The organism is Actinomadura sp. DC4, from assembly GCF_030406325.1.
Lineage (GTDB): Bacteria > Actinomycetota > Actinomycetes > Streptosporangiales > Streptosporangiaceae > Actinoallomurus.
In genome coordinates this window covers 1-57,671 of sequence record NZ_JAUEQY010000030.1, presented here as the reverse complement: position 1 = coordinate 57,671, position 57,671 = coordinate 1, and the positions used below count along the sequence as shown (strand labels likewise).

At 71.3% G+C, this 57,671-nt stretch carries 47 protein-coding genes and 1 tRNA gene (1 of these 48 running past the window's edge); 14 read left to right on the top strand and 34 right to left on the bottom strand.

Translation table 11 applies throughout. From position 1 onward, the window contains the following. From QWU11_RS36970 to galT, 5 genes are all read left to right on the top strand, one after another. Positions 1-582, top strand: the 3' portion of a protein-coding gene (locus QWU11_RS36970; RefSeq protein ID WP_290119176.1) for a sugar ABC transporter permease. Its footprint begins 327 nt before the window's first position; the window shows 582 of its 909 coding nt (coding positions 328-909); the start codon falls outside the window, past its left edge; it ends in the stop codon at positions 580-582. Then, a complete protein-coding gene (locus tag QWU11_RS36965) occupies positions 582-1,391 on the top strand; it encodes a carbohydrate ABC transporter permease (RefSeq protein WP_290119175.1) in 810 nt (269 codons plus the stop codon). The genes QWU11_RS36970 and QWU11_RS36965 overlap by 1 nt, the downstream gene beginning before the upstream one ends. Beyond that, complete coding sequence (locus QWU11_RS36960) at positions 1,388-2,872, top strand: alpha-N-arabinofuranosidase (RefSeq protein ID WP_290119174.1); 1,485 nt, start codon at positions 1,388-1,390, stop codon at positions 2,870-2,872. Before QWU11_RS36965 ends, QWU11_RS36960 begins: the two co-directional genes overlap by 4 nt. 16 nt (positions 2,873-2,888) lie before the next feature. Beyond that, the gene (locus QWU11_RS36955; protein WP_290119173.1) at positions 2,889-5,546 is read left to right on the top strand and encodes a glycoside hydrolase family 2 TIM barrel-domain containing protein; all 2,658 of its coding nucleotides are present in this window, start codon (positions 2,889-2,891) and stop codon (positions 5,544-5,546) included. Positions 5,547-5,610: 64 nt separating this feature from the next. Then, a complete protein-coding gene (gene galT, locus QWU11_RS36950) occupies positions 5,611-6,618 on the top strand; it encodes a galactose-1-phosphate uridylyltransferase (RefSeq protein ID WP_290119172.1) in 1,008 nt (335 codons plus the stop codon). Here the strand turns inward: galT and QWU11_RS36945 are convergent. Next, positions 6,615-7,487: an oxidoreductase gene (locus tag QWU11_RS36945; RefSeq protein ID WP_290119171.1), complete on the bottom strand. Its 873-nt coding sequence runs from the start codon at positions 7,485-7,487 to the stop codon at positions 6,615-6,617. The two genes, galT and QWU11_RS36945, sit on opposite strands and share 4 nt — an antisense overlap. Positions 7,488-7,562: 75 nt before the next feature. Between QWU11_RS36945 and QWU11_RS36940 the strand changes: the two genes are divergently transcribed. After that, positions 7,563-8,222, top strand: a complete 660-nt coding sequence (locus QWU11_RS36940) for a DNA-binding response regulator (RefSeq protein WP_290119170.1) — start codon at positions 7,563-7,565, stop codon at positions 8,220-8,222. Here the strand turns inward: QWU11_RS36940 and QWU11_RS36935 are convergent. Continuing rightward, the gene (locus QWU11_RS36935) at positions 8,212-8,691 is read right to left on the bottom strand and encodes an rRNA adenine N-6-methyltransferase family protein (RefSeq protein WP_290119169.1); all 480 of its coding nucleotides are present in this window, start codon (positions 8,689-8,691) and stop codon (positions 8,212-8,214) included. The genes QWU11_RS36940 and QWU11_RS36935 overlap by 11 nt on opposite strands. Positions 8,692-8,865: 174 nt before the next feature. Here QWU11_RS36935 and QWU11_RS36930 point away from each other — a divergent pair, with 174 nt between their 5' ends. Further along, positions 8,866-9,420, top strand: coding sequence for a hypothetical protein (locus QWU11_RS36930; RefSeq protein ID WP_290119168.1), 555 nt, complete (start codon positions 8,866-8,868; stop codon positions 9,418-9,420). On the opposite strand, the gene QWU11_RS36925 is transcribed toward QWU11_RS36930, so the two are convergent. From QWU11_RS36925 to QWU11_RS36885, 9 genes are all read right to left on the bottom strand, one after another. Continuing rightward, the gene (locus QWU11_RS36925) at positions 9,417-10,667 is read right to left on the bottom strand and encodes an ATP-binding protein (protein WP_290119167.1); all 1,251 of its coding nucleotides are present in this window, start codon (positions 10,665-10,667) and stop codon (positions 9,417-9,419) included. The two genes, QWU11_RS36930 and QWU11_RS36925, sit on opposite strands and share 4 nt — an antisense overlap. A gap of 82 nt (positions 10,668-10,749) precedes the next feature. Then, positions 10,750-11,166, bottom strand: a complete 417-nt coding sequence (locus tag QWU11_RS36920; RefSeq protein ID WP_290119166.1) for a hypothetical protein — start codon at positions 11,164-11,166, stop codon at positions 10,750-10,752. A gap of 81 nt (positions 11,167-11,247) precedes the next feature. Beyond that, positions 11,248-12,066 (bottom strand): SAM-dependent methyltransferase, encoded by an 819-nt coding sequence (locus tag QWU11_RS36915; protein ID WP_290119165.1) that lies wholly within the window; start codon positions 12,064-12,066, stop codon positions 11,248-11,250. A 1,004-nt stretch (positions 12,067-13,070) separates the two neighbouring features. Further along, positions 13,071-13,143: transfer RNA gene (locus QWU11_RS36910), tRNA-Ala, on the bottom strand. Positions 13,144-13,219: 76 nt separating this feature from the next. Continuing rightward, a complete protein-coding gene (locus tag QWU11_RS36905; protein ID WP_290119164.1) occupies positions 13,220-13,852 on the bottom strand; it encodes a histidine phosphatase family protein in 633 nt (210 codons plus the stop codon). Beyond that, entirely contained in the window at positions 13,849-14,256 is a 408-nt protein-coding gene (gene rsfS, locus QWU11_RS36900; RefSeq protein WP_290119163.1) for a ribosome silencing factor, read from the bottom strand. The genes QWU11_RS36905 and rsfS overlap by 4 nt, the downstream gene beginning before the upstream one ends. A gap of 35 nt (positions 14,257-14,291) precedes the next feature. Continuing rightward, positions 14,292-14,897: a nicotinate-nucleotide adenylyltransferase gene (gene nadD / locus QWU11_RS36895; protein WP_290119162.1), complete on the bottom strand. Its 606-nt coding sequence runs from the start codon at positions 14,895-14,897 to the stop codon at positions 14,292-14,294. A gap of 63 nt (positions 14,898-14,960) precedes the next feature. Then, a complete protein-coding gene (locus tag QWU11_RS36890; RefSeq protein WP_290119161.1) occupies positions 14,961-15,812 on the bottom strand; it encodes a hypothetical protein in 852 nt (283 codons plus the stop codon). An 86-nt stretch (positions 15,813-15,898) separates the two neighbouring features. Then, entirely contained in the window at positions 15,899-17,167 is a 1,269-nt protein-coding gene (locus QWU11_RS36885) for a phenylacetate--CoA ligase (protein ID WP_290119160.1), read from the bottom strand. A gap of 83 nt (positions 17,168-17,250) precedes the next feature. On the opposite strand from QWU11_RS36885, the gene QWU11_RS36880 reads away from it, so the two are divergent. The 3 genes from QWU11_RS36880 (at position 17,251) to QWU11_RS36870 (ending at position 21,961) form a co-directional block, all read left to right on the top strand. Then, positions 17,251-18,315, top strand: coding sequence for a M48 family metallopeptidase (locus QWU11_RS36880; RefSeq protein WP_290119159.1), 1,065 nt, complete (start codon positions 17,251-17,253; stop codon positions 18,313-18,315). A 122-nt stretch (positions 18,316-18,437) separates the two neighbouring features. Then, a complete protein-coding gene (locus QWU11_RS36875; RefSeq protein ID WP_290119158.1) occupies positions 18,438-19,592 on the top strand; it encodes an ROK family transcriptional regulator in 1,155 nt (384 codons plus the stop codon). Positions 19,593-19,714: 122 nt separating this feature from the next. After that, entirely contained in the window at positions 19,715-21,961 is a 2,247-nt protein-coding gene (locus tag QWU11_RS36870) for a glycoside hydrolase family 3 N-terminal domain-containing protein (protein WP_290119157.1), read from the top strand. A gap of 125 nt (positions 21,962-22,086) precedes the next feature. On the opposite strand, the gene QWU11_RS36865 is transcribed toward QWU11_RS36870, so the two are convergent. The 12 genes from QWU11_RS36865 to QWU11_RS36810 form a co-directional block, all read right to left on the bottom strand. Further along, positions 22,087-24,267, bottom strand: coding sequence for an MMPL family transporter (locus tag QWU11_RS36865; RefSeq protein WP_290119156.1), 2,181 nt, complete (start codon positions 24,265-24,267; stop codon positions 22,087-22,089). Positions 24,268-24,378: 111 nt separating this feature from the next. Continuing rightward, positions 24,379-24,636: a hypothetical protein gene (locus tag QWU11_RS36860; RefSeq protein WP_290119155.1), complete on the bottom strand. Its 258-nt coding sequence runs from the start codon at positions 24,634-24,636 to the stop codon at positions 24,379-24,381. Beyond that, entirely contained in the window at positions 24,636-24,956 is a 321-nt protein-coding gene (locus QWU11_RS36855; RefSeq protein WP_290119154.1) for a helix-turn-helix domain-containing protein, read from the bottom strand. The genes QWU11_RS36860 and QWU11_RS36855 overlap by 1 nt, the downstream gene beginning before the upstream one ends. A 99-nt stretch (positions 24,957-25,055) precedes the next feature. After that, positions 25,056-26,309 (bottom strand): glutamate-5-semialdehyde dehydrogenase, encoded by a 1,254-nt coding sequence (locus tag QWU11_RS36850; RefSeq protein ID WP_290119153.1) that lies wholly within the window; start codon positions 26,307-26,309, stop codon positions 25,056-25,058. 12 nt (positions 26,310-26,321) lie between these two features. Continuing rightward, a complete protein-coding gene (gene proB / locus QWU11_RS36845; RefSeq protein WP_290119152.1) occupies positions 26,322-27,464 on the bottom strand; it encodes a glutamate 5-kinase in 1,143 nt (380 codons plus the stop codon). Between the two features lie 364 nt (positions 27,465-27,828). Beyond that, positions 27,829-29,298, bottom strand: a complete 1,470-nt coding sequence (gene obgE, locus QWU11_RS36840) for a GTPase ObgE (protein ID WP_290119151.1) — start codon at positions 29,296-29,298, stop codon at positions 27,829-27,831. 92 nt (positions 29,299-29,390) lie between these two features. Beyond that, positions 29,391-29,648: a 50S ribosomal protein L27 gene (gene rpmA / locus QWU11_RS36835; protein WP_290119150.1), complete on the bottom strand. Its 258-nt coding sequence runs from the start codon at positions 29,646-29,648 to the stop codon at positions 29,391-29,393. 9 nt (positions 29,649-29,657) lie between these two features. Then, complete coding sequence (gene rplU, locus QWU11_RS36830; protein WP_290119149.1) at positions 29,658-29,972, bottom strand: 50S ribosomal protein L21; 315 nt, start codon at positions 29,970-29,972, stop codon at positions 29,658-29,660. A 224-nt stretch (positions 29,973-30,196) separates the two neighbouring features. Beyond that, positions 30,197-32,758, bottom strand: coding sequence for an Rne/Rng family ribonuclease (locus QWU11_RS36825; protein WP_290119148.1), 2,562 nt, complete (start codon positions 32,756-32,758; stop codon positions 30,197-30,199). 164 nt (positions 32,759-32,922) lie between these two features. Beyond that, positions 32,923-33,741, bottom strand: a complete 819-nt coding sequence (locus QWU11_RS36820) for a TIGR03936 family radical SAM-associated protein (protein ID WP_290119147.1) — start codon at positions 33,739-33,741, stop codon at positions 32,923-32,925. A 66-nt stretch (positions 33,742-33,807) separates the two neighbouring features. Then, positions 33,808-34,488 carry a hypothetical protein gene (locus QWU11_RS36815; RefSeq protein WP_290119146.1) on the bottom strand — a complete coding sequence of 227 codons (681 nt, stop codon included), beginning with the start codon at positions 34,486-34,488 and terminating at the stop codon, positions 33,808-33,810. 80 nt (positions 34,489-34,568) lie between these two features. Further along, entirely contained in the window at positions 34,569-35,645 is a 1,077-nt protein-coding gene (locus QWU11_RS36810; RefSeq protein ID WP_290119145.1) for a LacI family DNA-binding transcriptional regulator, read from the bottom strand. A gap of 93 nt (positions 35,646-35,738) precedes the next feature. Between QWU11_RS36810 and QWU11_RS36805 the strand changes: the two genes are divergently transcribed. Beyond that, positions 35,739-35,957: a hypothetical protein gene (locus tag QWU11_RS36805; protein ID WP_290119144.1), complete on the top strand. Its 219-nt coding sequence runs from the start codon at positions 35,739-35,741 to the stop codon at positions 35,955-35,957. Between the two features lie 577 nt (positions 35,958-36,534). On the opposite strand, the gene QWU11_RS36800 is transcribed toward QWU11_RS36805, so the two are convergent. The 10 genes from QWU11_RS36800 to QWU11_RS36755 all read right to left on the bottom strand — a co-directional run bounded on the left by QWU11_RS36800 (position 36,535) and on the right by QWU11_RS36755 (position 48,497). Beyond that, positions 36,535-38,451 (bottom strand): TIGR03960 family B12-binding radical SAM protein, encoded by a 1,917-nt coding sequence (locus tag QWU11_RS36800; RefSeq protein ID WP_290119143.1) that lies wholly within the window; start codon positions 38,449-38,451, stop codon positions 36,535-36,537. Positions 38,452-38,545: 94 nt separating this feature from the next. Beyond that, a complete protein-coding gene (gene rodA / locus QWU11_RS36795; RefSeq protein ID WP_290119142.1) occupies positions 38,546-39,721 on the bottom strand; it encodes a rod shape-determining protein RodA in 1,176 nt (391 codons plus the stop codon). Then, positions 39,718-41,871, bottom strand: a complete 2,154-nt coding sequence (mrdA, locus tag QWU11_RS36790) for a penicillin-binding protein 2 (protein WP_290119141.1) — start codon at positions 41,869-41,871, stop codon at positions 39,718-39,720. Before mrdA ends, rodA begins: the two co-directional genes overlap by 4 nt. Before the next feature lie 7 nt (positions 41,872-41,878). Next, positions 41,879-42,424: a rod shape-determining protein MreD gene (gene mreD, locus QWU11_RS36785; RefSeq protein ID WP_290119140.1), complete on the bottom strand. Its 546-nt coding sequence runs from the start codon at positions 42,422-42,424 to the stop codon at positions 41,879-41,881. Positions 42,425-42,426: 2 nt separating this feature from the next. Continuing rightward, on the bottom strand, positions 42,427-43,407 hold the full coding sequence (gene mreC, locus QWU11_RS36780; RefSeq protein WP_290119139.1) for a rod shape-determining protein MreC: 981 nt from the start codon (positions 43,405-43,407) through the stop codon (positions 42,427-42,429). Between the two features lie 12 nt (positions 43,408-43,419). Further along, a complete protein-coding gene (locus tag QWU11_RS36775) occupies positions 43,420-44,451 on the bottom strand; it encodes a rod shape-determining protein (RefSeq protein ID WP_141958406.1) in 1,032 nt (343 codons plus the stop codon). Between the two features lie 189 nt (positions 44,452-44,640). Beyond that, positions 44,641-45,051, bottom strand: coding sequence for a nucleoside-diphosphate kinase (gene ndk / locus QWU11_RS36770; protein ID WP_290119138.1), 411 nt, complete (start codon positions 45,049-45,051; stop codon positions 44,641-44,643). 135 nt (positions 45,052-45,186) lie between these two features. Further along, on the bottom strand, positions 45,187-46,629 hold the full coding sequence (locus QWU11_RS36765; protein WP_290119137.1) for a hypothetical protein: 1,443 nt from the start codon (positions 46,627-46,629) through the stop codon (positions 45,187-45,189). A gap of 121 nt (positions 46,630-46,750) precedes the next feature. Beyond that, positions 46,751-47,068 carry a DUF4233 domain-containing protein gene (locus QWU11_RS36760; RefSeq protein WP_290119136.1) on the bottom strand — a complete coding sequence of 106 codons (318 nt, stop codon included), beginning with the start codon at positions 47,066-47,068 and terminating at the stop codon, positions 46,751-46,753. A 52-nt stretch (positions 47,069-47,120) separates the two neighbouring features. Then, positions 47,121-48,497, bottom strand: coding sequence for a folylpolyglutamate synthase/dihydrofolate synthase family protein (locus tag QWU11_RS36755; RefSeq protein WP_290119135.1), 1,377 nt, complete (start codon positions 48,495-48,497; stop codon positions 47,121-47,123). Between the two features lie 98 nt (positions 48,498-48,595). Between QWU11_RS36755 and QWU11_RS36750 the strand changes: the two genes are divergently transcribed. Next, on the top strand, positions 48,596-49,759 hold the full coding sequence (locus QWU11_RS36750) for a hypothetical protein (protein WP_290119134.1): 1,164 nt from the start codon (positions 48,596-48,598) through the stop codon (positions 49,757-49,759). Between the two features lie 2 nt (positions 49,760-49,761). On the opposite strand, the gene QWU11_RS36745 is transcribed toward QWU11_RS36750, so the two are convergent. Then, positions 49,762-51,831, bottom strand: a complete 2,070-nt coding sequence (locus tag QWU11_RS36745; protein ID WP_354670931.1) for a SpoIIE family protein phosphatase — start codon at positions 51,829-51,831, stop codon at positions 49,762-49,764. 109 nt (positions 51,832-51,940) lie between these two features. Between QWU11_RS36745 and QWU11_RS36740 the strand changes: the two genes are divergently transcribed. Next, on the top strand, positions 51,941-55,780 hold the full coding sequence (locus QWU11_RS36740) for a HAMP domain-containing protein (protein ID WP_290119132.1): 3,840 nt from the start codon (positions 51,941-51,943) through the stop codon (positions 55,778-55,780). Positions 55,781-55,793: 13 nt separating this feature from the next. After that, a complete protein-coding gene (locus QWU11_RS36735) occupies positions 55,794-56,411 on the top strand; it encodes a response regulator (protein WP_290119131.1) in 618 nt (205 codons plus the stop codon). Positions 56,412-57,671 lie beyond the last annotated feature (1,260 nt).

Sequence of the window (57,671 nt, the reverse complement as noted above, 5' to 3'; positions counted from 1 at the left end):
GGCCGGTCGTTCTTCCGCGCGGCGATCTTCCTGCCGGCCGTGCTGTCCTTCGGCGTCATGGGCATCGCGTGGGACTTCGTCCTCGACCCCAACATCGGGGTGCTGCCGCGCTGGCTCGAACACGCCGGGTTGTCGATGGGCAACGGCGTCAACGACCCGAACTGGGCGATGGCGTACGTGATGTTCGTCGGGGTCTGGAAGAACACCGGCTTCTACATGGTGATGTACCTCGCCGGGCTCGGCACGATCCCGGCCGACTACTACGAGGCGGCGGCGATCGACGGCGCCGGCCCATGGGCGCGGTTCCGGCACATCACCTGGCCGCTGCTGTCGAACACCACGCTGTTCGTGTTCGTCATCGCGGCGATCGCCTCGCTGCAGGCGTTCGACCAGATCTTCGTGATGACGCGCGGCGGGCCGTTCTTCCAGACCGAGACCCTCGTGTACCTCGTCTACCGCACCGGCTTCAAGGACTTTGAGTTCGGCTACGCCTCGGCGGCCGCGTGGGTCCTCGTCTTCCTGGTCTTCCTGATCAGCCTCGTACAGAACTTCTACTTCGGCCGCAGGCAGGTGAAGTACTGATGACGCGTCGTGTGCTCCTGTACGCGGGCCTGGTGCTGGCCGTGGCCGTCATCGTGCTGCCGGTCGTGTGGATGCTCTTCGCGTCGGTCAAGCCGGAGGCGGACATCACCGGCCATCCCGCGCAGCTCCTGCCCGAGCACCTCACCGGGAGCAACTACCGCGAGGTGACCCGGCAGATCCCGTTCGCCCGCCAGTTCCTCAACTCGGTGGTCTTCGCCGGCGGGGTCACGCTCTTCTCGCTGCTGTTCAACTCGATGATGGCGTTCGCGCTGGCCCGGCTGGACTTCCCCGGTAAGCGCGTGCTGTTCGTCGCCGTCATCCTCTTCCTGATGATCCCGTACCAGGTCACGCTGATCCCGATCTACCAGATCGTGGCCAGGCTCGGGCTGATGAACACCTATCCGGGCATGATCATCCCGCGGGCCACGAACGCCTTCGGGATCTTCTTCCTGCGCCAGTTCTTCCTCGGCATCCCGCGCTCGCTCGACGAGGCGGCCCGCATCGACGGGGCCGGCGACTGGCGGATCTACGCGCGGATCATCCTTCCCCTGTCCAAACCGGCCCTGCTGACGATCGCCCTGTTCGACTTCATGTTCAACTGGAACGACCTGCTGTGGCCGCTGATCTTCACGACCAGCACGAAGATGGAGACCCTGCCCGCCGGGCTGGCCCTGTTCATGGGGCAGCACGTCTCGCAGTACGGCGTGGTGATGGCCGGGGCGACGCTCACGAGCCTGCCGATCGTGATCGCCTTCCTCTTCGTGCAGCGCAAGTTCATCCAGGGCATCGCCACGACGGGACTGAAATGAAGACCGCGACCCTCACCCTCGACCCCGCCTTCCGCGTCGGTCCCGTGCACCCCCGGGTGTTCGGCTCGTTCGTCGAGCACATGGGCCGCTGCGTCTACACCGGGATCTACGAGCCCGGCCACCCCTCCGCCGACGCCGACGGCCTGCGCGAGGACGTGCTCGCGCTCACCCGAGAGATGGGCGTCAGCGTGGTCCGCTACCCCGGCGGCAACTTCGTCTCCGGCTACCGCTGGGAGGACGGCGTCGGGCCGGTGGAGGACCGGCCGGCCCGGCTGGATCTCGCCTGGCAGTCGCTGGAGACCAACGCCTTCGGACTGCACGAGTTCATGACCTGGGCGGACCGGGCGAACGTCGAGCCGATGATGGCGGTCAACCTGGGCACGCGGGGCGTCCAGGAGGCCGTGGACCTGCTGGAGTACACCAACCACCCGGGCGGCACCGCGCTGTCGGACCGGCGCGCGGCCAACGGGCGGCGCGAGCCGTACGGAATCGGCCTGTGGTGCCTCGGCAACGAGATGGACGGTCCCTGGCAGATCGGGCACAAGACGGCCGAGGAGTACGGCCGTCTCGCGCAGGAGACCGGCAAGGCGATGAAGTTCGTCGACCCGTCGATCGAGCTGGTCGCCTGCGGCAGCTCGAACGCCCACATGCCGACGTTCGGCAGCTGGGAGGCGACCGTGCTGTCGCACTGCTACGACGAGGCGGACTACATCTCGCTGCACGCCTACTACGGGCAGGACGGCGACCTGGCCAGCTTCCTCGCCTCGGCGGTGGACATGGACGCCTTCATCGAGGGCGTCGTCGCCACCGCCGACCACGTACGGGCCAAGCTCGGCAAGACCAAGCGGATCCGGCTGTCCTTCGACGAGTGGAACGTCTGGTACACCGACGACTTCGCCGGCGGCACGTGGGAGCAGGCGCCCCGGATGAGCGAGGACCTGTTCAACGTCGCGGACGCCGTGGTCGTCGGCAGCCTGCTGATCTCGCTGCTCAAGCACGCCGACCGGGTCGGCGTCGCCTGCCAGGCGCAGCTCGCGAACCTCCTCGCGCCGATCCGCACCGAACCGGGCGGCCCCGCCTGGCGGCAGACGATCTTCCACCCCTTCGCGCACGCCGCGGCATACGCGAAGGGCGACGCGCTGCGGGTCGTCCTGGACGCCCCGCGCCAGGAGACCGCCAAGTACGGCGACGTGCCGCTCGTCGACGCGGTGGCGACCCAGGACGAGGAGGGAGTCACGGTCTTCGCGGTCAACCGCGACACCGAGGGGCCCATCGGCCTCACCCTCGACCTGCGCGCCTTCCCCGGCGTCACCGGGGCGGAGCGGATCGTGCTCGCCGACGAGGACCGGACCGCCGCCAACACCGCCGCCGAACCGGAACGTGTGACGCCCCGACGCGCCGAGCTCCCGGTACGGCCCGGCGAGCCGCTGCTCGTCGAGCTGCCGCCGGTGTCGTGGAACGTCATCCGCCTATCCGTCTGACCACTGAAGGAAAGAGATGCAGGAGCGCTTGGACGGCACCTGGGACCTGATCCCCGGCGACCCCGGGATCGATGGGCTCGCGGGCGCCCCCGCGCGGCCGGTCACCGTGCCGGGACTGTGGGAGGCCGAGATCGACCCCGGCCTGGACGGCGTGGTGTGGTACCGGCGGACCTTCGCCTGCCCGGATCCATCAGGCCACTGGACGCTGCGCTTCGGCGCCGTCATGGACGCCGCCGAGGTGTACCTCAACGGCGTCCGTCTCGGCGGCCACCTGGGCGCGTTCACGCCGTTCGAGCTCGACCCGGGCGACGCGCTGACCGCCGGTGACAACGTCCTGGCCGTACGCGTGACCGACCACGCGCTGACCGACCCGGAGCACACGCGGACCGCGCACGGCAAGCAGGGCTGGGCGAACCAGGCGTTCCCCAGCCCGCCGAGCCTCTACCTCACGTACGGCGGGATCTGGCAGCCGGTGACCCTGCGCCGCCACGGCCCGGTGGCCATCGACGACGTGTTCGTCAACGGCGATCCAGAAGCGCTCACGGTCACCGCCGAGCTGTCCAACCGCGCCACCGGGCCGGTCACCGCCCGCGTGCGCACCGGTGTCCACGGCGACGTCCGTGAGGAGGAGGTCGTGCTGCCGCCGGGCGGACGGCGCGCCGTCGTCCTCGCCTTCGGCCCGTCCCGCGCCGAACGCTGGTCGCCCGACGCGCCGGCGCTGCACCACGCGCGGACGAGCGTCACCGTCGCCGGCCGGGTCAGCGACGAGCGCACGACGCGGTTCGGGCTGCGGACGATCGCGATCGAGGGCGACCGGTTCCTGCTGAACGGCGCGCCGTACCGGATGCGCAGCGCGCTCGTGCAGGGCTTCTACGCCGGCACGCTGTACGCCGAGCCGGACCGCGCGGCGATCGTCGCCGAGGTCGCCGCCGCCAAGCGGCTGGGGCTCAACACGCTGCGGCTGCACATCAAGGCGTTCGACCCGGTCTACCTCGACGTGTGCGACGAACTCGGCATGCTGCTGCACTGCGACATCCCGGTGGCCGAGCCGATCGCCCACGCGGAGCTGGGCTTCTCCGGAGAGGTCGCCGACCGGTGTGCCGCCGCGGCGACCGAGCAGGTGCGCCGCGACCGCGGCCATCCGAGCATCGTCCTCTGGTCGGCCATGAACGAGCTCGGGCTCGAACACGGGCCCTCGCGTACGAGCGAGGGGTACGCGGGGTTCGCCCGGCGGATGTACGCGGCGGTGATCGAGGCCGACCCCACGCGGCCGGTGATCGAGAACGACTGGGTCGACCCGGACCCGGACCACGTCTTCGCGAGCCCGATCCTCACCGCGCACTGGTACGGCCGGCTGTCCAGCGCGTACCTGACCGGGCTGGCGGACAAGACGGCGCCGTGGGCGGCCTCGCCTCGGCCGTTCCTGCTGAGCGAGTTCGGCGACTGGGGGCTGCCCTCGCTGGAGCCGCGCGAGGACGCGCCGTTCTGGTGGTACGGCGACGTGCTCACCAAGGCGATCGAGCGCACGCCCTGGCCGGGCACGGTCGCGGCGTTCGTGGAGGGCACCCAGAGGTACCAGGGGCTGGCCGACCGGCTGCAGATCGAGCTGGTCCGCCGCCAGGACGGCGTCGCGGGCTGGTGCCTGACCGAGCTCACCGACGTGCCGCACGAGTTCAACGGCCTGTGGGACCTGGAGCGCGCGGGCAAGCCCGCCGCGCTCGCCGAGGTCGCGCTCGCCTGCGCGGACGTCTTGCCGATCGTCGCGCGGACCGCCTGGACCGCCGCCGCCGGCTCGGCCGTCGAGCTTCCCGTGTCGGTCGCCAATGACGGGCCGGCGCTGCGCGGTGTGACGCTGGAGGTCGTGCTGCGCGGCCGTACCGTGCGATACGGCCCGGTGGACCTGCCCGCGCACACGGCGTCGGAGGTCGCGACGGTCCGCGTGCCTGCGCCGCAGGTGACCGGAACGCACGAGCTGGTCGTCCGCCTCGTCGGGCCCGGCGGCCCGCTGGCGGCCAACCGCTATCCGCTGCACGTCGTCGCCGCCGAGCCCGCGCGGGTGCCGGTACGGCTCGCCGGGGCGGACGCGCTCGCGGGCGCCTCGGTCTCAGCGGACCCGTCGGCACCGCTCGTCGTCGCGGAGAACGCGCTGGACGCCGAGACCGGAGCAGCGGTCGGGGAGACGCTGGCCGCCGGCGGATCGGTGCTCGTACTGGCCCAGGGCGCGGACCGGGCGCGGCACCTGCCGATCCCGGCGGCGCTGACCGACGTCGCGACCGCCTGGGGGTCCACCCCGTTCCTGTTCACCACCGGGGAGCTGGCGCTGCCGTCGCTGCCGCCGGCCACGGTGCTGACCACCGAGCCCATGGCGATCGTCCCCGACACGGTCTGGACCCGCCTCGGGGACGCACCGCTGGTGGTGGCCGGGATGTGGAAGCCGTTCCCGGACGAGATCGCGGGCACCGTCGTCGGGGAGACACGGGTCGGGCCGGGCCGGCTGATCGTGTGCCAGTTCCCGCTGGCCACGGCCGTACGCGAGGGCGACCCGATGGCCGCTGCGGTGCTCGCGGACCTGCTCCGCCACCTCGCCGCGCCCGGACCGGGCCTGCGCGCCGACCACGGCCACCTCGCCGACGGCCGCGCCATCACCTACTACGCCGGCCGGGAGGCCCCATGACCGAGCGGAGCGAGGGAATCGACAACACAGCCGACCCGGTCGCTTCTCCGACGAAGGAGGACGCATGACAGAGCGGAGATATGACCCCACGAGAGGTGAGTGGGTCACCTTCGCGACTCATCGGCAGAACCGTACGTTCCTGCCGCCGGCCGACCAGTGCCCGCTCTGCCCCACCGCGCCCGGCCGGCCGGCGACCGAGATCGCCGCCGCCGACTACGAGCTGGTCGCCTTCGACAACCGGTTCCCCTCGTTCACGGCCGAGCCTCCGGAGCCGTCCGTCGCGGGCGATGACCTGACGCCGGTCGCCCCGGCCGCGGGCCACGCGGAGGTCGTGGTGTTCACCAGCGACCACGATGCGACGCTGACCGCCCTGCCCGCCGCCCGGCTGCGCGCCCTCGTCGACGTGTGGGCGGACCGCACGACCGAGCTCGGGCGGCGGCCGGAGGTCGGCTACGTGTTCCCGTTCGAGAACAAGGGCGAGGAGATCGGCGTCACGCTCAACCACCCGCACGGCCAGATCTACGGTTACCCGGACATCCCGCCGATCCCCGCGCAGGAGATCGCGGCCGCCCGGAGGTACCGCGACGAGCACGGCTCGTGCGTGTGGTGCGACGTCGGCGTACGTGAGGAGGACTCCGAGCGGTGCGTCGTCCGGGGCTCGGCGTTCGCCGCGTACGTGCCGTTCTGGGCACGGTTCCCGTACCAGGTCTACATCAGCGCCCGCCGGCACGCGCCCGCGCTGCCGTCGCTGACCGCGCCGGAACGCGACGACCTGGCGCGCGTCCTGAAGCAGGTCCTGGTCGCCTACGACGGCCTGTTCGGCTTCTCCATGCCGTACGTCATGGCCGTGCACCAGGAGCCGGCCGCCCCGGGGCACGGCGACGTCAGCCACCTGCATCTGGAGCTGTCGCCGCCGTACCGGACCGCGACGCGGCGCAAGTTCCTGGCCGGCAGCGAACTCGCCGCGGGCGCCTACGTCACCGACCTGGCCCCGGAACGCACCGCCGCCGCGCTCCGCGACGTCCTCGCCCGCGAGACCGCCGAGCCCGGACGCCACGAGGCCGCCGCCTAGCCTTTCAGCTCGGCGAGGTCGTCGGCGGTCAGCTCGAGGCCGGCCGCGGCGACGTTCTCCTCCAGGTGCTCCAGTGAACCGGTGCCCGGGATGAGGAGCATGGCCGGGGAGATCTCCAGCAGCCAGGCCAGCGCGACCTGGGCGGCGGTGGCGCCGTGCCGCGCGGCCACCTTGCCCAGGCGTTCGGCCTCCAGCGGCCGGTCGCCGCCGCCCAGCGGGAAGAACGGCACCCACGCCACCCCGAGCTCCTCGCACTGCCGCAGCAGGTCGGCGTCGGCGGGGTGGTGCACGTGGAAGTGGTTCTGCACCGCCGCGACCGGGGCGACCGACCGAGCCTCGGCGAACTGCTCCGGGCCCACGTTGCTGACGCCCAGGTGCCGGATCAGGCCCTCCTCCCGGAGCTCGGCGAGTACCGCGAACCGCTCGGCGAGCGACTCGTCCCGGTCCATCGTCATGCCGCCGATCCGCAGGTAGACCAGGTCCAGCCGGTCCAGGCCGAGCGTGCGCAGGTCGTCCTCCACCAGGCCGCGCAGCTGGTCCGGCGTCGCCTGGTAGGCCGGCAGGCCGTCGGGTCCGCGCAGCGGCCCCACCTTGGTCGCGATCACCAGGTCCTCGCGGTACGGGGCGAGCGCGCGGCGGATCAGGTCGTTGGCCTCGACGTCACCGCGCGCGTAGAAGCCGGCGGTGTCAATGTGGTTCACGCCGAGCTCGACCGCGCGGCGCAGGACCGCGATGCCGGTCTCGGGGTCGCGCGGCGGGCCGGCGAAGGTGCCGGTGGGCAGGCGCATCGCGCCGAAGCCCATCCGGTCGACCCGCAGGTCACCACCGAGTTCGAAGTCGCCGGCCGGGTTGTTCGTCAGGTTCGTCATGGGCCCCACACTGCTGCTCCGGCGGTCCGTGGACCATCCGCTGGCAGCAACCTGCCAGCCGCATACACTCGGGTCATGCCGAGCGATCAGGTCTTCAAGGTCCGCGGCGAGGCCGAGCTCGCCCAGCGCGCCGGGCACCTGTTCTCCGGGGTGAAAGAGGAGTTCCTCTGCGCCGCGACGGACATGAACACCTGGTCACAGCCGGGGGCGCGGACCGACATCGCGACCCGCATGCGGACGACGATCCAGGGCGGCGTGAGCGTACGCAAGCTCTACACGTCGGCCGCGCTGGCCGAAGAGGTCCAGCGCACGCACCTGCTGCAACTGCTCACCGCCGGCGCCCAGGTGCGCATCTGCGACGCCGGCCTGCCGCACGAGACGATCATCATCGACCGGCGCGTCATGATCCTCGCCGGGCTCGGCGTGCCGGGCGACCGGGAGTTCACCGTGACGACGTCGCCGGCGCTGATCGACGGCGTGTACGCGCTGTACGACGCGAGCTGGCACGGGGCCGTCCCGCTCCCCGACCGGCAGGACCTGCCGATGATCACCCCGGACGTACGGGCGATCCTGCGCACGCTCAGCGCGGGCCTCACCGACGAGGCCGCCGCACGGAGCATGGGCATCTCCCTGCGCACCTACCGCCGGCGGGTCGCCGAGCTCATGAAGGCCCTCGACTCCGACTCGCGCTTCCAGGCCGGTCTGCGCGCGGGCGAGCTCGGCCTCACCTCCTGACCCGTACGACCAGCACGGCCGAGTCGCCCCTGGGCGGAGGCCGGAAGGCGTGGCGCGGCAGCGACCGGCCGGCCCGCAGATCCCACCGGCCGCCCGACCGGTTCGCGTACCTCCGGACCACCGCGCGCTGAAGGACGAGGTCGGCGGCGACCAGCCGCGAGCGCGGCGCGAGGAGCGGCCGCAGCAGCGGACTGGAGATCCCGTACGGCGGGCCGGCCACGACGAGGAAGGGCCGGTTCGGCAGCCGCAGCTCCCGCGCGTCGGCCCGTACGACGGTGATCTCGGCCCCGGCGAACCGGCTCTCCAGCCGCCGGGCCCGTCCCGGATGCGGCTCCACGGCGATCACCCGGGCGCCGGCGTCGAGCAGATGCGCGGTCAGCGCGCCATGCCCCGCGCCGCGGATGCCATCCCCAGGCGCCTCGAGTGCCCGGAGCCGGACACGGCGCACCATGTTCGCGTAGCAGGTCATGGCTCCCACCGTAGGAAGCCCCGATCGTCTCGGGCAACCGGATTCTCCGCACCACCGCCGGGTAGCGATCGTGGCCGCCGCCGGTAAAAACGGCCCGTCGCACGCCGCGATCATGATGACGTCGCGGGGAGTCCTCCTCGGGAGGGCGATCGACCTCGACGGGGAGCAGCAGAGATGATCAAGTCACTGAGTACTCACGCCATGGCCGTTCTCGCGCTCGGCGGCGCGGGCGCCACCGCGACGCAGGCGCCCGCGCGGGCGGACACCTTCGCGGCCGCCTACACCTGCACGGTCCCGGTACTCGGAAGCCGGCCCGTCGTCATCCGCGGCACGCTGACCGCGCTGCCCGACCGGGCCGTCGCGGGCCAGACGGTCCGGTTCCAACTGCACATCGCGGGCCTGAGCCTGCAGACGCCGCTGGCGATCGAGTCCTGGACCGCCGTCGCCGGCATCGAGGTGACCGGCGCGCAGAACACGGCCTTCCGGATGGCGGGCTCCGGCGGCCTGGTCAGCCCGCGCCGGCCGATCACCGGTGACCTGTTCGGCGCCTGGACGCCGCGGGTGCGGGGCGTCGACCGGCTCCGCGGCGGCACCGTCGCGATCACCGCCCGGATCGCACGCGTCGGCGTGCTCACCTCGACCTGCCTCCCGAACGATCCCCGTCCGGTGCTGGAGACCATCGGCGTGGTGGGGTACCACCGGTTCGCGCGGGCGGACACCGACGTCTAGGCGCTCGGCGTTGCCGTCCAGAGGGCGGAGATCGGCAGACAGGTCAGGCCGTCGCCGAAGCTGAGCGACTCGGTGCCGCAGTAGAGGACGAAACCGGCGTGGAAGCGCGGGCCGAGCCGCCGCTGGAGGCGCTTCAGCCCACGGAAGTCGTCGGCGCGTACGGTCTCGGCGGCCTTGATCTCGACCCCGACGACCCGGCCGGCGTTGTCCTCCAGCACGCCGTCGACCTCGTACTGGTCGCGGTCGCGGTAGTGGTAGAGCCGCGCGGGCGTGTGCGCCCAGGTGAGCTGGCGGGCGAGCTCACCGAGGGCGAAGTTCTCCAGCCGGCCGCCGAGCGCGGCGTCGGTCACCGCCCCCGTCGTCAGATAGCCGGCCAGCCCGGAGTCGACGAAGATGACCTTGGGGGTGGAGATCGCCCGGCTCGTGGCGTTCGGCGACCACGCCGGGATCAGCCGGATGACGTAAACGGTCTCCAGGATCTCGATGTAGCTGCGGACCGTGGGCGCGGTGATGCTGAGCTCCCCGGCGAGGCGGTTGACGTTGAGCAGGCCGGCGGTCTGGGCGGCGAGCAGCGCGACGAGGCGGCGCATGTCGCCCGCCTTCTCGATGTCGGCGACCTGCTTGACGTCGCGGCTCAGCAGGTCCGAGAGGTAGCCCTCGAAGAACCGCTGCCGGCGCTGCGGCGACTCGCGGCGCCGCGCCTCCGGGTAGCCGCCGCGTGCCGTACGGGCGAGGTAGTCCTTGCGCTGGAGCTCCGACGGCGCGGCCCGGAGGTCGGCGCCGTACGCGAAGGCCGCGTCGACGAAGCGGTCGGGTGCCCCGTCGATCTCCCCCTGCGACAGCGGCCAGAGCTCGATGGTCTCCGAGCGGCCGGGCAGCGCGTCCGGGAGGCTGCGCAGGGCGAGCAGGCGCGCGGAGCCGGTCAGCAGGAACCGGCCGGGGCGCGGGTCACGGTCGACGAGATGCTTGATCGCGAGCCAGAGGTCGGGGACGCGCTGGACCTCGTCGATGAGCATGAGACCGTCATGGCGGACGAACCGTACGGGATCCTCGATGGCGGCGGCCCGCGTGACGGGATCGTCGAGGAACCGCGCGACGCCGTTCTTCTCCTGGCGCAGGACCATCTCGGCCAGCGTGCTCTTGCCGACCTGGCGGGCGCCGTTCACGACGACGACGCGGGTGTCGGCGATCGCCTCGGTGATGAGCTCGGCGGCCTGCCGGGGTACGTAGTCCGTCGCCTTGCGCACGAGGCGATGGTAGCAGTGCGGCTTTAGATCTGCCGAGATCTGACCTTTAGATCTGCCGAACTGCGAGCTTTGCTCTCGCCGATCACTTGGGCGCGAACCGGGCGACCGCCTTGCCGTCGCGGACCGCCACCGTGGTGATGGCGAGGCGGTTCATGTACGAGGTCATCCCGGCGCGCTGCCCGCTGAAGGACAGGGTGATCCCCGGCCCGGTACCGACATAGCTGACGCCTCCGCTGGAGACGGACTTGACGGTTATGACCTGCAGGCCGTACCGGGCGGGTGGAGTGATCTTGTCGCCGGGCGCGACGAGGACCTCGCACCGCCCTTTGCGACAGGCTCCGAGGCGCGTGCCGTCCGCCGCCGTGAGCGGCGCCTCCACCGTCTTGGACGCCACGGCCGCCGGGGAGGAGACCTGCGAGGACTGCGCCCGATGATGCGTGGAACCCCCGCCGCACCCGGCGACGAGAATGACCACACCAATCGCGATCCGCGAGTACATCGTTCTCCCATTTGATGGGCGGGCGCCACGGATTTACGGCACCCAGACCGGGTTGCGGTCGAATGAACGGAATGGGCTTGATTAAAGTTTTCGGCCGACTCCGGCGACCGACCAGACGGACTCGGGGTGGACACTGGGCTCGCCCCGGCCGGGACGCCACGCGGGGGTGCGGACGATGCCGGGCCCGGCCAGTTCGAGCCCGTCGAAGTACGGCTCGATCTCCGCGTACGTCCGCAGGTCACTCCGGCGCCTGGAGCCCTTGACGATCTCCCGGTCCTGGAACAGGGTCGAGAGCTTCTTGGTCATCTCGGCACGGCCGTCGGAGATCGGATGCGAGATCACCATCCAGCTACCCGGCACGATCGCCTGACGAAGACGCGCGACGATGTCCAGGGCCACCTCGTCCTCGGGGATCGCCGCGAGCGCCGCTATGAGCAGCACCCCGACGGGTTCGCCGAGGTCGATGAGCCGGGTGAGGTGCGGATGCCCGAGGATGACGTCGGGGTCGCGCATGTCCGCCTGGACGACGGTTACCCGGGCGTTGTTCGCCAGGATGGCGCGAGCGTGGGTGACCACGACCGGATCGAAGTCGACGTAGACCACACGTGCGTCCGGGTCGGCCTCCTGCGCGGCCTCGTGCGCGTTCTCCTGCGTGGGCAGGCCGCAGCCGATGTCGATGAACTGCCGTACCCCCTGGGCCACGAGAAACCGGATGGCACGGCCGAGGAACTTACGGCTCTCCCGCGCCATCATGGGCAGTTCGGGCGCGACCGCGAGGGCATGTTCGGCGGCCTCCCGGTCGGCGGCGAAGTTGTCCTTGCCGCCCAGCAGGTAGTCGATCACACGCGCCTCGTTCGGCGTCCCAGGATGGAAGCCGGCGGACTCGCGGGTTTTTGACATCAGGCCGTTACCTCCACATTTCTCGCCTTCGTAGATTAGTCGTACGGCTCGGGCGATTTCTCCCTATCTCCTGTATGCGTGTCGCGGAAATTCTGCCGCGGGTTCGGAAAAAGGACGCCCGCCGTTCTCGCGCCGGGCATGGAGCACGCCGAGATGGACGATCGACCCCCAAGTGGGGCGACCACCGCCCCGGGCCGCCCACCGGTGGCTCGGGAACCGTCGGACGGGCAGGTCGGGCTGGGGTCCGGGCACCCTGGACCGCCCGGCCTGGAACGGCCTCATCACGCGCGACCGCAAGGAGGTCGCAGGGAAGGTTCCGCCGCCACTACCGGCTCTCAAGCACGGGCCGCGAGGCTCTCACGACCGAGCCCCTCAGACTGACCGCGCCGACGGCGCACACCCTTCCTCTCCCCGGCGATGACGAACGCCGCCGAAAGCGGCTCATCCCACCAGCCGTATCTCCACATCAGAGACATATCGTGGGTGCCCATTTTCGCCACGGTCGTCGCGCTGATTCAGTGCCGCCGAGGGACAGGCGGCATAACCAGTACGGCTTGTCCATTCCGGTAGAGGTTCGGGGCCAGGTGGTCTCCTCAACGGAGAAGGCTGCGGCTTCTACAAAAGCTACTGCTCCCGCGCAGCCTGGCCCGCTCCACCCAATCGTCACTGGTCTGCTGCTCGATGGTCAGCCGACCAGGATGGTGACCGGCCAGCCCGTTGAGGTCACCGTGATGACACCCAACAGAGGGCGAGTCATGGTGGATCGGAGTCCGCGTGCTCACGAAGCGATCTAAGCGGCCGAAACGACGCACCCATCACCACGAACAAAAGCCAGATCGAGGCGAAACCGCCAAAACCCGAACACCCCCACAAACCCCAGCCCGTAGGGGCTGTGGGGGGCGCAGCCCCCCACATCGGGGGGCTCGGGGGGTCGCCCCCCGAAAAAATGACGAGGACCGAAGGGGAAGCCCGTAAAAGGGCGACCACATCGGCCCAGGGTCGAGTGGAGCTATGGGGATTCGAACCCCAGACCTCCTCCATGCCATGGAGGCGCGCTACCAACTGCGCCATAGCCCCGCACGTCCTCAGGTCTCCCTGCGACGCCCCGTCAGTGTATAGGACCTTACGGCCAGACCTGTAATCACCGGCGATCTCAGCCGTCGCTCGCCGCTCGGTCGTCGCTCAGGACCGGCTCCGGCAGCGTGCCCGCGTTGTGTTCGGCCAGGCGCCAGCCGATGCGACCCTCCTCCAGGACGGACCAGGAGCAGTTGGACAGACCCCCGAAGCGGCCCCACAGCTCCTCGGGAAAGCCCAGCCAGGCCAGCATGCCGATCCGGATGGCCGCGCCGTGGGACACCATGACCAGCAGGCCGTCGTCCGGGACGCGTTCGAGGGCGCGCTCCACGGCCGCGGCGAAGCGCTTCGCCACCTCTTCGACGTCCTCCCCGCCCGGCGGCTGCCAGATGGCGTGCTCGGCCGGGTAACGCGTGCGGATCTCGTGGTTGGTGAGGCCCTCCCACGCGCCGCCGGAGCGTTCGATCAGGTCCTGGTCGTGGGTGACCTCCAGGCCCGTGACCTCGCTCAGGGCCTGGGCGGTCGCGGCGGCGCGGCGGAGCGGGGAGGCCACGATCGCGGCCGGCTCGAGGGCGGCGAGCAGGCGGGCGGAGCGGGCGGCCTGCTCCACCCCCGTCTCGTCCAGGGGGATGTCCGTCGTGCCCTGGAAGCGGCGCTCGACGTTCCAGGTCGTCTGGCCGTGCCGCCACAGGACGATCTTGCGTGTGCTCACTGGCCCTCCCCCGCCCGTACGCGCTGTGCCACGTGGGCGTGGACGTCCTCGGGCAGTGCCATCTCCGGGCAGTCCTTCCAGAGCCTCTCCAGGGCGTAGTAGACCCGGTCCTCCTCGTGCTGGATGTGCACGATGATGTCGGCGTAGTCCAGGAGCACCCAGCGGCCCTCGCGCTCGCCCTCGCGGCGGACCGGCTTGGCGTCCGCGTCCTCGCGGAGGCGCTTTTCGATCTCGTCCACGATCGACCGGACCTGCCGGTCGTTGGCGGCCGAGCAGAGGAGGAAGGCGTCCGTGATGATGAGCTGCTCGCTCACGTCGTAGGCGATGATGTTCTCAGCCAGCTTTTCGGCCGCTGCCTCGGCGGCGATCTGGACCAGCTGGGTGGCCCTCTCGGATGCGGTCACGGTGCTGTCGTGTTCCTCCCTGCGGGACTTCATCGTCAGTCGTCACGATAAAGCCCTCGTTTATTGATGTACTGCACGATTCCATCGGGTACGAGGTACCACACGGGTTCCCCCGCCCGTACCCGCTCGCGACACTCGGTCGATGAGATCGCCAGCGCGGGCACCTCGACCAGGCTCACTCCGCCGCCGGGAAGGCCCGGGTCGGCGAGGTTGTGGCCAGGACGAGTACAGCCTATGAAATGCGCGAGGTTGAAGAGCTCGTCCGCGTCACGCCAGCTCAGTATCTCGCCTAGTGCGTCGGCTCCGGTGATGAAGAACAACTCCACGCCCGGCCCGTGTATTTCGCGCATCTCACGCAACGTGTCGATGGTGTAAGTCTTCCCGGGGCGCTCGACGTCGACGCGGCTCGTCGAGAACGCCGGGTTGGACGCGGTCGCGATCACCGTCATGAGGTAACGATCCTCGGCCGCCGAGGTCTTGCGGCCCTCCTTCATCCACGGCTGGCCGGTCGGCACGAAGACGACCTCGTCCAGCGCGAACAGGTGGGCCACCTCGCTGGCGGCCACCAGGTGCCCGTGGTGGATCGGGTCGAACGTGCCGCCCATGACCCCGAGGCGGCGGACCTGCCCATCGGTGCTCATGGCGCGACCCTAACCAGCGGCACCGACGGTCCCGTGGCTCGCCCCTCCGTACGGCACGTGCCCTCAGCGCTCGGCCGCGTTCCGCAGGTCGAGCGTGGTGCCCGCCAGCGACGCGGGACTGCCGCCCTGCGGCGTGAGCACGGCGCCCACCGTCGAGGAGTCCGCCCACGCGCAGGCGACGGCGGTGCCGCCCCCGAGCGGTCCCGTACCGCAGCGGAGCACGCCGCCGAGGGGCCCGGGCGGATAGTCCTTGGCGTCGCCGAGGCCCATGCCGAGGAAGGTCGAGTCGACCTCCTCCGACGGCGTACGCGACTTCAGCTCGTTGGCGATCGCCGGGCTGTCGTTCCCCGACATGCCCACGAAGATCAGCGGGCGGGCGGAGTCGCCGTTCTTCGCGTAGATGGCGATCTTGGCCTTGGCGTACGCCTCGGCATAGGCGCCCTGCGAGTCGCCCATCGACTTGCGCATGGTCGAGGCGAGGCGGTCGGCGACGCTCCCCGTGAGCTGCTGGTAGTCGCCGACGGTCTTCGGCACGACGATCGAGTGGGGCAGGCCCGCGTCGACCGTGGACGGCGAGGTGCTCGGCGCCGCGGTGGCCGACGAGGTCGCCGCGGCCGGCTTCTTGTCGTCTCCGGACGCGACCAGCGCGACCAGCGCGACGGCGCCGCCCACGACGAGCACGGCGCCGACGGCCAGCCCGACGATCAGGCCCGTACGGCCCTTCTTCGGCGGTTCCATGACCGGCCCGTACTGCGTCCCGCCGTACTGCGAGGTGCCGAAACCTCCGCCGTACGGCCCGGGGGGGCCGTAGCTCGGCGCGCCGTAAGGGTCCTGCCCGCCGTACGGCGGCTGTCCCTGGCCCGGCCACTGGCCGCCCGCCGGTGGCGGGTACCCGCCGTCCTGTCCACCGTTCACGTGCCCGCCTCAGGCTCCCCGACTACAGCATCTGAAGGAGAGTATCCGCCCGAATCACGAGAAATTGGGAGTTCGTCCCCGGAAATTCACAGTCCCGGCAGCGGCGGCGGGCCGGACTCCCAGGTGACGACGCGTACGGCCTTGCCGATCTCAACACGGGGTACGGTCCCGGCCGGCAGGACCCGTACGTCGCACGACAGGCCGAGCTCGGCGGAGAGCGCCTGGCCGAGGGTCTCGTCCGCCTCCTCGCACGCCACGATGAGGCGCGGCATCGTGGCCCGGCGGTCGACGATCACCTGGTAGTGCGGCGCGGCGTGCCGCAGGAGGACCGCCTCGATCTCGCGCGGATAGACGTTCACCCCGCGGATGACGAGCATGTCGTCGCGGCGGCCGAGCACCTTGCTCATCCGTACGAGCGTGCGGCCGCAGGCGCAGGGGGCGTGCGAGAGCGAGGCGACGTCCCCGGTGCGGTACCTCAGCAGCGGCATCGCCTCACGCGGCGTGCTGAACACCAGCTCTCCCGGTGTGCCATCCGGCACCGGCACGCCCTCGGGATCGACCGTCTCGACGAGGAAGTGGTCCTCGTTGACGTGGAGGCCGCTGCGCTGGAGGCACTCGGTCGCCACTCCGGGCCCGATGATCTCCGAGAGGCCGTAGATGTCGAGCGCGGCCAGGCCGAGGAGGTCCTCGATCGTGGTGCGGAGCTCCTCCGACCACGGCTCGGACCCGAACAGCCCGGCCTTGAGATGGAGTGAGATCCCGGCGTCGCGCGCCGCCTCCCCGAGCCGTACGGCGTAGGAGGGCGTGCAGGTCAGGATGTCGGGCCGCAGGTCGGCGATCAGCCGGATCTGACGCTCGGTCATGCCGCCGGACATCGGCACGACGGTGGCGCCGAGCGCGATCGCGCCCTGGTGGATGCCGAGGCCGCCGGTGAACAGGCCGTAGCCGTACGCGTTGTGCACCACGCTGCCGGGCCCGGCGCCGGCGCAGACCAGCGACCGCGCGCACATCGCCGCCCACAGGTCCAGGTCGCCGCGTGTGTACGCGACGAGCGTGGGCCGGCCGCGCGACCCGCTGGAGCCGTGCACCGCGACGACGTCGCGCATCGGCACCGCGAGCATCCCGTGAGGGTAGGAGTCCCACAGGTCCTGCTTCGTGGTGAAGGGCAGTTTGGCCAGGTCGCCGAGCTCGATGTCCGCGCCGCCGGTGACGCCGGCCTCGCGCAGGCGTTCGCCCTGCGCCCCGCTCGCCGCGACCAGCCGGTCGACCAGCCCGCGGAGCCGGGCCTGCTGCACCGTGGCCCGTTCGTCCCGCGACATCGTCTCCTCGGGCCCGGGCCCGTACGCCTCCGCCATAGACGGGAGTAGACCCCCGGGCCACCCGACGGCGCAAGGGGAACCCTGGTGGGCCTGAGCTCGTCGGAAATAGCATGCCGGACATGACGAGCAACACTCCTGACCGATCACGCACCCGCTTTCCGGGCATCAGCTCCCGGGCCTACGAACATCCCGCGGACCGGTCGGCGCTCGTCGCGCTCCGGTCGCTGTCGGGCTTCGACACCGTCCTCAAGCGCCTGGCGGGGCTCTTCAGCGAGCGCGCGATCCGGCTGATGTTCCTCGGCGGGAGCGTACGGGCGGGCGAGACGCAGTTCCGCAACATCAACGACATGGTGCGGGACAGCGCCTACATCCTCGACCTGCCCGAGGTTCCGGAGCTGTACGTCGTGCAGGACCCGGTGCCCAACGCCATGGCGATCGGCACCGACCACCCGTTCATCGTCCTCAACACCGGCCTGGTGGACCTCCTCGACGACGAGGAGCTGCGGTTCGTCGTCGCGCACGAGGTCGGGCACATCCTGTCCGGGCACGCGGTCTACCGCACGATGGCGCTCATCCTCACGAGCCTGGGCGCGCGGCTGGCGTGGCTGCCGTTCGGCAACATCGCCATCTCCGCGATCCTCATGGGCCTCAACGAGTGGCAGCGCAAGTCCGAGCTGTCGGCCGACCGGGCGGGGCTGCTCGCCGGGCAGGACGTCGACGCCGCCAAGCGCGCCCTCATGAAGATCGCCGGTGGCGGCAAGCTCACCGAGATGGACGCCGAGGCGTTCCGCGACCAGGCACGCGAGTACGACGCGGCCGGCGACGTACGCGACGGGCTGCTGAAGTTCCTCAACCTGCTGACCCGCTCGCACCCCTACGCCGTGGTGCGGTTCGTCGAGCTGGAGCACTGGGCGGCCGACGGCGGCTACCGGCGCATCCTGTCCGGCGACTACGAGCGCCGCTCCGACGACTCCACCGCCTCGGTCTCCGAGGAGATCAAGAACGCCGCGAAGGCCTACCGCGAGTCGTGGGACCGCAGCTCCGACCCGTTCATCGGCGTCGTGAAGGGTGCCGCCGAGGGCGCGGTCAACATGGGCGAGAAGATCTTCTCCCGCTTCGGCGGCCGCGGCGGCGGCGGTGACGACCAGGACCAGAACCGCGACCAGAACGACAACCGGTCCTGACACCCGCGTCTCGAGGACGCCTGCCCGATGCCGGGCAGGCCGTTCGGCTCGGCCCTGCGGAGGACGCTCGCCCGTAACCTATGGTTCACTTGTTGAACGCGGCGAGCGTTCAGGAGAATTCGATGGCGACGCCAGGTTCACAGACCTCGCTCCGCGAGGCCAACCAGCGGCGCGTCATCCAGGCCGTACGCGACTCCGGCGCGCCGACCCAGGCCGACATCGCCCGCAGCACCGGCCTGTCCCGCGCGACCGTGTCCAACATCGTGCGCGAGCTGACCGCCGACGGCCTGCTCCTCGTCACGCCGACCACGGCGGGCGGGCGCCGGGCCCGCGCGGTCTCCCTGGCCCCCGGCGCCGGGCTCGCCGTCGGCGTCGACTTCGGCCACTCTCACCTGCGCGTCGCGGTCGGCGACCTGACCCGTGAGGTCCTGGGCGAGCAGTCGATCCCGCTCGACGTCGGCGCGTCGGCCGCCGACGGCCTGACCGAGGCCGAGCGCCTGATGGACGAGCTGCTGGCCGCGATGGGCGCGACCAGGGAGGAGGTCGTCGGCATCGGGCTGGGCGTCCCCGGCCCGGTGGACAAGGTCACCGGCACTCTCGGGTCGAGCACGATCCTGCCCGGCTGGGCCGGGATCCACGCCGCCGACGAGGCCACGCGCCGGCTCGGCCGGGCGGTGCACGTCGACAACGACGCCAACCTCGGCGCGCTCGCCGAGGTGACGTGGGGCGCGGCGCGCGGCCACCCCGACTCGGCGTACATCAAGATCAGTTCCGGGGTGGGCGCCGGGATCGTCATCGGCGGGCGTGTCTACCACGGGCCCGGCGGCACGGCCGGTGAGATCGGGCACCTGACGCTCAATGAGAGCGGGCCGATGTGCCGCTGCGGGAACCGCGGCTGCCTGGAGACGTTCGCGGGCGGCCGCTACCTCGCCGACCTGCTGCGACCCGCCCACGGCGAGGGGCTGACGACCGCGCGCATCGTCGAGCTGGCCCTCGCCGGTGACGCGCCGTGCCGCCGCGCGGTCAGCGACGCCGGGCGTTACGTCGGCGCCGGCGTGGCGAGCCTGTGCAACCTGCTCAACCCGACGCGGGTGGTGGTCGGCGGCGACCTCGGGCGCGCGGGCGACCTGCTGCTGGAGCCGATGGCCGAGGCCGTCGGGCGCTCGGCGATCGCCAGCGCGGCCACCCGGCTATCGATCGTCCCGGGCGTCCTGGGCGACCGCGCGGAGGTCCTCGGCGCGCTGGCCCTCGTCTTGCAGGCGTGGGAAGTTGTTTAGTTCTTGAACGCTACTGGCGCGATGCGGCCAAACTTAGTTCACGCCTTGATTTGATCTTCAGCTGGGTCTTTGATCACAGAGCCTCTCTTCACTCCTTGATCCCCCGCCTGGAGACACGCGTCATGAGACTGAGGTCCAGAGCGACCCATATCGGGCTCGCCGTAACTCTCACGTTGTCCGGGCTGGCACTGAGCGCGACCGGCGCCAGCGCGCAGTCCGGCTACCAAGATCCGCACGCCTCCATCCCCGCCCGGGTCAGCGACCTTCTCAAGCGCATGACGCTGGAGGAGAAGGTCGGCCAGATGACCCAGCCCGCGGTCGTCACCATGCAGGGTGATGAGTGCCAGTGGAGCGGCGGCGCCCTCAACGAGACGTGCCTGAAGCACACCTTCGTCGACCTGAAGGCCGGCTCGGTGCTGTCCGGCGGCGGTGAGACCCCGCCGCAGAACACGCCCAAGGACTGGGCCGACATGGTCAACGCGGTGCAGAAGTACGCGCTCGACCACTCGCGGCTGCACATCCCGATCGTGTACGGCGTCGACGCCGTACACGGGCACAACAACGTGCTCGGCGCCACGAAGTTCCCGCACCAGGTCGGCATCGGCGCGACCTGGGACTCGCAGCTGTCCGAGGCCATGGGCGAGTCCACCTCCCGTGCGGTGAAGGCCACCGGGCCGCAGTGGGACTTCGCGCCGGTCGAGGACATCTCGCGCGACACCCGCTGGGGCCGCTACTACGAGACCTACTCCGAGGACCCCTACCTCGCGGGCTCCCTCGGCGCCGCCAACGTCCAGGGCCTGCAGAAGACCGGGCAGGTCGCCGCCACGGTCAAGCACTTCATCGGCTACTCCGCGCCGTTCGCGGGCCATGACCGCACCGAGTCACACCTCGACCCGCGCTACATCCAGGACACGTTCCTGCCGTCGTACAAGGCGGCGGTCGACGCGGGCGCCCTCACGCTCATGGCCAACTCCGGCTCGGTCAACGGCATCCCGGCGCACGCCTCGCACTACCTGCTCACCGATGTGCTGCGCAGGCAGTGGGGCTTCAAGGGCGTCGTGGTCAGCGACTGGAACGACGTGCAGAGCCTGCAGACGGCGTACCACCTGAGCGACACGTACGCGGGCGCGGCGGCCATCGCGGTGAACGCGGGCGTGGACATGGCGATGCTGCCGCCGGGCAGCGTCGACGACTACGTGAGCGGGCTCATCGCCGACGTCAAGAGCGGCAAGGTCTCCAAGTCGCGCATCGACGAGGCCGTCTCGCGCATCCTGACGCTGAAGTTCAAGCTCGGCCTGTTCGAGCACCCGTACGTGGACGCCTCCCAGGCGAACGGCATCGCGCTCGGCGCCGACAAGGACCTCGCCGTACGCGCGGCCACCGAGTCGCAGACGCTGCTGAAGAACGACGGCAACGCGCTGCCCCTGTCGACCGGCCTCGGCAAGGTCGTCGTGACCGGCCCCAACGCCGACTCGATCCCGAACCAGGACGGCGGCTGGACCATCGGCTGGCAGGGCATCCCGGACGGTGTCAACGACCCGGGCGTCACGATCTACCAGGGCATCAAGAACCTCATCGGCGACCACGCCAAGCTGGTCGCGGACTCCGGTGACGCGGTCGGCCAGACCAAGAGCGCGGACGCGGCCATCGTCGTGGTCGGTGAGAAGCCCGGTGCCGAGGGCACCAGCGACAACGAGACACCCGAGCTCGCCGCCGACCAGCAGAAGCTGGTCGATGACCTGCAGGCCACCGGAAAGCCGGTGATCGTGGTGGTCGTGGCCGGCCGGCCGCTCGCCCTCGGGAGCGCCGCCGACGCCAAGCAGCTGCTGATGTCCTGGCTGCCGGGAAGCGAGGGCGGTACGGCCGTGGCGAACGTGCTGTTCGGCAAGGCCAACCCGAGCGGCCGGCTGCCGGTGTCGTGGCCGAAGGTCGCGGGCGACGAGCCGATGTTCTACCAGCAGCTCCCGGGTACCAACTCCGGGCCCAGCTCCTCCTACGACCCGCTGTTCGCCTTCGGCACGGGTCTGTCGTACACCTCCTACGCGGTGAACGGCGTCACGGCCTCGGGCGGCAGCACCGTGAAGGTGTCGGTGAAGGTCGCCAACACCGGCTCGCGCGACGGCGACATGGTCGTGCCGGTCTTCGCCCAGCAGCCGGTCAGCCGCATCATCGCCCCGCCGAACCGGCTCGTGGCCTACACCCGCGTGTCGCTCAGGGCGGGTCAGTCCACGACCGTCTCGCTGTCGTTCCCGATCTCACGCCTCGCCGTGACCCAGGGCGACATCAACGGTTCGTCCACCCGGTCGGTCATCCCCGGCCTCTACAAGATCGTGGCCGGCGACAAGTCCGCGGACCTGACGGTGCACTGACCACGGTGCACTGACCACGGTGCACTGACCACGGTGCACTGATCGCCGGCTCGGCCAACCGGCCCTCCGCCGGGAGAGGCGGCCGCCCCGACGGGTGCGTATCCCACCCGTCGGGGCGGCCCGCGTCAGACCCGGCGCGGGTTCCACGCCCGGTCTCCCAGGAGGGTGAGGGCGGCGGGCAGGAGCACTCCTCGTACGAGGGTGGCGTCGATCAGGATGGCCACCGAGAGCCCGACGCCCATCATCTTGTACTCGATGGCGGACAGGACGACGAAGACGCTGAACGCCGCCGTCATGATCGCGGCCGCGCTGGTGACGACCCCCGCGCTGGCGCCGATGCCGCCGACGATCGCCTCGCGGGCCCCGGCCCCGCCGGTACGGCGCTCGCGGATCCGGCTGAGGATGAAGATGTGGTAGTCCATGCTCAGGCCGAACAGGATCACGAACATGAACACCGGCAGCCAGTCGACGACGCCCCCGTACGGGGTGAAGCCGAGCAGCCCGCCGCCGTGGCCGTCCTGGAAGACCCAGGTGACCACGCCGCACGCGGCGCCGATCGACAGCAGGTTGAGAGCGATCGAGGCCAGTGACACCGCGACGGAGCGGAACGCCAGCGCGAGCAGGACGAACGCCAGGACCAGCACGAAACCGAAGACCAGCGGCGTACGGCCGGACAGCTGCCGGGTGAAGTCGTACGCCAGCGCCGTCCGGCCCGCGACCGCGTAGCCGACCCCGTCCACGTGCCCGAAGGCCGCCGGCAGCGTCCGATCTCGCAGGGTCCGCAGCGAGCGGTTCGCGGCCTCGCCGTTGCCGAAGTCGGCCAGCGGCACCCGCAGGAGCAGCGTACGGCCGACCCTCGTCTCCGTGATCGGCCCTCCCCGGCGGCTCAGCCCGTCGACCGCCTGTCGTACGCCGGGCGCGTCCAAGGCTCCCGCCCGCTTCTCCCAGATCACCACGCGGGCCGGGGACGGCGTTCCCGGGAAGGCCTCCTGCATCCGGATGGCGGCGTCCACGACGGGTACGCTCCGCGGCAGGCTGTCCGTCGCCGCCGCGTCCTGCAGCCGTATCCCGAACACCGGCAGCGCCAGGACGACCAGTGCGAGCACGGCCGCCCCGCCCCAGAGGAGCGGCCGTCGTACGACCGCCCGCGCGACCGCCGTCCAGGCGCGTGACTCCGACGCCTTCGTACGCCGGCGGCCCAGCCACGGGATCCGGCCCCGGTCCACCCAGCGGCCCAGCAGGCTGAGCAGCGCGGGCAGTACGGTCACCGACCCGACCACCGCCAGGCCGACCACGAGCACCGCGCCGATCGTCAGCCCGCGCAGCTGGGCCAGCCCGCTGAACAGCAGCCCGGTCATGCAGAGCGCCACGGTCAGGCCCGAGATGATCACCACACGCCCGGAGGTGCGCGCCGTGGTCCGCAGCGCCTCCGGGACGGTGCGCCCGGCGGCGCGTTCCTCACGCTCCCGTCGCAGGTAGAACAGCGAGTAGTCGATCCCGACCGCGACGCCGATCAGGAGCACCATGGAGTGGGTCGCGCTGTTGATCGGGATCCAGTGGTCGATCACCTGCAGGAGACCGAACGCGCCGATGACGGTGCTGAGCGCCAGCAGCAGCGGGATGCCCACCGCGACCAGCGAGCCGAACACGAACAGCAGGATCACGACGGTGAGCGGCAGCGAGATGTACTCCGCCCGCTTGAAGTCGCCCTTGATCCCCTGGTCGACCGCCGAGGTCAGGCTCTTGTCCCCGGCCTGCACCACCCGTGCCCCGGGATGGCGGGCCGCCACCTCCGCCACGGCCCTCACCACGGTGTCGTACTGCGCGCCCGCCCGGTCGTAGGAGCCCGCGAGCTGGAAGGTGACCAGACCGGACCGCCCGTCTATCGACACCAGCGCCTCGCCGCCCGGCCCGAGCGGCGAGCGGAGGTTCGTCACCGTGCCGGGTGTCCGCCTGAGCTCGGTCTCCAGGTCCCGCGCCGCCTGCCGCAGGCCGGCGTCGCCGGCGAAGGGCGCGCCCGTACGGGACTGGATCAGCACGTTCTCCAGGACGGGCACGTACGCGTGCTGCGCGTCCAGGATCCGCTCGGCCCGCCCCGACTCGCCCGTGTCGACACCGCCGGCCCCGGGGCCCGGGATCAGTGCGGCCGCCAGCACGGCCGTGACCACCAGGGCGAACCAGCCCGCGATGGCCAGGGCGCGGTGCCGGACCGACCAGCCCACCACGCGTTCGACCAGCGGAGCCACGGCGGGCTGTCCGGCGACGTCCGGTGAGGGTGGCGCGGCCGACTTGCCATTACGCAGCATGAACTGCTGTCCTTTTCCTCGAAGGGGCAAACGAGAGAACTCGCCCTCGGGCGAGGTGTTGCTTCTTCCGCACCTGGGCCGCCGAGTTGCCGCTCGGCGGCCCAGGGTCTGTTACTCGACCTCTTTGAGGATCCGTTCCAGCGCGACCACCCGGACCCGCATGTCCTCCAGGAGGAGAGTGATCTCCCGTAGCTGGAGTTCGGTGTGCTCCTGGATGGCCGCCGAGGTCTCGGCGAGCTTCTGGTATCTCCCCTCGCGGGGCGCCAGCACCTTGGCCCGCCACGTGGCGGCGACCTGCCAGATGAGCACGGTGATGGCCGTGAAGATCCCGACGGCTCCGATGGATTCCGCCAGTGCGTGTCCGTTCATCAGGGTGATTCCTCCTCTCCGCCTGTGCGGAGGGTGAGTACGGCGGCCGCGATGGCCTCCGGAGTGAGATGGATGGAGAAGGGGGTCACCTCGTAGAACTTCATGGCCTTCCCGTCGTCGGACAGCTCCAGCTGGGCCGACACGAGGCCGGCCGCCTGCAGCTTGCGGAGGTGGACCTGGAGCAGCGCGCGGCTGATGCCGAGGTCGCGCGCCAGCCGGCTCACGTAGTTGCGCTCGCGCGTCAGCGCCGCGACGACGCGCATGCGGTGCGGGTTGGCGAGCGTCGCCAGCACCTGCACGAGCTCATCCCCGGTCGACACAGCACCTCCCAACGATGACTTGCATCTGCAAGAAAAAGTTAGCAGGTATGAGCCGCGTTCGACCAGCGGATCATCGGGGGAATCCGCGGCGGGCCAGGCTCAGGCGCCCTTCAGATGGCCCTCTCCGGTGACGACGTACTTGGTGGACGTCAGCTCGGGCAGGCCCATCGGGCCGCGTGCGTGCAGCTTCTGGGTCGAGATGCCGATCTCCGCGCCGAAGCCGAACTCCTCGCCGTCGGTGAAGCGCGTCGAGGCGTTGACCATCACGGCGGCGGAGTCGACCAGGGCCACGAACCGGCGGGCCGCCGCCTGGGACGTCGTCACGATCGCCTCGGTGTGCGCGGAGCCGTACTTGCGGATGTGCGCGACGGCGTCCTCCAGCGACCCGACCACGGCCGCGGCCAGGTCGAGGGAGAGGTACTCGTCGCGCCAGTCGTCCTCGGTGGCCGCCACGACGTCGTCGCCGTACGCGCGTACGGCCTCGTCTCCGTGGACGGTCACGCCCTTGCCGCGCAGCGCCTCCAGGGCGCGCGGCAGGAAGGCCCCGGCGATGTCGCGGTGCACGAGCACGGTCTCGGCCGCGTTGCACACCGAGGGCCGCTGGACCTTGGCGTTCACCAGGATGTCCACGGCCATGTCGAGGTCGGTCTCCGCGTCGACGTAGACGTGGCAGTTGCCGACGCCCGTCTCGATGACCGGCACCGTCGACTCCTCGACCACCGAGTTGATCAGCGCGGCGCCGCCGCGCGGGATCAGCACGTCGACCAGGCCGCGGGCGCGCATCAGGTGCTTGACCGAGTCGCGGTCGCGGCCCGGGACGAGCTGGATGGCGTCGGCGGGAATCTCGGTGAGCGCGGATCGCATCACCTCGACGAGCGCGGTGTTGGAGTCGTACGCCGAGGACGAGCCGCGCAGCAGCACGGCGTTCCCGCTCTTCAGCGTGAGCGCGGCGGCGTCGACGGTGACGTTCGGGCGGCCCTCGTAGATGATGCCGACGACGCCCAGCGGGACGCGTACCTGCCGCAGGTCCAGGCCGTTCGGCAGCGTGTAGCCGCGGACCGACTCCCCCACCGGGTCGGGCAGCGAGGCCACGTGGCGTACGGCGGCGGCGATGGCCTCGATCCGCTCGGTGGACAGGCTCAGCCGGTCGATCATGTACTCCGACGTGCCGGCCTCGCGGGCCCGCGACACGTCACCGGCGTTCGCCTTGACGATCTCGGCCGACCGGGCGAGGAGGGCGTCCGCGATCGCGTGCAGCGCGGCGTCCTTGGTGCCGCGCGGCAGCGGGGCGAGGTCGGCCGCGGCCTGCTTGGCGCGGCGCGCCACGTCGAGAACCTGCTCCTGAGTGCCCACTTGTCGCTCCTTCTAGGACGCCGCCGTACGGGACGGTGTCTCCTCGACCGCCAGGACGACCAGGTCGTCCCGGTGGATGATCTCGCGTTCGTACTCGGGCCCGAGCTCGCGCGCCAGCCAGCGCGTCGAGCGGCCCATCAGCTCGGGGATCTCCCCGGCGTCGTAGTTGACCAGCCCGCGCGCGACCAGGCCGCCCTGCTCGTCGCACATGTCGACCGGGTCGCCGGCGCTGAAGTCGCCCTCGACGCCGGTGATGCCGGCGGGCAGCAGCGACTTGCGGCGGCGGACGACCGCCTCGACCGCGCCGGGGTCGAGGCGCAGCCGGCCCTGGCCGGTCGTGGCGTGCGCCAGCCACTGGCGCCGGGCCGACGGCCGCGCCCCGGCCGGGTGGAAGTAGGTGCCGACGTCCTCGCCGGCCAGCGCCGCGCCGACCGAGGCGGCGTCGGTCAGCACGACCGGCACTCCGGCGATCCGGGCCGCCTCGACCTTGGTCACCATGCCGCCCGTACCGACCCGTCCGGAGCCGCCGAGGCGCACGCCGTCGAGGTCGGCCGGCGCACGTACGTGGTCGATCCGGCGGGCGCCGGGCAGCTTCGGGTCGCCGGTGTAGAGCGCGTCGACGTCGGAGAGCAGGATCAGCGCGTCCGCGCGTACGAGGTGGGCGACCAACGCGGCGAGCCGGTCGTTGTCGCCGAAGCGGATCTCGTCGGTGGCGACGGTGTCGTTCTCGTTGACGATCGGCACGACGCCGAACGCCAGCAGCTGCTCCAGCGTGCGCTGCGCGTTGCGGTGGTGCGAGCGCCGCATCATGTCGTCGGCGGTCAGCAGCACCTGGCCCACGCCGAGGCCGTAGCGGGCGAACGAGGAGGTGTAGCGCGCGACCAGCAGCCCCTGCCCCACGCTCGCGGCGGCCTGCTGGATGGCCAGGTCACGGGGGCGCGCGGGCAGCGCGAGCGGCCCCATCCCGGCGGCGATCGCGCCCGAGGACACGAAGACCACCTCGCGGTCGCGCGCCCCGCCGGGCGTGCGCCACTTGGCCAGCGCGTCGACGAGCGCGTCGATGCGGGCGGCGTCGATGGCACCGCCCGGCGTGGTGAGCGAGGAGGACCCCGCCTTGACCACGACGCGCCGCGCGCCGGTGATCGCGGTACGCATCAGCGCCACCGCTCAGGACGGGCCCGACGGATCACGTCCGCGACGGGCCGCAAGGCCGGAACCGCTCCGGCGCCGGCCACACGGGCACTCGTCGGATACGCCCAAGAACCCGTCCCGGCATCACCGCCCGCGGCGCGCGGCGTCCCGGCGTGGCGCGAAACGGACGACGCAACCGTCCCGGTGCCGGCCGGGCGAAGAGCCGTCAGACACATCCGAGGGCCCGTAGTGCGCGGCGTCCGGGTGGTGGCCTGCCGGGCGGACGCGCTGGGCGGCCCGGTTCGGCCGTGGGCCGGGGACGACGCGGCGAGACGCCGCCCGGGCCTCACGCCGTAGGACGGCCGGACGTCGAGACGGGCCCAGGGCGTCATCGGCTGTCGAGCCTCCGATCAGTGCCCCGGCGGCCCATCCCGGACTCGCCCCCGGCGAGTACCTCCGGCTCCCAGTCGAACACGATCGACTCCTCCTCCGAGCCGATGAGCACGGTCGCGCCGGGCTCGGCGCCCGCCTCGCCCAGGCTCTTCTCGATACCGAGCCGGGCCAGCCGGTCGGCGAGGTAGCCGACCGCCTCGTCGTTGGTGAAGTCGGTCTGCCGCAGCCAGCGCTGTGGCTTCTCCCCGGTGATCAGGAAGCTGCCGTCGCCCAGCATGCGTACCTCGAACTCCGGGCCGCCGACCGGTTCCGGGCGGATCACCAGCCGCGTCGGCTCCTCCACGGGAAGCCCCGCGCGGTACCCGGCGACCATCTCGGCCATCGCGAAGCCCAGCCCGCGCAGGCCCTCGTGCGTGGCGGCCGAGACCTCGAACACCCGCAGCCCGCGCTCCTCGAACTCGGGCCGGACCAGTTCGGCCAGCTCGCGGCCCTCCGGCACGTCGACCTTGTTGAGCACGATGACGCGGGGCCGGTCGGCCAGCGGCCGGTCGCCGAGCGCGCTGTAGGCCTCCAACTCGGCCTCGATGACCTCGAAGTCGGACAGGGGGTCGCGGCCCGGCTCCAGCGTCGCGCAGTCGAGCACGTGCACGAGCGTGGACGCGCGCTCGATGTGGCGCAGGAACTCCAGGCCGAGGCCCTTGCCCTGGCTGGCGCCCTCGATGAGGCCGGGAACGTCGGCGACCGTGAAGACGGACTCGCCGGCGCTGACCACGCCGAGGTTGGGCACGAGCGTCGTGAAGGGATAGTCGGCGATCTTCGGCTTGGCCGCGGACATGGCCGCGATCAGCGACGACTTGCCGGCGCTGGGGAAACCGACGAGCGCGACGTCGGCGACGGTCTTCAGCTCCAGGACCACGTCGAGCTCGTCGCCGGGCTCGCCGAGCAGCGCGAAACCGGGCGCCTTGCGCTTGGCCGAGGCCAGCGCCGCGTTGCCGAGACCGCCGTGGCCGCCCTGCGCGATGACGTAACGGGTGCCGCTGCCGGTCAGGTCGGCGAGGATCTCACCGTCGAGCGTCTTGATCACCGTGCCGTTCGGCACGGACAGCAGGAGGTCGCCGCCGTTGGCGCCGTTCTTGTGCGAGCCCTGGCCCTGCTTGCCGCCGGTCGCCTTGCGGTAGGGCCGCTTGTGGTAGTCGAGCAGGCTGGCGGCGTTCGGGTCGACCTCGAGCGTGACGTCGCCGCCCCGCCCGCCGTTGCCGCCGTCGGGGCCGCCGAGGGGCTTGAACTTCTCCCGGTGCACGGACGCGCAGCCGTTCCCGCCGTTGCCGGCCTGCACGTGCAGGACGACCCGGTCGATGAACTGCGCGCCCTTGCCACCGGCGTTTCCGGCGCGACGGTCGGCCGCTCCACCCTCGCCGTGGCTGTCGCGTTCCTCCGTCTGTGGCGGAACGGCACGATCCGGCATGCTCCCCTCCTCCTTCATGTCCGAACGACGACGAGGGCGGACCGAATGAACGGTCCGCCCTCGTCCTCAGGTCCAACGTCGCTTCGGCGGACCTACTCCGCCGGAGGGACGATGCTCACGGCGCGACGGCCGCGGTAACGTCCGAACTCGACCGCGCCCGCGACGAGCGCGAACAGCGTGTCGTCGCCGCCTCGGCCGACACCCGGGCCGGGGTGAAAGTGCGTGCCGCGCTGGCGGACGATGATCTCGCCGGCGTTGACGACCTGGCCGCCGAACCGCTTCACTCCGAGCCGCTGGGCGTTGGAGTCGCGGCCGTTACGGCTGGACGATGCGCCCTTCTTGTGTGCCATCTCTGCGACCTACTTTCCGGCCTTGATACCGAGCACCTTGACCTGGGTGTACGGCTGACGGTGACCCATGCGCCGCTTGTACCCGGTCTTGTTCCGGTAGTGCATGATGTTGATCTTCGGACCCTTGGTGGCACCCAGGATCTCGGCGGTGACCTCGTACTTGGCCACCTCGGCGGGCGCGCTGACGACGCTGTCGCCGTCGACGACGAGGATCGTCGGCAGCACCACCGTCGAGCCGATCTCACCGGCCAACTTGTCGACGGTGAGCACGTCGTCGACGGCCACCTTCTCCTGCCTGCCGCCGCAACGGACGATCGCGTACACCGCGGAACCTTTCCTTTGCGTGCCTCGGGCACGACTAACCGAACTGAAGCTCATTTCGGAAGCTGCTGCCTGCACCCCACCGGGCGTACTAACAACCGAGGGGCCTCAGGCGCGCTAACAACGACGCAAGAGCGCCGGGGAGTTCCAGGATACCGGATCCTGCGGCCCGAGGTCGAACCGGCGCCTTATCGGGCCGCGATCACGCGTGATCGCGGCCCGGAAGATCAGTCGGCCGCGGCCTCGGTCTTGGCCCGCGGGGACCGGCGCGAACGCCGGCGGCGCCCGTTGGCCGACGGCTCGCCGTCCGCCACGTCGCCGTGGTCCACGGAGACGGTCTCCTGCGGCGCGGGCTCGGCGTCGGCCGTCTCGCCGCTCCGGTCACCGTCGGCCTCGGCGGCCTCCGGCTCGTCGGCCTTGGCGGACTTGTTCGCCTGGGCGAGCTTGTCCTCGACGGCACGCTCGACGTCGCCCTTGCGCTTTCTGCGCCGGCTCGGGCCGCTGGACTTGTCGGCCTTGGGCTCGACCGGCGAGAGCGTCACGTGGATGCCCCGGCCGTTGCAGCACTCACACGGCTCGGAGAAGGACTCCAGCAGGCCGCCGCCGACGCGCTTGCGCGTCATCTGCACGAGGCCGAGCGAGGTCACCTCGGCGACCTGGTGCTTGGTGCGGTCACGCGACAGGCATTCGAGCATCCGGCGGAGCACGAGGTCGCGGTTGCTCTCCAGGACCATGTCGATGAAGTCGATGACGATGATGCCGCCGATGTCACGCAGCCGGAGCTGGTGCACGATCTCCTCGGCGGCCTCGAGGTTGTTGCGGGTGACGGTCTCCTCGAGGTTTCCGCCCTGCCCGGTGAACTTGCCGGTGTTGACGTCGACGACCGTCATGGCCTCGGTGCGGTCGATGACCAGCGAACCGCCGCTGGGCAGCCACACCTTGCGGTCCATGGCCTTGGCGATCTGCTCGTCCACGCGGTAGCCGGCGAAGACGTCGTCATTGTCGGTCCACAGCTCCAGCCGGTCGGCCAGGTGCGGCGCGACGTAGCCGACGTACTCCTTGACCATGTCCCAGGCGTCCTCGCCCTGGACGACGAGCTTGCTGAAGTCTTCGTTGAAGATGTCGCGTACGACCCGGATGGTGAGGTCCGGCTCGCCGTACAGCATCGCGGGGGCGTTCGCGGTCTTGGACTGGCGCTTGATGTTCTCCCACTGCGCGGACAGGCGGGAGACGTCGCGGGCCAGCTCCTCCTCTGCCGCGCCCTCGGCGGCGGTACGGACGATCACACCGGCGTTCTCCGGCATGACCTTCTTGAGGATCTGCTTGAGGCGCGTGCGCTCCTTGTCGGGCAGCTTGCGGCTGATGCCGGTCATCGAGCCGTCCGGGACGTACACGAGGTAGCGTCCGGGCAGCGAGATCTGGCTGGTCAGCCGGGCACCCTTGTGCCCGAGCGGGTCCTTGGTGACCTGCACCAGGACCGACTGGCCGGACTTCAGCGCCGACTCGATGCGGCGCGGCTGGCCCTCCAGCCCGGCCAGGTCCCAGTTGACCTCGCCGGCGTAGAGGACGGCGTTGCGGCCCTTTCCGACGTCGACGAACGCCGCCTCCATGGACGGCAGGACGTTCTGCACCTTGCCGAGGTAGACGTTGCCGACGTAGGACTGGTGGCTGGAGCGGTCGACGTAGTGCTCGACCAGCACGTTGTCCTCGAGGATGCCGATCTGGGTGCGCTCGCCCTCCGAGCGGATCACCATCACACGCTCGACGGACTCGCGCCGGGCCAGGAACTCGGACTCGGTGACGATCGGCGGCCGGCGGCGGCCCTGCTCACGGCCCTCGCGGCGGCGCTGCTTCTTGGCCTCCAGCCGCGTGGATCCCTTGACCGACTGGACCTCGTCCTCGACGGCGCGCGGCTCACGGACGTGCACGACGGTGTTGGGCGGGTCGTCGCCGGCGTGGTCGTCACCGTCTCCCCCGCCCGTACGGCGACGGCGGCGGCGGCGGCGACGCGTCGAGGCGCTCTCCTCGCGGTCGTCGTCACCGGAGTCGTCGTCGGACTGCTGGTCGGCCTCGTCGAGGTCGTCGCCGTCCTGACCGTCCTGACCGTCCTGACCGTCCTGCCCGTCGCGGACCTTGCCACGGCCACGACCGCCGCGGCGGCGGCGACGGCGGCCGCTCTTGTCGGTACCGTCGTCGTCATCGCCCTGGTCGTCGGGCTCTTCGGCCTTGGCCGCGGGCTCCTGCTTGACCTGCTTGACCTTGGGTTTTGTGTCGGTCTTCGGCTTGGCCTCGACCTTCGGCTTCTGCGGGGCGTCGGCCTTCGGCTTGGAACGCGGCGCGGCCTCCTCGGCCGGCAGCGCGGGCGGCTGGAAGACGACCATCGGCGGCTGGAAGGCCGCGTCCGGGACCTCGGACGCGCCCTTGGCGGCGGGCGGGGCCGCGACCTCGGCGGTCTCGGTCTTCGCCTCCGCCTTCACGTCGGCCTTCGCCTCGGCGCCCTTGCGCGTCGTGGTGGTACGGCGGGTCCGCGTCGTCTTGGCGGGCTTGGCCTCGCCCTCGCCGTCGCTCTCCTGGGCCGTCTCCGCGGCCGGGACGGCCGGGGCGGCCGGGGCGGCGGCCGCGGGTACGGTGACCGGGCGCGGCGGAGTCGTGTCCTCTACGGGTTCCGGCGGCGGCCCGGCCGGGCGACTCGCCCGTCGCCTGCGGCTCGCCTGGGCGGTCTCACCAGTAGTTCCATTACCAGTGTCTTCGGTGCCGCCGTCAGCGTCACCGATCTCGTTGTCAAGCATGCGGGCGTTCTCCCGTCAGCTCCCGGGCGCGACCGGTGAAGGTGCGCCGCGCAGGAGCGATCCGTTTCTCGTTGTCGCCGGCTCGGCCCTTCGGGTCGTGCCGACAAAGTCATCAGGGGTGCGCCCGGCCGCCGATGAGAATCCATGCGATGCACGGAAATCGCCTACGGCTGAGCACCGACGGCGTCCGGCTCCGCATTCCGTACGGCGTCCGCGGTCTCGGCGGCAACATCGCCTGCCGGTGCGGTCTGCCGGTCGGGGGCCAGCGGGTCGGTGAGCTCACCGGTGGATTCGTCAAGTGCCCCCTGCGCCAGCCGCGTCACCAATGGAGGCGACGGCGGCGCGAGGCCGGCCACTAGCCGAAGTCCGGTGAGGACGTCGTCAGGTCGAACGGCGGGTGTCGTGTGCCGAACAACCATTCGAAGTATGGCACACTGCGCATCCGCGTCCTCGGTGGCACGCCGGTCGAGCTCGCACGCGATCACCGCGGCACGGGCGTCGAAGGTCCGGCGTCCCTTCTTGGTGAGGCGTTCGACCTCGATCTCGTCGGCCGCCATGAAGGCGGCCACGGCGGCGCCGGCGGTCTCCGGGGTGACCCCGTCGAGACGCACAAGCCAGCGCGATGCCTCCAGCTGCTCCGCCAGCGCCCCGGCCCGCGCCTCGACGACGTCGAGGATGTCAAGACCCTCGGGAAGCGCGTCGTCGAGACCGGTCCGCAACCGGTCCGGATCACAGGGGGCGGTCAGCCCGATCTCAAGATATTCCGCCTCACTGGCAACACCAGTGGCCGCCGCACCCGCGTACGAGATCTTCGGGTGGGGGGTGAATCCGGCACTGAAGGCCACCTGGATCCCGGCGCGCCGAACAGCGCGTTCCACGGCCCGGGAGATGTCTCGGTGGCTGGTGAACCGCAGTCTGCCGCGCTTGGCGTAACGCACGCGGAGCCGCTGGATCACGGGGGCCGGTGCCGGGCCCTCCGGCATGGGTGCCAGTGTTTTGATCCTTCCTACTCGCGCCAGGTATGAAGTCTTACTTCTAAGAGTACGGGGTCAGGGGCGCCTTGCATCCAGCCCGAGCGCCCTGGTGACCGAACGTGCGGCCGCGCGTGCGGGTTCCCAGACCCGGACGCGCAGCCACCGGGCCGCCGGCCGTACGGTCATCCGCCAGGCCCAGCCGATCGCGCGGAACACCGGCACGGCCAGCACCCGCCAGGCGAAGCGCAGGGGCCGTACGAGCAGGTGGAACAGCACGAGGCCGGCCAGGTGCCAGGTCCACGCGAGGAACCGCCCGAAGGCTCTCAGGAACGGCCACAGGACGCGCCAGAGCAGGCTGAGGCCGCGGCCGAGCCACCGCAGGACGAAAGCGACCGCGGTCCAGGCGATCTTCATGACCCAGGCGAGGGCGATCCCGGCCGGCCGGAGCAGGTACCGGTACACCACGCGCCCCAGCGGCACCAGCAGCCGCAGGGCCACCCAGCGCAGCGCGTACGCGAGCGGCCGGAGCACGTAGCGGAAGAACGCCCGGCCCAGCGGTGCCAGCACCTCCCGGCCCAGCCAGCGCAGCGGAAGGACCACGAACACGCGCAGCGTCCAGCGCAGAGGCCGTACGAGCAGGGTGTACAGCAGCCATCCGAGCGGCCGCAGCACGTACGCCCCGGTGAGCCGGGCGAGCAGCCTGAGCAGCTCCCACAGCAGCCGTACCGGAACCACGACGATCAAAGCGGGGATCACCAGGCATCCCGGAGCATCACTTCGCACGATGGGTACGACGCGCCGTCCGGCCGGCGGGTTTCCCCCGTGACGAGGCGTCCTCAAGTGGCCAGGGCGTCCCCGGGCGCGGCGGTCGTACGGCGGATGATCAGCCGGTGGTCCATGAGGACGCACGGGGACGGGTCCTGGCGCGAGGGCTTGAGCAGCAGGCGCCCGGCGGTGGTGCCCTTCTCGGTGATCGGCTGCCGGACCGTGGTGAGCCCGGCCGGTTCGGCGGCGGGAACGTCGTCGAACCCGACCACCGACAGATCGCCGGGGATCGTGATGCCGCGCTGGGCCGCGACGTCCATGACCCCGAAGGCGATCTCGTCGGTCGCCGCGATCACGGCGGTGGGCCGCGGCCGCAGGTCGAGCAGGTGCTCGGCCGCCCGCCGCGCGATCTCCCGGTCGTTCGTGGTGCGGTGGATCGGCACGTCGCCCCAGGAGACTCCGGCCTTGACGCAGGCGTCGTGGTAGCCGGCCAGCCGGGCGCGCCCCGCGCCGAACCGGTGGTCGCCGGCCAGGTCGACGTCGAGCCAGTCCGCCGGCCTGGTGGCCGCGGCCTGCGCCGCCATGGGCTGGGCCGCCACGATCGCGATGCGCCGGTGGCCGAGGTCGAGCAGGTGCGTGGCGACCTCGCGGGCGGCGATGCGGTCCTCGATGCCGACGAACGGCACGCCCTCGACGTACGGGTGGTCGACGGTCACGACCGGAAGCCGCCGGCGCAGCACGGTCTCCACCAGCGGGTGCCCTTCCGGGGAGAACAGGCAGAAGCCGTCGACGACCGCATCGCCGATCACCTCCTCGGCGACGCCCGGCGAGGGCCACCCGATCAGGTGCAGCCCGGTGCCGGACTGCTCGGCCACGCGGGCGAGCCCGCGGAGGAACCCGACCGCGTACGAGTCGGCGAAGGCGTACGAGAGCGCCTCGGTGAAGACGACGCCGATCACCCCGGCACGGCCGCGCCGCAGCGTACGGGCGGCGGGGTTCGGGCCCGGGTAGTCGAGCTCCTCGGCGACCTCCATGATCCGCTGGCGCAGCTCTTCCTTGAGCTGGTCAGGGCGTGAGAAGGCGTTGGACACGGTGGTCCGTGAGACACCGACCCGGTCGGCGATCGTCTGTAGCGTGACGCGTTCCACAGTCCGAACCCTATTTCTGAATTGATTCAGAGGCGACAGCGCCGTAGTGTCATACCTGGTTCTGAATCGATCAAGAGGCCTAGAGAGGGGCAAATGGAACCGCTGCAGTTGATCGCGTTCGAGTCCGCACAGCGCCAGGCACGTCAGCACGTGCTCGACTCGCTTCCGGGGGCGCCCCGCGTGCCCTACACGCCGACCCGGCGCCAGGACGCCGTCGTCCAGATGCGGCAGACCGCTCGCACGCATCTGGCCGGCATGCTGCGTCGCACCGCCGACCGGGTCGACCCCTGCCCAGCCCCGTCCGCGGGCTGACCCATCCCGATCCGGCGGCCCCCGGGCTTCCCCGCCGGATCCCACTGACTTGGTCGCCGACCACGGGCTTCGGCCTCCGGTGACCGGCCCTGTGAGGGACCCGAACCAAGCTCCCCAAACTTGTTAGGCGCACCCTCACAGGGTTTCTCTCGTCCCGTGAAGGGACATCGAAATCCGGCGCGAGGCGTCCATGAGGCGGACGCCTCGCGGCCGGTACCCCTCCGCGGCAGAGCCTCCGAGCCAAGCCGCTGGGAACCGCGTCCGCGCGCCCACGCCGCCCGGCACGGAGCGGAACCCCGCATGGACCTGCCCGGCTCCGAAGCCGACCTCACCAAACCGGCGGCATTACGCCGCCGCGCCCACCGACGCTCGCGCCGTCTACTCGCCCTGCGCATCCGCGCGGCCCGACACGAAGCGATGCCCCGCACGAACCTCGTTACGCCGCCGCCCGCGCCCGGCGTCAGGTCGTCCCCCGCATGCGCGGCCCGGCGGGTGTTGACGGAGTTCCACGTGCCGATGACCAGGGCCGTCCCCCGTATCCGCGGCGCGGCGCGCGTACGTCCTCGGCGGTTCGGCCTCAGACCACGCTCAGGGGCAGGAGCCTCTTGCCCGTGGGGCCGATCTGGATCTCGGTGTCCATGGTCGGGCAGACGCCGCAGTCGTAGCACGGGGTCCAGCGGCAGTCTTCGACCTCCTGGCCGTCGGTCGCCTCCTGCCAGTCCTGCCACAGCCACTCGCGGTCGAGGCCGGCGTCCAGGTGGTCCCACGGGAGCACCTCGACCTCTTCGCGCTCGCGCACGGTGTACCAGTCGAGGTCGACGCCCTCCAGGGTCAGCTCGGCGGCCTTGCGCCAGCGGTCGTAGGAGAAGAACTCACTCCAGCCGTCGAACCGGCCGCCGTCCTCCCAGACCGCCTGGATGACCTTGCCGACCCGGCGGTCGCCGCGTGAGAGCAGGCCTTCGATGACCGACGGCTCGCCGTCGTGGTAGCGCAGGCCGATCGCGCGGCCGTACTCCTTGTCGCGGCGCAGCGCGTCCTTCAGCGCCCGCAGCCGCCGGTCGACGGTCGCGTGGTCGCACTGCGCGGCCCACTGGAACGGCGTGTGCGGCTTGGGCACGAACCCGCCGATCGAGACCGTGCAGCGGATGTCGCGGCGGCCGGTCGCCTCACGGCCCGCCTTGATGACGCGCTTGGCCATGTCGGCGATGGCGAGGACGTCCTCGTCCTCCTCGGTCGGCAGCCCGCACATGAAGTAGAGCTTGACCTGCCGCCAGCCGTTCTCGTACGCCGTGGTGACCGTACGGATCAGGTCGTCTTCGCTGACCATCTTGTTGATCACCTTACGCATGCGCTCGGAGCCGCCCTCGGGCGCGAAGGTCAGCCCGGAACGGCGCCCGCCGCGCGAGAACTCGTTGGCGAGGGTGATGTTGAACGCGTCCACGCGGGTGGAGGGCAGCGACAGCGACGTGTTGGTGCCCTCGTACCGGTCGCCGAGGCCCTTGGCCACGTCGGCGATCTCCGAGTGGTCCGCGCTGGACAGGCTGAGCAGCCCGACCTCCTGGAACCCGGTGTTCTTCAGCCCCGTCTCGACCATGTCGCCGATCGTGGTGATGGACCGCTCGCGCACCGGCCGGGTGATCATCCCGGCCTGGCAGAACCGGCACCCGCGCGTGCAGCCGCGGAAGATCTCCACGCTGAACCGCTCGTGCACGGTCTCGGCGAGCGGGACCAGGGGCTTCTTGGGGTACGGCCACTGGTCGAGGTCCATGACGGTGTGCTTGGCCACCCGCCACGGCACACCGGGCCGGTTGGGCGCGACCCGCTGGATGCGGCCGTCCGGCAGGTAGCTCACGTCGTAGAACCGCGGCACGTAGACGCCGCCGGAGCGCGCCAGCCGCATCAGCAGCTCGTCGCGCCCGCCGGGGCTCCCCTCGCCCTTCCACTCACGGATCACCTCGGTGATCGCCAGCACGATCTCCTCGCCGTCGCCGAGCACGGCGGCGTCGAGGAAGTCGGCGACCGGCTCGGGGTTGAAGGCCGCGTGACCGCCGGCGAGCACGATCGGGTGCTCGTCCGTACGGTCGGCCGCGTGCAGCGGGATGCCGGCGAGGTCGAGCGCGGTCAGCATGTTGGTGTAGCCGAGCTCGGTGGAGAAACTGATCCCGAACACGTCGAACGCGCCGACCGGCCGGTGCGCGTCGACGGTGAACTGCGGGATGCCGTGCTCGCGCATCAGCGCCTCGAGGTCGGGCCAGACGCTGTAGGTGCGCTCGGCGAGGACGCCGTCGCGCTCGTTGAGGAGTTCGTAGAGGATCTGGACGCCCTGGTTGGGCAGGCCCACCTCGTACGCGTCGGGGTACATCAGGGCCCAGCGGACCTGCGCCTCGTCCCAGTCCTTGACCGAGGAGTTCAGCTCACCGCCGACGTACTGAATCGGCTTTTGCACCGCGGGGAGCAACGGCTCCAGGCGGGGGAACAGCGACTCGACGGACATGGCGAAAGCCTCCGGAGAAAGGATGGGATTCAAACCCCGAGCCTACCGTCGCCCGCCGCCCGCCCCGGTCAGGACGGCCGACAAGCACGCGAAGTCACTCGTACGGATTGTGGCGCAGGTGGACGGCTTCCAGGAGGCCGATGGCGATCATGTTGGCGAAGGTCGCCGATCCCCCGTACGACACGAAGGGCAGCGGCAGGCCGGTGATCGGCATGATGCCCACCGTCATGCCGATGTTCTCGAACGTCTGGAAGGCCAGCCAGCACACCACCCCCGAGGCCACCAGCAGCCCGAACAGGTCCGCCGCCTGCATCGCGATGCGCAGGCCCCGCCACAGCACCACCCCCAGGAGAGCGGTGATCAGGGCCGCGCCCGCGAAGCCCAGCTCCTCCCCCGCCACCGTGAAGATGAAGTCGGTGTGCTGCTCGGGCACGAAGTGGCCGATCGTCTGCTCGCCGTGGAACAGCCCCTTGCCGAAGATGCCGCCCGAGCCGACCGCGATGCGCGCCTGTTCGGCGTTGTAGCCCGCGCCCCGGGGGTCCCTCGACGGATCGGCGAAGGCCGTGAAGCGGTTGATCTGGTAGGGCTTCAGCAGGTGCAGCCGCCACACCGCCAGGGCGCCCGACACCGCCCCGCCGAGCAGGCCGAGGACCCAGCGTTTCGGTGCGCCCGACACCGCCAGCATGCCGATGATGACCGTGCCGAACACCAGCGTCGTGCCGAGGTCCGGCTGGAGCATCACCAGGGCGGCCGGGAGCGCGGCCAGCGCCAGGGCGATCAGGATGTCGCGGCGGCCCGGCCCGACCTCCCCGTCGCGGGGCTCGCCGAGGATCATCGCCAGGAGGACGACCATGCCGACCTTGGCGAACTCCGACGGCTGGAGCTGGAAGCCGCCGCCCAGGGTGATCCACGAGTGCGACCCGTTGACCGTCGCGCCGAGCGGCGTCAGCACCGCCACCAGGCCCACGCAGGCCGCCGCGTACACGATCGGCGCGTACGCGCGCATCAGGCGGTAGTCCAGCGCCGCCGTGACCCCGCCGAGCACGAGGCCGACCAGCAGGTTGAAAAGGTGCTTCTTCAGATAGGAGTACGGGTCGGCGCCGGCCTCGGTCAGGCCCGCGCGCGTCGCGGAGAACACGAGTACCGAGCCGAGGGCGGACAGGGTCGCCGCGACGCAGATCAGCGTCCAGTCGAGCCGTCGCAGCGGCGTGTCCGAGAGCCGGCCGAGCAGGGACCGGCGCTCCAGCGGACGGCCGTACCCGCTGATCATTTGTGCTTCTTCTTCCGTGGCGGCGGCCCGGCCGCGACCGGCGCCTTGCTCGTCCCGTCGTCGAAGCCCGGGGGCGCCACGACCGTGCCGTCCGGCGCGAGTGCCGGCAGGCGGTCCGGCACCTTGCCGTCGGGCAGGTCCGCGCTCTTGCCCTTGCGCAGGCCGTACATGTCCTCCCAGATCTCGCGTACGGCCGGGGCGGCCGTGGTCGCGCCGGTGCCGGTCTGGGTGACCATCACGACCACGACGTAGCGCGGGTTCTTGGCCGGGGCGTAAGAGGCGAACCAGGAGTTGTCCTTCTTGCCGAAGACCTCGGCCGTACCCGTCTTGCCCGCCACGGCGAGCCGGTCGAGCGGGAACCCGCCGAACGCCCCCGCGGCCGTACCCTCCTTGGGAACGTCGGCGAACGCGCTGCGCATGTACGACAGAACCGTGCGGGAGATCGGCAGCCGACCGGCCTTCACCGGTTCGATCCGCCGGGCGATCGTGCCGTTCGGCGCGAGCACCGCCTTGCCGACGCGCGGGCTCCACAGCGTGCCGCCGTTGGCGACCGCGGCGTACGCGCGGGCGAGCTGCAGCGGCGTCACGAGCACGTCGCCCTGGCCGACCGCGAAGTTGGCCGCGTCACCGGCGCGGAAGACGTAGCCGTCGACGCAGTTCTCCGAGGCCATCGTCTTGAGGTACGCCGCGCGCGCCGGGTCGGTCTTGGCGACGTCGGGGTAGCCGGTCTTGCCGTGCTTGCAGTCGGAGGCCTTCGTGGCGTTCCAGTACTCGGTCTTCCAGGCGCGGCTGGGGATGCGCCCGCTGGACTCGCCCACCACGTCGATGCCCGTACGCGTCCCGAAGCCGAACGCCTTGGCCATCTTGACCATCGGGTCCTTCGGGCTCTTCACCGGGTGCATGGCCCCGTCGCGCTGCCACTCCTCGTACGCGAACCGGTAGAAGATCGTGTCGCAGGACATGACGATCGCCTTGTGCAGGCTGATGTCGCCGCCGGACTCGCCCTCGAAGTTGCTGAACGCGCGGGCGCCCACCATGTACGACGACGGACACGAGTAGATCCCGTGCAGCGGATAGCCGTCCTTCACCGCCGCCGGCAGCGAGGAGATCTTGAAGGTCGACCCGGGCGCGAACTCGCCCTGGGTGACCCGGGAGATCAGCGGCTGGCCCTTGCTCTTGTTCAGCAGCGCGTCGTACTCGTTCTGGGAGATGCCGCCGGTCCACACGCTCGGGTCGTACGTCGGGTAGCTCCCGAGCGCCATCACCCGCCCGGTGCGCACGTCCATGACCACGCCCGCCGCCGAGTCGGCCGGGTCGCCGCGTTTGTGCGCCGCGTCCACCGCGTGCTTGAGCGCGGCCTCCACGTCGCCCTGGACCTTGGCGTCGAGGCTGGTGACGAGGTTGCCGCCGGAGACCGGGGGCTTCTCCGAGGCGATGCCGGTGACCCGTCCCTGGCTGTCGACCAGCACGCGGCGTACACCCGGCGCGCCCCGCAGGTCGCCGTCGTAGACCGCCTCCAGGCCGTCGCGGCCGATCAGGTCGACACCGCTGTAGCCGGTGACCTTGATGCTCTTGCGCTTGTTCAGCTCCTCCTGGGTGATCGGCTGGAGGTAGCCGAGGGCCTGCGCGGCGCCCGCCCCGTCCGTACGCGGATAGTCGCGCACCGCCTGGAGCTGGGCGTTGATGCCGGGGAAGTCCTCCTGCCGCTCCCGGATCTGCAGGGCCTTCTTCGGGTCGGCGTGGTCGTCGATCGGGATCGGCTGGTAGGGCGAACCGGTCCAGCACGGCCGCTGGACGCCCGCGCCGCACAGCCGGATCTTGGCGGCGACCTGGTCGTACGGCACGTCCAGGACCCCGGCGAGCCGCTGGAGCACGCCCCGGCCACTGTCCTTCTGCCGCATCAGCGTCGTGCGGTCGGCCGACACGACCAGGGCCGTACGGTTGCGCACGAGCGGGCGGCCCGCGTCGTCCAGGATCTGCCCGCGCGGGGCGGGCACGATGATGTCGCGGATGCCGTTGTCGGCGGCCACCTTGCGGTAGTGCGCGCCGTTCATGACCTGGAGGTACCAGAGCCGGCCGCCGAGTGACAGCAGCAGCGACATGACCAGCACGTGCAGCACCACCAGCCGCAGGTGCGAACGCGAGCCCATGGATCTCCTATCTCGCCCGGTAGAAGCCGGGAACCGGGTCGAGGCCGGCCGAGTCCCTCGGGCGTTCGGCGCGGCTCGTCAGGCGGAGCACGACCCACACGACGAACGGGCTGGCGACGATGTCGTAGAAGACCTGCAGCGGCAGCACGTGGGAGACGACCGGCCAGCGGGCGCGCGGGTCGCCGAGCATCGCGCCGACCAGGACGTAGAGGACGGACCCGGCCAGGGCGCCGGCGGCCACGGTCACGAAGGGCAGCAGCGGCGCCCGGTCCATCTCCTCGGCGACCGAGCCGCAGATGTAGCCGATCAGGCAGTAGACGAGGGCGTAGCGGCCGATCGTGTGGTCGGCGGGCGGGACGATGTCGGTGGCCAGTCCCGCGCAGAAACCGGCGACGAGACCGGGCAGCGAGCCGTTGACCAGCGCGAGCGCGACGACGGCGAGCAGCACGAGGTCGGGGACGACCGAGCCGGGCAGCGGCAGCCGGTTGGCGACCGTCACCTGCAGGATCAGCGCGGCGACGATGACGATGGAGGCGAGGACGTTACGGGACACGATCAGCCTCTCGAGGTCGTGGCCGGAGCGGGCCGGGACTTGGGCCGCGCCGACGTGCCCGCCTGGGACGGCGGCGGCCGGCGCGGCGGCGCGGGCGGTGGCGCCGGGGGCGAGGTGGACGGCGAGGGTGGCAGGACGGAGTCGCGCGGGTTGCGTTTCGGCGCGGTGACCACGACGCCGACGACGTCGAGCGCGGTGAAGCGCACGAACGGGCGGACCTGTGCGGTGCGGGTGAGCGAGCCCGGCGTCCGCTCGATCCTGGTGACGGTGCCGATGGGGACGCCCGGGACGTACGGCCGGTCGCCCTGAGAGCCGAAGGAGACGATGCGCTGCCCCGGCTGCATGGCCACGGTCGAGTCGAGCAGCTGGAACTTCAGCGCCGAGCCGCCGCGACGGCCGCCGCCCTGGACGATGCCGATCTCATCGGAGCTCTCCAGCCGGCCGCCGATGGAGGACGCCGCGTCGGTGGCGAGCATCACCGTCGAGGTGGACGGCCCGACCCGCGTCACCCGGCCGACCAAGCCGTCGCCGGACAGCACGGTCATGTTCGCCTTGACGCCGTTGGAGCCGCCCACGTCGAGGGAGACGGTGTCCTCCAGGCCCTGGCCGGAGGAGATGACCTCGGCCGGGACGATGCGGTAGCCGCCGAGCCCGGACGTGCCGAGGAGCCGGCTGAGCTGGTCGGCGCGCTTGCGGTCGATCTGTCCGGTCCGGAGCTGCTGGCGGAGGCGCTGGTTCTCGCGTTCGAGCGTGCTGATCCTCCGGTGCGCGCCGGGCGCGCCGGTGAACGTGTGCACGGCGCCGGCGACGGGGCGCACGACGGCGGTGGCGCCGTGCTCGATCGGGCCGAAGATGGCCTCGCCGAAGCCGCGCAGCGCGCTCAGCGGCGAGTCGTCCCCGCCGCGGTAGTCGACAGTGATCATGGCGAGCGAGACGAGCAGCAGGACACCGAGGACGGCGCGAGTTCGCCGGGTGTCGTTCACCGGCCTGATGCCCTAACGCCTGGGTTCGGGTACGAGGACCTGCCGCAGCGCCTCGAAGTCCTCGACGCACTTGCCCGAGCCGAGGACGACCGAGTCGAGAGGGTTGTCGACCATGTGGATCGGCATGCCGGTCTCTTCGCGCAGGCGCTCGTCGATGTTCTTGAGCAGCGCGCCACCGCCGGTCAGCGCGATGCCACGGTCCATGATGTCGCCGGACAGCTCGGGCGGGCACTTGTCCAGCGTGGTCTTGACCGCGTCCACGACGGTGTTGACCGGTTCCTCGATCGCGCGGCGGATCTCCTCGGCGGAGATCACGACGGTCTTCGGCAGGCCGCTGACGAGGTCGCGGCCGCGTATCTCGGCGTGCGGTTCGTCCTCGAACGGGTACGCGGACCCGATCGCCATCTTGATCTCTTCGGAGGTGCGCTCCCCGAGCATCAGGGAGTACTCCTTTTTGGCGTAGGAGATGATCGCCTGGTCGAGCTCGTCGCCGCCCACGCGGATGGACTGGCTGGTCACGATGCCGCCGAGGGAGATGATCGCGACCTCGGTGGTGCCACCGCCGATGTCGACGACCATGTTGCCGGTCGGCTCGTGCACCGGGAGCCCGGCGCCGATCGCGGCGGCCATCGGCTCCTCGATGATGTAGACGCGTCTGGCCCCGGCCTGGTAGCCGGCCTCCTTCACCGCGCGCTGTTCCACCCCGGTGATCCCGCTGGGCACGGCCACGACGATCCGTGGCTTGGCGAAATGTCTGCGTTTGTGCACCTTTTGGATGAAATAGCGCAACATGCGCTCAGTCACGTCGAAGTCGGCGATGACGCCGTCCTTCAGCGGACGCACGGCGACGATGTTGCCCGGTGTGCGGCCGATCATCCGCTTCGCTTCGATGCCAACGGCGACGATCTTGCCCGTGTTCGTGTTGATCGCCACGACAGAGGGCTCGTTGAGGACGATGCCGCGACCGCGGACATAGACCAACGTGTTCGCCGTACCCAGATCTACCGCCATGTCACGGCCGAGGAACGACAGCTTGTTACCCATGAAGAAAGGCAGCCCTTCGAGATTGGCGGGCGTGCAGGAGCGCATTGTCATGGTAACTCGGAACACGCCAGTTGATGCAGGACCAATCGTCGCGCGTCGCCCGTCGGTGAAGCTCCGGTCAGGACCCGGTCACGCTAAAACAAACGCGCGGACCGGAGTGGCTCCGGTCCGCGCGTGTTGGTACCGACGTCAGAAAAGGTTGGGGAAGAAGAGCTTGATCTCACGCTCGGCGGAGTAGGCGGAGTCGGAGCCGTGCACGATGTTCTCCTGGATCTCCAGCGCGTGGTCGCCGCGGATCGTGCCGGGCGCCGAGGCGACCGGGTCGGTGGCGCCGGCGAGGGCGCGGAAGGCCTCGATCGCGCGCGGTCCCTCGACCACGATCGCGACGAGCGGGCCGCCCGTGATGAACTCGACGAGCGAGGCGAAGAACGGCTTCTCCCGGTGCTCCTCGTAGTGGGCCTCGGCGACCTCGCGCTCGAGCGTGCGAAGCTCCAGCGCGACCAGCTTGAGGCCCTTGCGCTCGATGCGCGCGATCACGTCGCCGACAAGTCCCCGGCGGACGCCGTCGGGCTTGACGAGGACAAGAGTGCGTTCGGACACGGGTGGTTCTCCTCGCGTTCAAGGGGTGGATCGTTGGCGCAGGGCGGCGAGGGCGCAGGTGCCCGGTGCCGACCTGGATCCGCGGCGATGGCGGCTCGCGTCGGCGCGCTGACCGGCCCCCGCGTGGCTGCGATCCTACCCGGCCCTTACGGGGGCCTCGCTCGTGTCCGGGGCCGCCGCCGGGCCGGTGACGCGGTGCCGGTGCCCCCGGCTCGCCCAGAGGGTCGCGAAGGCCAGGACCACCGCGATGGAACAGGCTCCGGCGAGCCACAGGCGGTACGCCTCGGTCAGCGCCCGCAGCGCCTCCGCCGTGCCTCCGCCCGCCCGTACGGCCGCGTCCACCTTGGCGACCTGGAGCGGCCCGACGACGAGGTGCCCGCCCAGCACGGCGGGGACGCAGAGGGTCAGGCCGAACAGGCCCGGACCCGGCTCGGCGGCCCGCAGCGCGGTGCCCACGGCCAGGCCGACGCCCGTGCCGAGCGCGCCCAGTGCGCCGGACAGCTCCCACCGGTCGGCGCCGATCCCCATCGCCAGGAACGCCACGAGCGCGGCGACCGCCAGCCCGTATCCGCAGATCACCGCCCCGCGGCCGGCGGCGCGCGCCGACGCCGTCGCGGTCAGCACGGCCAGCGCGGCACACGCCGCACCGGCCGCGAACGGCCCGAACGGCATGCCGCGCCCGCCCAGCAGACCGGCCAGCGGCCCGGTCACCGGCATGGTGAGCAACCCCGCGGCGATCATGACGACGGCGTACCCGAGCGGGCTCCCCATGGCCGCGCCGCGCGAGCCCGCCAGCGCCAGGCCGAGCAGGCCCGTGACCGCGCACGCGGCCAGGATCAGTTGACCCCCGGGCGACCAGTCGTAGCCGGTGGCGACGGCGAGAAGGGCGAACCCCGCGGAGGGGACGACGGGCAGCAGCAACAGCGCGCGCTCGCCCCGGGTCGCGACCCGTTCGCCGGCCTCGGGAGCGGCGTGCCGGCGCAGCAGGGCGAGCAGGCCCGTGCCGACGAGGGCGGTCGCGACCAGCCACCAGTACGGGTGCAGGATCTCCCGCCACGCCCCGGCGTCCACGGAGTACGGGGCGGGCGTGGCGATGAGGGCCGCGGGCGTGGCGAGCACGAGGGCGGCCACGAGCGCCGCCGCCCACACGCCCGCCGCGAGGCGGCGCTCGGGCCGCTCCCAGGCGAGCCGGAGGGCCGCCGGCAGCACCGCGCCCGCGCCGGCTCCCTGGGCCGCCCGCACGAGCCCGGTGAGGGGCACGGAGGTGACGTAGGCCGCCGACGCCTGGGCCGCGAGCATGAGCGCCAGGCCCGCGAACAGGACGACCCACGCGGTCGGCCGGCGGACCGGCACGGCGGCCAGCGGCGTGACGAGCAGCAGGGCGGGCAGCGCGAGCCCCGCGGCCCGTACGAAACCGGCCGCCCCGCCGCCGGACAGCCCGAGGTCGCGGGTGGCCAACGGCACGACGTAGGACGCCGTGTTGGGGAGGACGAGCACCGCCGCGGGCACCGCCGTGACGAGGACGAGCAGCAGGACGGAGAGCCCGGCCAGATCACGTCTTTCGGGGAGATTGAGCATCGGGACGGCCTCCCGGAGTCAAGACCCTCGCCACTCGAGAAAACCCCCAATAAGGAAATGTCCTATTTTTAATAGAACATTGCTTTCTGTCAGCGAGGAACGCGTAAAGGTCAACGCGACATTATCGCGCCGGGGCGCCTTCCACGCGCCGTCCGAGCCAAATTGCCGTCGCCCAGAGTGCCGCAAATATGATTCCGAGGATAAACATCGCAGTAACCATAAAACCGGTAGCAATTACAAGAATCTGCAAAACACTCCCGGCGATGTACGCCCACCGGTACCGCAGCAGACCTGCGATGATCACCCCGAGAACGGCGAGGGCGCCGCCCGTGAACCCGGCCGTCGTGGCGTCCGTGTGCGTCACGGAGATCGCCACCGGAATCGACAGAGCGGTCACCACCGCCTGCAGAGTGAGGACGACGGCACACAGTCTCTTCACGCTCGAACCGCCTTCGCGACGCGGCACTCCGGGCGCGCGCCGATCATCTCGATCATTCCGGCGCCCTCATGAGCAGCCGGGCGTCGCCCGCGGTCGCCACCGAACCGGTGATCAACACGCCGGCGCCCGCGAACTCGCCGACCTCGTCGGCCAGGCCGATCCCCTTGTCGATCGCGTCGTCCAGCCGGGGCACCAGGTGCACCCGGTCCTCGCCGAACACGTCCTGCGCCACGGCCGCCAGGTCGTGCGCGGCCATCGAGCGCGGCGAGGAGTTGCGGGTGACGATCAGCTCGTCGACCACGGGTTCGAGCTCCTCGAGCAGCCCGGTGACGTCCTTGTCGGCCATCACGGCGAGGATCCCGATCAGGCGTGTGAAGCCGAACTCCTCGGTCAGCGCGCCGACGGTGGCCGCCATGCCGGCCGGGTTGTGCGCGGCGTCGACCAGCACGGTCGGCCCGGTCCGTACGACCTCGAGGCGTCCCGGCGACTCCGCGTTCACGAACGCCGCGCGTACGAGGCTCGGGTCGAGCTGGTCGGGGGCGAACTGCAGCGCCTCCTCGCCCGGCTCGGCCGCCGCGGTGGACCGCCCGCTCGCGAAGGCCTCCACCGCCGCGAGCGCGCACACCGCGTTGTCGGCCTGGTAGTCGCCGAACATCGGCAGGAACACGTCGTCGTACACCCCGTGCAGGCCCTGCAGGCGCACCTGCTGCCCGCCGACGGCCAGCTCGCGCTGGAGCACACCGAACTCCAGGCCCTCGCGCGCGATGACCGCGCCCACCTCCGTGGCCCGGCGCACCAGGACCTCGGCGGCCTCGACGGGCTGCTGGGCGAGGATGGCCACGGCGCCGGGCTTGATGATCCCGGCCTTCTCCGTCGCGATCTCCGCGATGGAGTCGCCGAGCATGGGCGTGTGGTCGAGCCCGATCGGCGTCACCACCGCCACGGACCCGTCGGCCACGTTGGTCGCGTCCCACGTGCCGCCCATGCCGACCTCGATGACGGCGACGTCGACGGGCGCGTCCGCGAACGCGCTGAACGCCATCGCGGTCAGCATCTCGAAGAAGGAGACCTTCACCTCGTGCTTGGCGTCGATCATCTGCGCGAACGGCAGGACGTCGTCGTACAGCTCGGCGAAGCGCTCGGCGCTCACCGGACGGCCGTCGACGGCGATCCGCTCGCGCATGGTGTTCAGCTCGGGGCTGGTGTAGAGCCCGACCCGCAACCCGCGCTCGCGCAGCAGGGCGTCGATCATCCGGGCGGTGCTCGACTTGCCGTTGGTCCCCGTGACGTGGATCACCGGGTACGCGCGCTGCGGCGACCCGAGAATGTCGGCCAGGTCCCGGATCCGGTCCAGCGTCGGGTCGATGTCCCACTCGACCCCGCGCGCCCTGATGCCGGAGACGGCCTCCTCATAGCTGGTCCCAGTCACGTTCAGCAGCCTACTGGCGACCGGGCCTCCCGCCGTCGGCCCCCGCCGCGCTCCGGCTATCGTCGGGCAGCCGCACGTGCCGACCTGGGAGGACGTGGATGATCGCCGCCTTCTACGAGGAGTGGCTCCAGCGCCGGCCGGGCGAGCGCCGGAGTCTGCGGCGCGCGGGCCGGCTCGCCCAGGCCCTCGGGACGACCGGGCCGGGCGTCCCCGTGCTCACGGTCGTCGGTTCCAAGGGCAAGGGCACGGCCGCGACGTACGCCTCCGCGTGGATCGCCGCGGCCGGGTGCCGGGTGGTGACGGTCACCAGCCCCGCCCTGCGCTCCGACACCGAGCGGATCCGGGTCGACGGGGCCGTCGTCTCGGCGGACGAGCTGGCCGCGCTCGGCGCGCGGCTGCGCGCGGCGGCCGGGCCTCCGCCGCGAGACCGGGACGGCTACCTCTCGCCGAGCGGGCTGTTCACGCTGGCCGGGATGCTGCACGCGCGTGACGTCGGGGCCGGGGCCGTCGTGCTGGAGGCGGGCATGGGGGGCGCCTCCGACGAGGTGAGCCTGTTCCCGCCCTCGGTGGTCGCGATCACCGAGGTGTTCGGCGAGCACCTCGGCGTCCTCGGCGACACTCCCGCGGAGATCGCCGCGGAGAAGGCCGGCGTGGCCACCGCGGCGACGCACTCGATCGTCTCCCTCCCCCAGACGCCCGACGTCGCGGCGGTGATCGCGGCGACCGAGGTGGTCACCGGCCTCCCGGACGTCCCGCTGCCCTCCGGGCTCGGCCGGCGCAACGCCGCGCTGGGCTGCGTCGCCGCCGCCCGGCTGCTCGAGGGGATGGGCCGTACGGCCGGCGACCGCCTGGACGCGGTCCTGGCCTCCGTACGGCTCCCGGGCCGTACGTCGTGGCACACGATCCCCGGCGCGGAGGTCCTGGTCGACTCGGCGATCAGCCGGGCGGGGGCCGCCGCCGCGCTCACCGAGGCGTACCGGCACTGGGACCGGATCGACCACGTCCTGGTCTGCCTGCCCGACCACAAGGACGTGCCGGGGGTCCTGGCGGAGCTGGACGGGCTGCCGGTGACCGCGGTGCGGATGCCGGACCGCGAGAGCCTGCGCTTCACCCGTACGGGAGCGGCCGTCGACGCCGCCGGCCTCACGCCCGCGCGGATCGCCGCATTCGGGCGGCGGGTGCTCGTGCTCGGCACCGGTTACTTCACCGGCCGGATCCTCGATGTGATCGACGCCCCCGCCGACCGCTTGTTCGAGGCGTGAGGTCACTCCTCGATGCGCAGGACGATCATCGCCATGTCGTCGTGCGACGGCTCGGTCGAGAAGGCGCGCACCGCCCGGCTGACCTTCGCCGCCACCGCCCCGGCGCCCAGCCCGGCGCAGGACGCGAGGACGCGTTCGAGCCCTTGGTCGTCGCCGAGCAGCCGGTCGCCGTTGCGCCGCTCGGTCACCCCGTCGGTGAAGCCGAGCAGCAGGTGCCCCGGCTTCAGTGTCACCGTGCGCACCCCGAAGCTCGCCTCGGTGAAGACACCGAGCATCAGGTCGGACTCGTCCTCGCCCTCGACCGCGCCCGCCGGGCTCAGGAACAGCGGCGGCGGATGGCCCGCCGTCGCGTACGTCACTCTGGCCCCGCCGTTCTCGAGCTTCTCCACCTCACCGTGCAGGAGCGTCAGGAACCGCGCCCGCGGCCCCTCCTCCAGGATCAGCGCGTTGAGGCGTTCGAGCACCTCGGGGATCGAGTAGTTCTCCCGGCCGAGGATGCGCAGCGTGTGGCGGGCCAGGCCGGTCACCGACGCGGCCTCGGGCCCGGTGCCGCACACGTCGCCGATCGCGAACCTCCATCGCGACCCCACTCCGAACACGTCGTAGAAGTCGCCGCCGACCTCGCTGCTCTCCCCCGCCGGCTCGTACACGACGGCGAGGTCGAGCCCCGGGATCACCGGAATGTCCGGGGGGAGCAGGCTGCGCTGGAGCGTACGGCTCATGTCCGCCTGCTCCTCGTACAGCCGCGCGTTGTCGATCGCGAGCGCCGCGCGGCCGGCGAGGTCCTCGGTCAGCTCCAGCATGTCGCGGGTGAACCGCGCGCCCTTCGGGCCGCCGACGACCAGCATGCCGATGCTCCGGCCGCGGGCCAGGAGAGGGAAGACGTGCGCGACGTCGCCGGTCACCCGGTGCGCGGTGGCGGGCATGGCCGCGCCGGGCCGCGGCGCGAACCCCTCCCAGGGGCCGGGCTCGTCGGGCGGCGGCGCCGGCGGCAGCATGCCGAGCAGTGTGCGCAGGTCGGCCACCATCGTCTCGTCGGCGTGCCAGGCGTACGCGGGCAGCGCCACGTCGGTGTCGCGCACGGTGAACAGCGCGCACCAGGTCGCCAGCCGCGGGACGATCAGCTGGGCCACCAGCGCCATGGTCATCTGCTGGTCGAGGGTGCCGGCGAGCAGGCTGCTCGCCTCGGCGAGGAAGCCGAGCCAGCCGCGCCGGGCCCGCTCCAGCTCCATGAGGCGCGCGCGTTCGAGCGAGGGCGCCTGGCGGTCGGCGACCTGCTGGAGCCGCTCGACGTCGCTCTCGGTGAAGTGCGCGGCGTCCCGCGAGGCGGCGATCAGCAGCCCGATGCCCCGGCCGTCGATGACGAACGGCGCGGTGACCAGCGAGCGGATGCCCGCGGCCCGCAGGGCGGGAAGGTTGTACGGGCTGCCGCCCAGGTCGGCGTACACGCCCCTGCCGGCGACCGGGGCGCCCTCCAGGCCGAACTCCAGCGCGGCGCCCTCGGGCCGTACGCCGGAGGTGGCCTTCAGGATGAGTTCGGCGTCGTCCTCGGTGAGCAGGACGTAGACGCAGTCGGCGCCCAGCGCGTCCTGCGCGGTCTGCGCGGTGCGGTGGGCGAGCTGGTCGACGGTCGGCCGGGCCGACCGCGGCATCGTGATGATCTCCTCGTACGCCGGAGGCGACGGCGCCTGCGTCGCTCCCGCGGTGCCGGGCACGGTGAACCACACCTGTTTGTCGCCCTGCCCGTACGTGACGCCCCAGGAGATCGCGAGCGTCTCGGGGAACAGCAGGCCGCGGCCGCTGACCTGATCGCCGGGGATGGGGATCCGGCGGGCCTGGTGCCGGTCGTGCACCTCGACCCTCACCTGACCGCCGAGCGCCTCGCACACGACCTCTACCTCGGTCCCCGCGTGCACGATTGCGTTCGTAACCAGTTCGCTGGTGAGTAGCATGGCGTCGTCCACCTCGTCGACGCCCCAGCTACGAAGCGTATCCCCGACAAAACGCCGTGCAGCCGCGACTGATGCGACCTCCGGCGGGAAGGTCGCGTACCTCTTTGGGTTCTTCTCCACAGCCACTTGGATTCGTCTCGGGGATGCACGACGCTGCCATCGTGGCAGATTCCCCGGGTGGACTGTACATATCCCCGACCACCACGCATGGAAGGCGAGGTGCACGTTAATGCCTCGGAGCACTCCCCATGCGCCGGTGAGCGCCCAGTATGACGAGACCGACCTGCGGCCGGTACTCGACGCGCTCAGAGCCCTGCGCGACGGCGATTTCGAGACCAGGCTCGATACCACCGGTGACGACGTCATCGCGGAGATCGGCTCGGTCTTCAACGAGGTCCAGGCACGTGCGGGCCATCTGACCGGGGAACTCGTACGCGTCCAACGTGAGGTTCGTCACGAAGGCCGGATCGACGAGCGCCTCGGCGCGGGCGGCGAAGGCTCGTGGGCCACGGGGAACGCCGCGGCCAACGCGCTGATCGACGCCCTGGTCCAGTCCGCGACCGCGATGGCCCGGGTGGCCGACGCCGTCGCCGACGGTGACCTGAGCCAGCGCATCGAGCTGGACACCGGCACCCGGCCGTGGCGCGGCGAGCTCCTCCGCATGGGCACCGGCGTCAACCGGATGGTCGAGCACCTGGACGAGTTCGCCGCCGAGGTCACGCAGCTGGCCCGCGAGGTCGGCGCGGAGGGCCGCCTCGGCGGCCAGGCGACGCCGCGGGACCTGTCGGGCCGCTGGCGCGACGTCACGGGCGCGGTCAACGCGATGGCCAGCCGCCTGACCGGCCAGGTGCGCGACATCGCGCTCGTGACCACGGCGGTGGCGCGCGGCGACCTGACCCGCAAGGTGACCGTCGAGGCCACCGGCGAGCTGCTGGAGCTCAAGGAGACCGTGAACACCATGGTCGACCAGCTCTCGTCGTTCGCCGACGAGGTGACGCGCGTGGCGCGTGAGGTGGGCACCGAGGGCCGGCTGGGCGGCCAGGCGCAGGTCAGTGGCGTCAGCGGGGTCTGGAAGGACCTCACCGACAACGTCAACTCCATGGCCGGCAACCTCACCGGCCAGGTCCGTAACATCGCCCAGGTCGCCACGTCGGTCGCCAACGGCGACCTGTCCAAGAAGATCACGGTCGACGCGCAGGGCGAGATCCTGCAGCTCAAGGACACCCTCAACACCATGGTCGACCAGTTGTCGGCCTTCGCGAACGAGGTCACCCGCGTGGCGCGTGAGGTGGGCACCGAGGGCCGGCTGGGCGGCCAGGCGCAGGTCGGCGGCGTCAGCGGGGTCTGGAAGGACCTCACCGACAACGTCAACTCCATGGCCGGCAACCTCACCGGCCAGGTGCGCAGCATCGCCCAGGTGGCGACCGCGGTGGCCGGCGGCGACCTGTCCAAGAAGATCACCGTGGACGCGCAGGGCGAGATCCTGCAGCTCAAGGACACCCTCAACACCATGGTCGACCGGCTGTCGGCCTTCGCCGACGAGGTGACCCGCGTCGCCCGCGAGGTCGGCACCGAGGGCAACCTCGGCGGGCGCGCCAAGGTCGGCGGCGTCAGCGGGGTCTGGAAGGACCTCACCGACAACGTCAACTCCATGGCGGACAACCTGACCTCCCAGGTCCGCAACATCGCCCAGGTGACCACCGCGGTCGCCAACGGCGACCTCACCAAGAAGATCGACGTCGACGCCCAGGGCGAGATCCTGGAGCTCAAGACGACGATCAACACGATGGTCGACCAGCTGTCCGCGTTCGCCGGCGAGGTCACGCGGGTGGCCCGCGAGGTCGGCAGCGAGGGGCGCCTGGGCGGCCAGGCCGAGGTCGAGGGCGTTTCGGGCACCTGGAAGCGGCTCACCGAGAGCGTCAACGAGCTGGCCAGCAACCTGACCCGCCAGGTGCGCGCGATCGCGTCGGTGGCCAGCTCGGTCGCCCGCGGCGACCTCACCAAGGCGGTCTCGGTCGAGGCGCGCGGCGAGGTCGCCGAGCTCGGCGACAACGTCAACCTCATGGTCGCGAACCTCCGCGAGACCACCCGCACCAACCAGCAGCAGGACTGGCTCAAGACCAACCTCGCCCGCATCGCCGGCCTGATGCAGGGCCACCGCGACCTCATGGAGGTCGCCCGGCTGATCATGAGCGAGGTCACCCCGCTCGCCTCCGCCCAGTACGGCGCGTTCTACCTCGCCGAGGAGAGCGACGGCGAGCGCGAGCTCGTGCTCAAGACCGGGTACGGCGTCGGCAAGGACCAGATCGACAAGGTGCGGTTCGGCTTCGGCGACCGGCTCGTCGGCCAGGCGGCCGTCGAGCACAAGCCGATCCTGGTCGACGACCTGCCGACCGGCTACATCACGATCGGCACGGGCCTGGGCCAGGCCTCGCCGGCCAACGTGATCGTGCTGCCGATCCTGTTCGAGAACCGCGTGCTCGGCGCGATCGAGCTCGCCTCGTTCAGCCCGTTCTCCGAGGTGCACCTGGCCTTCTTCGACCAGTTCGTGGAGACCATCGGCGTCACGATCAACACGATCACCGCCAACTCCCGAACGGAGGCTCTGCTGGCCGAGTCGCAGCGGCTGACCGTCGAGCTGCAGGACCGCTCCAGCGAGCTGCAGCGCCAGCAGGCCGAGCTGCGCCGCTCCAACGCCGAGCTGGAGGAGAAGGCCGCGCTGCTCGCCAAGCAGAACCGCGCGATCGAGATGCAGAACTTCCAGATCGAGCAGGCCAGGCGCACGCTGGAGGAGCGCGCCGAGCAGCTCGCGCAGTCCTCGCGCTACAAGTCCGAGTTCCTCACCAACATGTCCCACGAGCTGCGGACGCCGCTCAACAGCCTGCTGGTGCTCGCCAAGCTCCTGTCCGGCAACCCGGACAAGAACCTCACGCCCAAGCAGGTCGAGCTGATCAAGACGATCCACGAGTCGGGATCGGACCTCCTGCGGCTGATCAATGACATGCTCGATCTGTCCAAGGTCGAGGCGGGCAAGATGGAGCTGCACCCGCAGCGCATCGCGCTCGCGGAGCTGGTCGACTACGTCGACGCGACGTTCCGCCCCATGGCCGCGGACAAGGGCCTCGCCTTCGACGTCTACGCCGAGCCGGGCCTGCCGCACGAGCTCTACACCGACGAGCAGCGGCTGCAGCAGGTGCTGCGCAACCTGCTGTCCAACGCGGTGAAGTTCACCTCCACCGGCGAGGTACGCCTGACCGTGCGGCGCCCCGTGGACGTGGCGTACGTCGATCCGACGCTGGCCGCGAACCCTGACGTCATCGGCCTGGCGGTCACCGACACGGGCATCGGCATCGACGAGCACAACCTGCGCTCGATCTTCGAGGCGTTCCAGCAGGCCGACGGCACCACCAGCCGCCGCTACGGCGGCACCGGGCTCGGCCTGTCGATCAGCCGCGACATCGCCCAGCTCCTCGGCGGAGAGATCCACGTCTCCAGCCGGCCGGGCGACGGCAGCACGTTCACGCTGTACCTGCCGATCAATTACAACGGCCCGGTCGACACCGCCCTGGCCGCGCCCAGCGAGAAGCGCGCCCCGGCCGCCGTGCAGCCGCCGCCGCTCCCGGCGGCGCCGCTGGAGCTGCCCGAGGCCGAGGCACCGCTCGAACAGCCGATCGACGACGAGGTGCTCTCGGGCCGCAAGATCCTGATCGTCGACGACGACGTGCGCAACATCTTCGCGCTGACCTGTGTGCTGGAGCAGTACGGCATCGAGGTGCTCTACGCGGAGAACGGCCGGGAGGGGATCGACACCCTCGACCGCAACGAAGACATCGATCTCGTCCTCATGGACGTCATGATGCCGGAGCTCGACGGCTACGCCACCACCGAGGCCGTACGCCGGATGCCGCAGTTCGCGGACCTGCCGATCATCGCCCTGACGGCCAAGGCGATGAAGGGGGACCGGGAGAAGAGCATCGAGTCCGGAGCGTCCGACTATGTGCCCAAGCCTGTCGACGCGGACCATCTTCTTGACATCATGAGGGCGTGGCTAAGTCGGCCGCGTACGTGATGGAGGGTTGATCGTGGCCGAGAAGGCGAACATTCTTCTGGTCGATGACCGGGACGAGAACCTCGTCGCTCTAGAGGCGATCCTCAGCTCCCTGGACCAGAACATGATCCGCGCCCGTTCGGGGGACGAGGCACTCCGGGCGCTGCTGACGAACGAGTTCGCGGTGATCCTGCTGGACATCGTGATGCCGGGCATGGACGGCTTCGAGATCGCCCGAGCCATCAAGCGCCGCCGCAAGACGCGCGAGGTCCCGATCATCTTCTTGACCGCGGTGGACGCGGGGCCGGACTACGCGTTCCGCGGTTACGCGGCGGGGGCGGTGGACTACATCTCCAAGCCGTTCGACCCGTGGGTGCTGCGGACGAAGGTCTCGATCTTCGTGGAGCTCCATCGGAAGAACCAGCAGCTGCGGGAGCAGTCGGAGCTGCTACGGACCCAGTTCGCGGCGGCGCCGGCGGGAGAGTTCGCGGCGGAGCTGAGCGAACGGCTGACGGCGGTGGAGGATCAGGTCGGCGCGTTGAGCCGGTGGGCGGCCAAGGACGAGGACGCGGCCACGGCGATGAACGCTCTCGAACAGCGGGTGGGCGAGCTCCGGACGGCCATCGACACCCTCCGCACGCCTGGGGACTGACGCAGAGGCCGCGGTCGCCGTCCGGGAACCGTCCTGTGGGGCGGCGACAAGGCCCAGGAAGCCCTTGTGCGCTCTACGCCGGGCCGCCCTGCTCTCACGACCGGGCAGAAGGTCACGGGCGGGCTGAGAGCGGTCCGGCCCGGTACGGCGCCGGTCTCCCGCTCTAACATCGCCCCGAGCAGCCGGCGTTCTCGAACGTCTCCCAGGCCACCTCCAGCAGCACGTCTGGCGATGGCCGCGGTGGAGAACGCGTTGCGGAGAGCCGGTCGGAGAACGCGTTGCGGGGGTCGGCGGCGCGCACCACTCGGCCGGGCCACCTCATGTGGCCTCCCTTAGTGGCGGATGTGGCGGATCTCGCCGCTGGAGGCGCATCTGTCGGCCGTGGGAACCGACCGCCGGCGGCAGAGTCGGGACTCGTGCGATCAGCGCGCCACGGCCTCGCCTAATGACCACCGCGATCTCCGCCGCCGGTCGGCCGTGAGTCGTCCGCGGCCGGCGGCTCTTCGCGCACCGACGCCCCCTGCGGAGCTCTGCGACTCCACCAGGTCCTGATACCCGGCGCGTACGACGATCGCCGCTCGCCTCCACGCCGGGAGCGTTTCGATGTGGTGCACCACATCTCCTGAGCGCCGGAGCATGGCGCCTCATCCGCCGCGGTCGTGACGGCGACCATGACCGTCTGCGCGGCGACCATGACGGCCAGCGCCGTACGCGCTCCAGAGGCCCGTGCCACACTCCGCAACCGCGTCTTTCCGCTCGCCCTGTCGAGCACGGCGGTCCCGGTCACGCCGCCGCTCGCGGCGGTCGCGTCCGGCCCGCCAGGCCATCCGATAATGGCTCACCACGGCCGGTGCGTCGCTCGTGGACTCGGCTTGTAAGGCCGCTCGTCGGGTTCGGCCTGTACGGCCGGACTTCGCCGTGGCGGTGGGCTCGCGTCCCGGCCCCTCACCGCCGCCGCTCAATGCTCGATGGAGATCTCTGTCCGGAGCATCAACAAGTGATGTCCGCACACTCCGCGGCAGGACGCCGTTCGGCCACGGGTGCGCGTTCGGCGGCCTGCTCCGCGTCGCCAGCTGTAAGCCCACCCAATTCGACGCCGCGAATGGCTCGCGCCTTTCCTGCACGCGGCCAGATTTTGGGCATTGAAAATGGGAAGAGGAGAAGTCCCGTCACCCTTTGGGGGGTGGGTTCTTCTCCTCTTCCCTTATATGTTTATGTCCGGCGGTGTCCTACTCTCCCACACCGTCCCCGGTGCAGTAC

Excerpts from the sequence above, each read along its gene's own strand:
- QWU11_RS36965 (WP_290119175.1), top strand. The coding sequence starts at position 582 with ATGACGCGTCGTGTGCTCCTGTACGCGGGCCTGGTGCTGGCCGTGGCC.
- QWU11_RS36960 (WP_290119174.1), top strand. The coding sequence starts at position 1,388 with ATGAAGACCGCGACCCTCACCCTCGACCCCGCCTTCCGCGTCGGTCCC.
- QWU11_RS36955 (WP_290119173.1), top strand. The coding sequence starts at position 2,889 with ATGCAGGAGCGCTTGGACGGCACCTGGGACCTGATCCCCGGCGACCCC.
- galT (WP_290119172.1), top strand. The coding sequence starts at position 5,611 with ATGACAGAGCGGAGATATGACCCCACGAGAGGTGAGTGGGTCACCTTC.
- QWU11_RS36945 (WP_290119171.1), bottom strand. The coding sequence starts at position 7,487 with ATGACGAACCTGACGAACAACCCGGCCGGCGACTTCGAACTCGGTGGT.
- QWU11_RS36940 (WP_290119170.1), top strand. The coding sequence starts at position 7,563 with ATGCCGAGCGATCAGGTCTTCAAGGTCCGCGGCGAGGCCGAGCTCGCC.
- QWU11_RS36935 (WP_290119169.1), bottom strand. The coding sequence starts at position 8,691 with ATGACCTGCTACGCGAACATGGTGCGCCGTGTCCGGCTCCGGGCACTC.
- QWU11_RS36930 (WP_290119168.1), top strand. The coding sequence starts at position 8,866 with ATGATCAAGTCACTGAGTACTCACGCCATGGCCGTTCTCGCGCTCGGC.
- QWU11_RS36920 (WP_290119166.1), bottom strand. The coding sequence starts at position 11,166 with ATGTACTCGCGGATCGCGATTGGTGTGGTCATTCTCGTCGCCGGGTGC.
- QWU11_RS36915 (WP_290119165.1), bottom strand. The coding sequence starts at position 12,066 with ATGTCAAAAACCCGCGAGTCCGCCGGCTTCCATCCTGGGACGCCGAAC.
- nadD (WP_290119162.1), bottom strand. The coding sequence starts at position 14,897 with ATGAGCACCGATGGGCAGGTCCGCCGCCTCGGGGTCATGGGCGGCACG.
- QWU11_RS36885 (WP_290119160.1), bottom strand. The coding sequence starts at position 17,167 with ATGGCGGAGGCGTACGGGCCCGGGCCCGAGGAGACGATGTCGCGGGAC.
- QWU11_RS36880 (WP_290119159.1), top strand. The coding sequence starts at position 17,251 with ATGACGAGCAACACTCCTGACCGATCACGCACCCGCTTTCCGGGCATC.
- QWU11_RS36875 (WP_290119158.1), top strand. The coding sequence starts at position 18,438 with ATGGCGACGCCAGGTTCACAGACCTCGCTCCGCGAGGCCAACCAGCGG.
- QWU11_RS36870 (WP_290119157.1), top strand. The coding sequence starts at position 19,715 with ATGAGACTGAGGTCCAGAGCGACCCATATCGGGCTCGCCGTAACTCTC.
- QWU11_RS36865 (WP_290119156.1), bottom strand. The coding sequence starts at position 24,267 with ATGCTGCGTAATGGCAAGTCGGCCGCGCCACCCTCACCGGACGTCGCC.
- QWU11_RS36860 (WP_290119155.1), bottom strand. The coding sequence starts at position 24,636 with ATGAACGGACACGCACTGGCGGAATCCATCGGAGCCGTCGGGATCTTC.
- proB (WP_290119152.1), bottom strand. The coding sequence starts at position 27,464 with ATGCGTACCGCGATCACCGGCGCGCGGCGCGTCGTGGTCAAGGCGGGG.
- obgE (WP_290119151.1), bottom strand. The coding sequence starts at position 29,298 with ATGCCGGATCGTGCCGTTCCGCCACAGACGGAGGAACGCGACAGCCAC.
- rpmA (WP_290119150.1), bottom strand. The coding sequence starts at position 29,648 with ATGGCACACAAGAAGGGCGCATCGTCCAGCCGTAACGGCCGCGACTCC.
- QWU11_RS36825 (WP_290119148.1), bottom strand. The coding sequence starts at position 32,758 with ATGCTTGACAACGAGATCGGTGACGCTGACGGCGGCACCGAAGACACT.
- QWU11_RS36820 (WP_290119147.1), bottom strand. The coding sequence starts at position 33,741 with ATGCCGGAGGGCCCGGCACCGGCCCCCGTGATCCAGCGGCTCCGCGTG.
- QWU11_RS36805 (WP_290119144.1), top strand. The coding sequence starts at position 35,739 with ATGGAACCGCTGCAGTTGATCGCGTTCGAGTCCGCACAGCGCCAGGCA.
- QWU11_RS36800 (WP_290119143.1), bottom strand. The coding sequence starts at position 38,451 with ATGTCCGTCGAGTCGCTGTTCCCCCGCCTGGAGCCGTTGCTCCCCGCG.
- rodA (WP_290119142.1), bottom strand. The coding sequence starts at position 39,721 with ATGATCAGCGGGTACGGCCGTCCGCTGGAGCGCCGGTCCCTGCTCGGC.
- mrdA (WP_290119141.1), bottom strand. The coding sequence starts at position 41,871 with ATGGGCTCGCGTTCGCACCTGCGGCTGGTGGTGCTGCACGTGCTGGTC.
- QWU11_RS36775 (WP_141958406.1), bottom strand. The coding sequence starts at position 44,451 with ATGGGTAACAAGCTGTCGTTCCTCGGCCGTGACATGGCGGTAGATCTG.
- QWU11_RS36765 (WP_290119137.1), bottom strand. The coding sequence starts at position 46,629 with ATGCTCAATCTCCCCGAAAGACGTGATCTGGCCGGGCTCTCCGTCCTG.
- QWU11_RS36750 (WP_290119134.1), top strand. The coding sequence starts at position 48,596 with ATGATCGCCGCCTTCTACGAGGAGTGGCTCCAGCGCCGGCCGGGCGAG.
- QWU11_RS36740 (WP_290119132.1), top strand. The coding sequence starts at position 51,941 with ATGCCTCGGAGCACTCCCCATGCGCCGGTGAGCGCCCAGTATGACGAG.